Here is a 56448-nt window from a genome sequence, read left to right as displayed (position 1 = left end):
TGCCGTACTCCGCGCAGAGCGCCTTCGGCAGGTCGGCGGTGCTGTCGGTGACGATGCGGATCCCCACGAAGTCCTCCCCCTTTGCCTGTCTGCCCTTTCAGTCCCCCACGTCCGGATTACCGGCCCCAGCGCAGCGCCAGGGCCCCCCACACGAGTCCCGCACCGAATGAAACGCACACCACGCGGTCGCCATCACGCAGTCGCCCCTCCTCCAGCGCCTCCGCCAGGGCGACCGGGATCGAGGCCGACGAGGTGTTGCCGTAGCGGTCGAGGTTGACCACCACCTTCTCCGGCGCCAGCCCCAGGCGCTTCACCGCCCCGTCGATGATGCGGGTGTTGGCCTGGTGCGGCACCAGGAGGTCGATGTCGGCCACGCTGAACCCGGCCTTCTCCGCCACCTGAACCGTGGCCTCGTTCATCACCCGCACGGCGAACTTGAACACCTCGGGCCCGTTCATGTGCACGTAGTGGAGCCCCTGCGCCACGGTCTCGGCCGAGGGGGGCCGGCGGGAACCCCCGGCGGGGATGTGCAGATGGCACGCCCCCGATCCCTCGGAGCCGAGCACCGAGGCGAGAATGCCCCTGCCCGCCGAGACAGGCTGCAGCACCGTCGCGCCGGCGGCGTCGCCGAAGAGCACGCAGGTGCTCCGGTCCTTCCAGTTCACCACCTTCGAGAGCAGCTCCACGCCGATCACCAGGGCGCAGTTGTAGAGCCCCGTGGCGATCGACTGCTGCGCCATCACCACCCCGTACACCCATCCCGGGCAGGCCGCCGAGAGGTCGAAGGCCGCCGCGTTGCGGGCGCCGATGGCGTCCTGCACGAGGACCGCCGTGGCCGGGAAGGGCATGTCGGGCGTCACGGTGGCGCAGATGATCAGGTCCACCTGATCGGGCGTCACCCCGGCCTGCTCCATGGCCCGCCGGGCCGCCCGGATCGCGTAGTCGGAACTGGCCTCGTCGGGTGCGGCGATCCGGCGCTCCCGGATGCCGGTGCGTGTCCGAATCCACTCGTCAGAGGTCTCCACCATCCGCTCCAGGTCATGGTTGGTGAGGACCCGCTCGGGCACCGCGGCGCCGACGCCGGTGATACCCACGGGGCGCAAACTCATCCTGGGGAATCCCCCTTGTCCTTCGGTTTCAGTTCGGGCAGCTTGGCCACAGCGTCGGCCAGCCGGGCGACGGTTCCCCCCTCGAGGGCGAGCTTCATCACCCGGATGCCGTTTCGGATGGCGCGGGCGTTCGACGAGCCGTGGCACTTCACCACCGGGGCGGAGAGGCCCAGCAGCAGGGCGCCGCCGTACTCGGCGTAGTCGAACTGCTTCATCATCTGCTTCAGAGCCGGCTTCACCAGCGCCGCGCCGACGGTGGTGATGGGCGAAGAGGTGAGCGCCCGCTTGATGGCCGAGAGCAGGGCGCTGGCGACGCCCTCGTAGGTCTTGAGCAGCACGTTGCCGACGAAGCCGTCGGCCACCACCACGTCGGCACCGCCCAGCGGCACGTCGCGCGCCTCGATGTTGCCGATGAAGTGGATGCCGTCAAGCGCCTGGAGCAGCGGGTGGGTCGCCTTCGTGGCGGCGTTGCCCTTCTCCGCCTCCGTGCCGTTGCTGAGCAGCGCCACCCGGGGCCGCTCGAGGCCGAGGATCTGCCGGGCGTAGATGTCGCCCATCAGGGCGAACTGCACCAGCCACTCGGGCCGGGCGTCGGGCGTGGCGCCCACGTCCAGCACGAAAACGGGCCGCTCCAGCGTGGGCATGATGGTGCCGATCGCCGGCCGGTGAACGCCCTTCAGCCGTCCGATGCCGAGGGTGCCCACCACCACCAGGGCGCCGGTGGAGCCGGCGCTGACCAGGGCGTCGGCCTGCCCTTCCTTCACCAGGCGCCCGGCCACGACGAGGGAGGCGTCCTTCTTCGCCCGCACAGCCTTGGTGGGCTCCTCGTCGGGGGTGATCACCTGGGAGGCGTGGAGGACTTCCACGTTCTGCGGCAGGCCACCCTGCTTCTGCGCCTCCGCGCGGATGCGCTCCTGGTCGCCCACCAGCGTGAACCGGAGCTCGGGCCACTCCCGGGCCGCCTCGATGGTGCCGGCCACCTCCGGAGCGGGTGCTGCATCACTGCCCATGGCGTCAACTGCGATGCGGTAGCTCATTCCTTCGTGCCTCCCGGAATCCGGGCCGGGTCCACCGCGAAGACGGAGAACTTGCCCCGGAAGACGTTTTCGTTCCCCACGCGCGTCTCCACCAGCACCACGTGCTGGTTCCGCCGCTTGCGGATGACCTCCCCCTTGGCCACCAGCTTCTCCCCCACGGTGACTGGGCGCTTGAACTTGATGTTCGCCAGACCGGTCAGCACCACGTCGGCATCGATGAGGGCAATCGCCAGGGATTCGGCCTGGGCGTAGATGTACTGCCCCCGCACCACCCGGCTGCGCTCGAAGACCATGTCTTCGGTGGTCTCCAGCAGCGAGATCCCCCGCTCCCCCAGGGTGATGTCGATCAGTTCGCCGACGATTTCCTTGGAGCCCATCGACTTGACGATGCCATAGGTGCGCTCGGCCACCGACTTGGTGCGCTCCCGGAGTTCGGGAATGCCCAGGGCCAGCCGGTCGAGCCGGATCGTCTGGATGCTGACGCCGAAGATGTGGGCCAGCTCCTCGTCGCTGAGGAAGGGGTTGTCGCGGATCTTCTCCCGCAAAGCTGCTTGCCGATCCCGTTTCTTCAGGCCGGAGCCCACAGAAGACCACCTCGCCTCTTGCACGCCGCCGCTCCTGCTGAGGATGGATGGCGAACCGCGCCATCCGGTCATAACACTTGCTGTGACAAGCCACTTCTAAAACGAGGTTTTAGGATCTGGTGATAATTATAGTCGTCGTTGGTGCGGCTGGCAATAGTCAACTCTTCGGGGGGCGCGGCGCGGCCGATAGGGGGTAAAGCCGGCGGAAACAGGCCGGCACCCGGAGGCACGAAAAAGGCGCCGACCCGAAGACCGGCGCTCCCACCCCATCACTGCACCTGCAGGTAGCCGACGAGGTCGCGCCCTTCCCCCCTCTTGCGAATCCGGTACCAGCCCGGCTCCAACTGCGCGGGCAGCACGTGCGCCTCGGGCCCCGGGCCCAGGAGGCCCAGGCCTACGATAAGGCGGGGGCCATACAGCACGCTCACGGGTCCGTGGCCGCCGCAATCGGTGAAGAGGGTGAAGCGTGGCGACCAGGCCTCTCCGTCCCAGCACTCCGGGTAGGCGTCCACGCCCCAGATGATCTCCCCGTCCTCCATCCCGGCGACGGTCAGTGCGATCTCCTGGCCAGGTGCGGCGGGTCGCCCAGCCCGCACCTTTGCAGGGGGGCGCGCTCCGAGAGGAGTCCCAACTCGGGTCCGAGGTCCACTCACTCCGGCGGGATGCCCTCCCGGGCCATCACCGCCTGCACCCGGTCCCGCGCGCTGCACCGCAACTCCTGCGCAGCGGGAGCACGGCAGCCCGGGCCATGCTGCGTGGAGCGGCCGGCGTGACGGCAGCTTCAACGAAATAAGCCACCGACACCCGAGAGGTTCCGCCTCCCCGGTCTCGGTGGCTTACTGGCCACGATCATGCACTACTTCTCTGCGGCCTCGCTCTCCTTCGCGATCACCGGCCGGCCCTGGTAATACCCGCAGTTCGGGCAGACCCGGTGCGGCATCGTCGGGGCCTTGCAGTTCGGACAAGTGCTCAGCGTGGGCGCTACCAGGCGGTAGTTGTGGGCGCGCCGCGCGTCCCGACGGGCCTTGGACATCTTTTTCTTCGGAACCGCCATGCTACCTTTACACCCCTTTCGCTTCTCCGTCAGTTCACATGACGGACCCGAGACGCAGCCCCGGGGGGAATTCTAGGAATGGGAATCCGGCTTGCGGAGCAGGTCCTGCAGCACCGCCAGCCGGGGATCGATCTTGTCATCCGGGCGGTCACAGTTGCACGGCCCCTCGTTCAGGTCCTTGCCGCAGCGGGGGCAGAGCCCCTTGCAGTCCTCGCGGCACAGCGGCTTCATCGGCAGGGCGAGCAAGATGTTGTCGCGCAGCGGCCCGGTGAGGTCGATCTCGTCGTCGGTGTAGAAAGAAACCGTGAGGCCGGACTCCGCGTCCTCCTCCGCATCTGACTCGCCCTTGCCCGGTGCGGCCTCGACGAACTCCTCGTCAAAGCTCACGCTGACGGGCTCGGTGTACCGCTTCAGGCAGCGGCTGCAGACCAGTTCGGCCGCACCGCTCACTTCCGCACGCACGAGCAACCGGTCGCCCAGGTTCCAGATCTCCGCCGTTCCCGTGAAGGGTTCGGGAAAGCGAACCTCCTGGCCGCTGAACTCGACGGGTTCCAGGTTGACGGAGAGGTCGGTCCGCTTCTGCAGGCCAGCTTTCTCCTTGATGTCAGACACGTCTATGCGCACGGACATCCACCTCGATCCTGGCCCCGCACCCGGGCGTGCTGTGCGGGCACAGGCAGTATTATATCGATCGGTGTGTTTCCTTGTCAATAAATCACGCTCACTCACCAAGGCGGTTGCCAAAGGGTGGGAGCGCCGCCGGGCGACCGGCCACAACATGCAGGGGGTGGGCGCACTCCCTGGCCCGTGCAACCTGGCAGACCCGCCCCGGACGCCGGCACGAACCAACACGCCCCGGGCCGACTTACACCGCATACTCTTCGCAAGACGGCCCGCGTCTATCCGGGGTCGGGCGCCGCCGCCTCCCCGCGCAGCCAGTCCAGCGCATCGCGCACGTGGTCCACCGGCACCACCTCCACGCGGGTGGCCACCGCCACGGCGTCGGCGTAGTTTCCCCTGGGCACGAACATCAGCTCCGCCCCGGCAGCCTCCGCCGTGTAAACCTTCTGCTGCACCCCGCCGATGACGCCCACCCGGCCGTCCGGCTCGATGGTGCCCGTTCCGGCCACCACGCGGTCCGTGAGCCCGCCCGGCGTGAGCTGGTCGATGATCTGCAGGGTAAACATCAGGCCGGCGGAGGGCCCGAAAATCCGGCCGGAGCGAATCTCCACCGGCACCGCATCATCGTCGAAATCGAGCTCGTCCTGAATGGTGATGCCCAGGACGGCCGTCCCCTCACGGCCGGGCTCGGTCGACGCCCGGGTGGGGAGCACCAGCGCCAGCTCGGCGCCCTCCCGGAGCACCGTGGCGTGCACCTGCGTGCCGGCCGGGACCTCGGCCAGGCGGCTGCGCAGCGACACCACGTCGGTCACCCGCTCCCCATTCAGGGCCGTGATTACGTCGCCGGCGTGGAGTGCCCCGCGCACGGGGCTGTCGGCCAGAATCCCCACGACGCGCACCCCGACGGAGCGCACGCCCTCGCCGAACCCCAGCAGTTCGAAGGCCACCGCGCGGGCGGTGCGCTGGCTGTCGTCCATCTCGCGCCTGCTCCACTCGACGTACTCGCGGTAAGTCTCAAAGCTGCCGAGGTACTCTTCCTTGGTCTGGAGCACAGCCCGGCGGTCGAGCTTGGCGTAGAGGTACCAGAACAGGTTCGCAGGCTGCGTGTTGACCACCAGCATGTAGAGGCGCCCGCGGTGCGGGTCGCCGTTCTCTACCATCACCAGCCGGCTGGTGTCGATGGCGGCGCCGGGGGCGGTCACGTAGTAGTCGGTCGGCGTGTAGACGAGCACAGCGCCCACAACAGCAATGAGGCTCGACAGCGCCAAGAGCCGTCGAACCCACGCGTCCAGCTGCCGATACCACAGGATGACCACGCGCAAAGGGCTCACCCCTGCCCGCTACAGCTGATTCTGCAACTCCTCCCTGGCCTTGCGCACGGCCTGAACCGCCCGCTGGGTGTCCGCCGCCAGGCGCTCCAGTTCGGGCTGGGTGCGGGCGAAGAGCTCGTCGGCCCACTCCAGGGCGTTCTGGCGAATCTCGCGCGCCACCCGCTTGGCCTGGTCGATCAGCTCGTTGGCCTGGTTCTGCGCCTCCTTGGTGACCGCGGCCTCGCTCGTCAGCTGCGCCGCGAGCGCCTTGGCTTCCCGCAGGATCTGGTCCGCCTGTTCCCGGGTCTCCTGCAGGATCGCCTCCCGGTCCCGTGCGACGCGGTTGGCCTCCCGGACTTCCTGGGGGATAACCTCGCGCATCTGGTCGACCAGTGAGAGCAGCTCGTCGGGGTCCATCAGGATCTTGCCCGTGAGCGGCACGCGCGTCGCCTGGTTCACCAGCTCCTCCAGGCGGTCAATCAATGCCATGATCTCCACGGCAACCCCCCCAGTCTCAAGCTTGAGGCTTGGCAAACTTCTCCCTTAGCCGTTGTGCGGTAGACGGGGGCACCATCCCGGTCGTGGGGCACCCGAAGAAGGCCAGTTCCCGCACGATGCTGGAGGAGAGGTGGGCGTACTCGATTCGGCTCATCAGGAAACAGGTCTCGATCTCGTCGTCCAGCTGCTTGTTCACGGCACCCATCTGCCACTCGTACTCGAAATCCTGAATCGGCCGCAGCCCCTTCACGATGACCTTGCAGCCGTGCTTGCGGGCAAAGTCCACGAGCAGGCCGTCGGCCGCCGTCACGGTAACGTTGGGGATGTGTTGCGTGGCCTCCCGCAGCATCTCCACGCGCTCTTCCACGGTGAAGAGCGGCGCCTTGCGCGGGTTGGTCATCACGGCGACCACGACCTCGTCAAAGGTGCGGGCCGCCCGCTCGATGATATCGAGGTGACCCATCGTCACGGGATCGAAGCTCCCGGGACAAACTGCTTTCGTCACGAATGCTGCCCCCCGGCAAATCTAGGCTTCATTCCGGTAAATTGATAGCACCGTTTCTCCGAAGACTACTTCCCTGAACTTGCGCAGACCTCCTGCTGCATCGGGGACGGGATCCTTGCCGTGATGTTCGCAGATGACCCAGCCGCCGTCGGCCAGGAGACCGTAAGCGTCGATGCCGTTCAACACCGCCGGAACGAGGTCCTGCCCGTAGGGCGGGTCTGCGAAGATCAGATCAAACTTGCGGCCGCGCCGGCCCAGGTCGACCAGCGCGGCGCGGGCGTCGCGGCGGATCAGCTCGGCCCGGTCCCGCAGGCCGGTCGACTCCAGGTTGGCCTCCACGATCCGCAGGTGCGCCGTCTGCAGCTCCACGAACACGCAGCGGCGGGCGCCGCGGCTCAGTGCCTCGATTCCCACGGCCCCCGACCCGGCAAACAGATCCAGGAACTCGGCGTCTACCGTCCGGGGGCCGAGGATGTTGAACAGCGATTCCCTCACCCGGTCGCTGGTCGGGCGGATGTCCCGGCCCTTCACCGTCTTCAGCGGGCGGCCCTTCGCCGTCCCTGCGATCACGCGCACAGCGCTTCACCTTTCGCTCTTCTTCCCCAAAAACGGCGTGCGCATCCGGTATAGCCCGCGCCTTCTTGGGTATCCTAAGGACCAGTGAGAGCCGATGCCGAGTGAGCGGTAACCACCCCTCAGGTCGGGCTCTTTCTCCGTTCCGTTTCCTCTCCCACTTCTCCTCTCGGGCAGTCCGATCGGGCTGCCCTCCTTTCTTGCCTCCGCTCAGGGCAGAATCCAGACCCTGCGGGGCTGCAGCCCGAACCGCCAGGCCTCCTCGGCCGGCGCCCACGAGAACAGGTCGATCCGGTTGCCCTTGATGGCGCCGCCCTTGTCCACGGCGATGGCGTAGCCGTAGCCCTCCACGTAGAGCAGGGTACCGAGCCGGATGACCTCCGGGTCCACCGCCACCGCCCCGTACCGCACGGAGACGCCGGTGTAGGTCCTCGTGCCGATTCCCTCCTCGTGCGGCGTGTACATGGAGGCGGTCATGTCCATCACGTCCCGGTAGATCACCTCATGGCCGTCCAGCTCCACCCGGGGCAGGTCCGCCGGATCCAGCAGCACCCGCTGGATGAGGGCGGCCGCCTCGGCGCGAGTGGTGTAAGCCTTGGGACGCAGGGTTCCGTCGGGGAAGCCGTTCACGAGGCCGTGCTTCAGCGCGTACGCATAGGCCGGACGCCTGTCCCAGTCAATGTCCCGCCAGTCCGAGTACGCCCCCAGGATGGCGTTCACGTTCTCCCGCGCGTCCGAGCGGGCAGTCCAGAACTGGCCGATGGCGCGCACGATCGCGTCGATCAGCTGCTCCCGGGTGATCGCGCCGTCGGGGTCGAAGTAGGTGTCGTCCAGCGGGTCGAGAATCGCCAGCCGGTAGCCGACCTCCACGTACGGTGCGTACCAGGTCCAGCACTCGGCGTCCGCAAAGAATCCCGCACACTTGCCCGCCGTGTCGATGCCGCGCGCGGCGAGCAGCATCTTCAGGAACTCAGCGCGCGAGATCAGCTCGTTCGGGCGGAAGCGCCCGTCCGGCGAGCCGTGGATAACCCCCGCCTCGACCAGGCGCACGACCTCGGGATAGACCCAGTGCTCGGGCGGCAGGTCGGCGAAGAGCTGCGGCTGGGGCTCGGGTTCAGGTCCGGGCTCCGGCATGGGCTCGGGAGCCGGTTCAGGGGCGGGTTCAGGGGTAGGTGTGGGTTCAGGCGCCGGTTCCGGCGTCGGTGCAGGTGCAGGTTCCGGCAGGGGTTCAGGCGCAGGCTCTGCCGGTTCAGGTATCGGCCCGGAATCTGCTTCCGGTGCCGGATAAGTCTCCGACCCGGACCCGTCTTCCGAGGCCGGTGCGGGTTCAGCCAGATCAAGCACCGCAGCGGGCCGGGATGCCAACGCCAAGACCAAGCTCAACGCGGCTCCCAGCTTGGGCTCCGAACTCAGGGGGGCAGCGGCGACAGGACCCGTGCCGCAGACCACCAGGGTGGCTACCGTGGCCGCGGTGGCCATCCATTTTCTGTGCATGACGTCCTCCTTCATCCGGAACGGGATGAGGGAGGATTTCAACGTGCAACTCCATGATCCTTCTAAAGTTGTATTATCTCACCACCCGGCAGTAGAAGAGCCGCTCGACGATCGGGCGGCGGCCGGCGCGCCCGGCGCCGTTACCGAAGATGGCGTACTCCGTCGTGAACAGCTCCACCGGCCCCCGCTGCTCCAGCGCCGCCCAGATCACCTCGTCGGGTATGATCCCTTCATTATTATAAGAGAGCAGGATATGCCGGGCCCGGGCCCGCTGGATCAGGCGGGTCAGGTGCCGGCCGGCCGTGGCGCGGCGGGAGTAGGCAGACTTGAGGCCGTCGCGGCGGAACTTGCGGGTCTTGCCGTAGAGCCGGGGTTTCTGCCAGCGGGCGATGTTCTCGAGCACGTGGTAGTTGTCGACGTACTGCCGCCCGTTGTAGGGCGGGTCCAGGTAGAGCACATCTGCCTCGACCGCGTCGACCAGCACGTCGGCATCGGCGCAGTAGACCCGGTTCTGCTCCGACTCCACCACCTGGGGCAGGCAGAGCTCCAGCGGCTTGTAGACCGTGGCGTCGACCAGGTGGGTGCCGTCGTCCGCGTAGGGATCCTTGCCCAGGTGCTTGAGGTAGGCGTCGTACTGGCCGCAGGTGTTGGCCACCTTGTCGGCGGCGTAGAGCAGGCTGGTGAGCAGCACCGCCTCCTCCTGCTCGCCGATGGTTCCGTCGGCCCGCCAGGCGGCGATCTGCTCACGGATGGCGTCGATGCGGCCGGCGTTCTCCCGGGTGAAGTAGGTGCCGCCGTACTCGGTGAAGCAGTAGCCCTCGATCGGAGGCAGGCGGTCCAGGTAGGCGAGCATCCCGGCCAGGCGGTCCCAGTCCACCTCCCCCGGCCGGCCGCCCAGGAAGCAGCGGGCCGCCACGTAATTGTGGTAGAGGTGATCCGAGGCCGTCACGGCGAAGCCGCGGGCGGCGAAGTGGTAGGCCACGACCGCACTGCCGGCAAACAGGTCGGCCAGCGAGCGCGCCTCCGGGGCGCGCTCCGCCACCACGCCTGCGATGAAGTCCAGCAGGTTCTGCTTGCTGCCGATGAACTTGCGGTTCTGAACCCACAGGGGCTTCAGGCGCACTTCGGACGCACCCGGGAACACCGCGCACCTCCTTCCCCCTCAGGGCTTGCGCAGCACCAGGATGTTCTGGTGCACCATGGAGGGGATGAACTCGTAGCGGTAGCCGTACACGTGCAGGGACTTGGAGACGTCGTACCAGATCAGGTTGGCTTTCAGGACCAGCCCCAGGCCCTCCAGCAGCTCCGCGAGCTGGGCCGAGAGCATGTGGTACCGGCCCGAGTGGTACATGTCGCCGATGAAGACCACCAGGTACCGCCGGCGCCGCAGGACCCGCATCGCCTGGGCGAAGACGGCCCGCATGGTCTCCAGCCACTCCTCCTTCTCCGCCAGGCCGGTGACGCCGGTCTCCGTCTCTCCCGGGGCGAAGGGCGAGAGCTTCGACCGCCGGCGCTCCACGGCAGGGCCGCCGGCTCGCTTGAACTTGCCGGTGGACCGGCGGCGGCGGTCCATGTTCCAGTAGGGCACGTCGGTCAGGACCAGGTCGAACGCCTCGTCCGGGAAGGTGGGCAGCACGGCCCGGCTGTCGCCGCAGATGGCCTCCTGCTCCGTGAGGCCCTCCAGCCGGCAGACCTCCCGGTAGATCTCGACCCACCGGGGGTTCACCTCCACCCCCACGGCGGACCGGTCGGAGATAGTCGCACCGATGAGCGTCCCGCCGACGCCCATGAAGGGGTCCAGGACCCGCTCCCCGGCCTTGGTGAAGGTGCGGATCAGGTCCGCGCACAGCTCGGGCGGCTTCTGCCCCCCGTGCTGGCTGCGCAGCTGAAACTGGAAGGAGGGCGGGTAGCTCTTGTTGATCACGGACCGGGTGGCGTAGACCCACTCCTTGCCCGTCAGGTCGTTCAGCCGGTTGTCGGTGTGGTAGATGCCCCTCTCGCCCATGTCGACGTGGCGGGGCTTCAGCCCGTCCTGTTTCTCTTCCACTGCAGCCCTCACCCCCGTGCTGCCTACTACTATAGACGAACCAAACAATGGCGTAAAGAAAGCGTTGCGCGGTGGCGACTGGGCGGTAAGAACGGGGGTAGGCGGCTGGCACGGGCCTTGAGCGATGAGATGGGCTGCTGGCTGTGAGGGCAGCTGAATCCGCCCACCACCAAATCCCCTGGTATGCCAGAGAATGCCGGGGGAGAGAATAGCCCCAGGTGGAACCCACCAATCCGGGAGGGAAACAGATGCAATCGCTGGACCACCTGAACCCGTTCACGGACCTGGCTCTGGAGGCGACGGCGGCGGCCCGGGGCGACGCCAAGACTGAGGTCCCGGGTGTGATCATGGAAGAGAAGAAGTACGAGCACGCCACCGTCTCCTGGGTCAGGGTGGTCGACCCGGTGGGCGAGCAGCTCATCGGCAAGCCGATGGGCAACTACATCACCATCGAGGCACCCCAGTTGCGCCGGCGCAACCGCGAGCTGCAGGAGCAGGTGGGCAAGGTTCTGGTCGAGCAACTGGACCAGCTGCTCGACCTGAAGGAGAACGACACCGTGCTGGTGGTGGGGCTGGGCAACTGGAACGCCACGCCGGACGCCCTCGGGCCGCGGGTCACGGGAAAGCTGCTGGTCACCCGGCACCTGCGGGACTACGTGCCGGCGGACGTGGCGGGCGGGCTGCGGGCCGTGGCCGCCATCGCCCCGGGCGTTCTCGGCACCACCGGCATCGAGACGGCCGAGGTGATCCACGGCATCGTGGAGCGCATCAAGCCGGCCGCGGTGATCTGCATCGACGCCCTGGCCGCCCGGTCCGTGGAGCGAATCGGCACCACGATCCAGATCGCCGACACAGGCATTCAGCCCGGCGGGGGCATCGGCAACCGGCGGCAGGCGCTGAACAAGGAGACGCTGGGCGTTCCAGTGATTGCCATCGGCGTGCCGACGGTGGTCCACGCGACCACCATCGTGCAGGACGCCTTCGAGGCCATGGCGAGCAGCTTCGCCGAAACCAAGCCCTTCTTCCAGCTGTTCCGCTCTCCCGAGTCGCGGCGTAAGCTCCTGAGCGACGTGCTCTCTCCCACCGTGGGCGAACTCGTGGTCACGCCCAAGGAGATCGACGAGCTGACTGAAGACCTGGCCAAACTGATCGCGGGCAGCCTCAACGCGGTGCTTCACACCAGTGTGACCGCCCAGGACCTGCTTCGCTACATCAACTGAGGAGGCAGGGGCGGCAACCCGCTCCTGCCTCCACGCACGGTGGGGGTCAGCTCTGAACCGTCGTGCTTCCGGACAGTTGCGACTCGGCCAGAGCGATCATCTTCTTCACCATGTACCCGCCCACGGAGCCGTTCACCCGGCTGGGCAGGTCGCCCTTGTACTGCTGGGCGTAGTTCTGGATGCCCAGTTCGGCCGCGGTCTGCTGCTTCAGTTGCTCCAGGGCAGCCCGGGCCTGGGAGACCAGGACCTGGTTGTTGCTGCTGCCGCCCCCGCCGGACTGGAAGCCGGTCGTCGGGGTCGTGGTGCCTGCCCCAAAGCCGGTGCCGAAGACGTTTGCCATGCTGACTGCTCCTTCCCTTACTGCTTACCGGCCACGGTCAGCGGATGGTGGTGGTGCCGGTGCCGCCCGCCAGCTGCTGCTCGGCCAGGGCGATCATCTTCTTCACCATGTATCCGCCCACGGAACCGTTGACCCGGCTGGGCAGGTCGCCCTTGTACTGCTGGGCATAGTTCTGGATGCCCAGTTCGGCCGCGGTCTCGTTCTTCATCTGCTCGAGGGCAGCACGGGCCTGTGCGATCAGGATCGAGTTGTTGTTGTTGTTGTTGTTGGTTGCCATGGTTGAGCGCCTCCTTGTTATGTTGTTGCCTGTAATCTGCAACGAACTGGTCAACCTCATGCAAGGAATCTGTTGCCAGGGGTGCGCCGCGGGCGTTCTGCCGGGTTGATTGCACCGACCGAGTGCGCCGGTCGCCCAGGTAGGAGGAGACCCCTTGAAAGTGCGAGAACGCCGCCGCAGCGGGCTTTTCCCGCCGCGGCGGCGCTTGCTTCCAGCATGAGCGATCGGCCCGGCACCGCGTGTTTCTGGTAGGTTCCTGACAACATCTCCCGGTCAGCGGCCGGCGACCGTTGGCCTGGTCGGACCGTGTTCCGCCTGTCCGGGTGACCGTTCTCAGGACGGTGCTGCGGGTGAATGCCAGGGCAGCTGCTGCCTACTTGTTGCGGCCCTTGCCGAGCCCCGGGTTGCTCTTCTTGTTTCCCTTGTTGCCGTTGCCCGGGTTCCCGCGACGACCGTCGTCGCCGCGGTCGTCATCATCGTCGTCGCGATCGTCGTCGTCATCCCGGTCGCCGTGCGTCCAGCGGTTGCCGGACTTCCCGCAGCCGTCATTCCCACGGTTCTCCCGGTCGCTGCCGTCGCCAGGCCACTGCTCCCACCGACCGCCCGCGCCGTCCCAGGCGCCGAACAGCCCCAGAAGCTCCTTCGCGGCATCCGGATGGATGAACTTGCCCTGGAACTTCACGACCTGCTTGACGAACGAGGACCAGTTGCCGTTCATCACCTTGGCCTTCAGGGCGTTGTACTGGCCGTGATGGATCTTGGACTCCCACCTGGCCAGCACCGCGAGCACCGTCTGCCGCAAACCCTCATCGGCGGCGGGGTCGTCGCCCTCGTCGCCACCGGTCGGCGGGGCCACCACGGTGAAGGCGACGGAGGCGGTCGCCTGGTTACCGGCCCTGTCGGTGGCCGTCACCCGGAGGACGTGCTCCCCCTCGGCCAGCCTGGCCAGGTCGAGCTTCGGCTGGGTGAAAGCCGCACCGTCCAGCTCCACCTTCACGCCGTCCCGGGCGACGCCGGACAGCCCGTCCCGCACCGAGTACGAGAGGGTGAGCTCGCCCTCCGCAACGTACTCGGCGCCATCCTCCGGCGCGCTGATGCGAACCGTCGGCTTGGTCTGGTCAACCGTGAAGACAACCGTGCCCGACGGCACGCTCTCGTCGCTGCCGTAAAGGGCCGTCACCCGGTAGGACCAGATGCCCTCGCCCGGGACCACGTCCGCAAACTGCCGCTCGGTGGCCACGGCGGTGGCGAGCAGCCCGAACTCGCCGTCGCCCTCGGCCCGGTAGATGTTGTAGCCGGTCACGTCACGCTGCGGCGCCTCCCAGGAGAACCTGACCGTCCGGCTGTTGGTGGCCGCCGACTTCGTGCGCATGACCGGCGCCTGGTCCAGGTGGCTGCTTCGGATCTCGAACGAGACGTCGGCCGTGCCCACGTTCCCCGCCCGGTCGGTCACCTGCACCCCGAACCGGTGTGTGCCATCGGCCAGGTCCGCCAGCGGGATGACCGGCTGGTCGAGGGCGGCTCCGTCGAGGAAGTAGGCGACGTCCTCCTCATCGTACCCGGCCCCCGCATCCGTCATCCGGACCCGTACCGCCAGCGAGCCTTCCGGACGGTAGACCTTGCCGGCCTCGGGGGTGCGGATCGTGACTGCGGGCGCCACCGTATCCATCGTCACCGTCGCCGGTGCGGCGCGGCCGCTGAGGTTGCCCGCCAGGTCCTGCGCCACGACGGTGTAGGTATAGACGCCGTCCCCGGTCAGCCGGTCGTCGAAGAAGGCGAGCCCCGCCTCCACGTAGCCGAGGAACTGCGCCCGCTCGTCGCCCGCAGAGCGGTAGACCAGGTACCGGGCCACGTCTTCGTCCTCCGGCGGGGTCCAGCTGAGGGTCACGGCGCCGTCGCGGGTGTAGGCGGGCTCAGCCACCAGGTCGGCAGGGGCCGCCGGGGCCGTCGTGTCGGTGGCGATCTCGTCCCCGTTGGCCGGGTCGTCGTAGAGCACCGACTTCCAGGCCGACGGTGCGCTCCGGTTCCCATCCTCGTCCACCGCGACCACCGCGTAGTGGTAGCGGCCCTCGGCGGCGAGCTCATCGGTGGCCGTGAGGTCGGCGGTCATGCCCACGTAGGTGGTCTCGTCCGCCCGGGGGGAGACTCCCTCGCCGTAGAGTCGGTGGACCTCGTAACCGACGACGTCAGCGGAGCGGGCGGAATCCCAGCTGAGGGCCACGTGACCGTCTTCGGTGACCCGCGGCGGCGTGAGCGCCAGGTTCCGGGGCGGGGCCAGACGGACGGAGCCCGAGGCCAGCACCGCAGGGGCCCCCAGTGCGGCGGAGATGGCCAGGACGGTGCCGATGGCCATCGCCTTGTGTAACCGTGAGGAAAGCAACTTCGTGTGCATGCGCCGATCCCTCCTGTGATCCTTGCTCACCAGAGTCGTTCGGCGCATGCACAGCCGGTCTGGGGGTGCCCCCTCAAAATGCCATTTTTCTATGCACAAGTAGCCGGCACGGGTACCTGTCCCGCCTGACGACCCGTGCCGGTTGCGGCGCTAACGCCCCGGGGTGCAGGTGACCAGGAAGGGAGATCAGTCCTGGGCCTCGGATGACTGGCGCACCGTGCTGCTCTGCCAGAGCGCCCGCATCTCCTCCGACCGCTCCAGCAGCTCGTCCAGCCGCCCGCGGTCGACCACCCGGCCGTCCCGGAGCAGGATGATCTGATCCGCCCGGCGCAGCGCCGCCTCCCGGTGGCTCACCACCAGGCAGGTCACGTCGCCGCGCCGGAAAAGCCGCTCCCACAAGGCCTGTTCGGTCTCCACGTCGAGGGCGCTGGAGAGGTCGTCCATGATCAGGAGTTCCGGCCGGCGCAGGAACATCCGGGCCGCGGCGGTGCGCTGCATCTGACCGCCCGACAGGCGCACCCCGCGCACCCCCACCCGGGTCTGCAGCCCTTCCTCCATCGCGGCGAGGTCCCGCTCCAGCACCGCGTCGTAGACCGCCGCCGCCACCTCGGCCGCCGAGGCGTCCCAGCCCAGGCGGATGTTCTCCTCCACGGTGCCGCTGAAGAGCAGCGGCACCTGGGGCGTCGCCGCACAGCGGGGCGGCGCCATGAAGGCGGCCGGGTCCGCGACCGGCTCCCCGTTCCAGTAGATGGTGCCCGCCTGCGCCGGCAGCATGCCCAGGATCGCCCGGAGCAGGGTCGTCTTGCCCGACCCGACCCGGCCGGCGACTACGGCGAAGCTGCCCCGGGTGAGCGTGAAACTTACGTCCTCGATGCCCCGGCCGCTGTCGGGGTAGCGACAGGTGAGCCCCTCCACGCGCAGCTCCTGCAGCGGGCCGGCGGCCGGAATCGGCGGCTCCGGCGGCACCGGCACCGGGCCGCGAAGGCGAATCTCGCTGCGCCGCGTCAGCCGGTCGGGCGGTGCGCCCTGCATGAGCGCCAGCAGCCGGTCCTTCGAAACGCCGGTCTGGCGGTACAGAGCGAGCCAGCGGCCCGTGAAGTGCGTGAAGTCGGCCACGTAGCCCAGGTAGTAGACGAAGAGGGCGAAATCGCCCACGGAGAACTGCCCGCCGGCCATCGAGCGGGCGCCCAGGAGCAGGATCAGCCCCATGCCCAGCGAAGAGGCGTTGAGCCCCACCGACTCCAGCACCTGGACGAGCAGCCGGTCGGAGACCATCGCCGCCCGCCGCTCCTCACTCAGGCGCCGGAAATGGGCGATCACCCGCGATTCGGCGCCGGCCACCTGCACCGCCTGCACCGCGCCGAAGAGCTCGGCCAGCAGGCCGGTCACCCGGGCCGTGGTCTCCCGGCTGCGCCGGCGGTTCTGCAGGATGCGGTTCCCCACCGCCCGCGTCACCACCAGCACGGCGGCCAGCGGCAGGAAGACCAGGAGCGTCATGCGGGCGTCGATGGCCAGCAGCATGCGCAGCGCCACGAGGGCAAAGGTGGTCTGGCCGACCACGTCCAGCAGAAAGTCGGCCGTCTCCTCCGCCTGCACCACGTCGTCCCGGAGCCGGTTGAGCGCCTCGCCGGGCGCCTCAGGCAGCGCCGCTGCACCGGGAAGCTCAAGGATCCGCTCCAGCACGTTGCGCCGGAGCAGGGCCGCCACGTACTCCCGCCCCGTCGCCGCGGTGAGAAAACCGGCGGTCAGCACGGCGAACCGGCCCACGGCCACGGCCACCAGCAGGGCGATGATCGTGGCCGGGTCGAGCCCCGCCGGCGCCGCGCCGGTGAGCCGGTCGAAGAAGGCCTGGGTGAGCAGGCCGGGCAGCACCGGCAGCAGGTACATGGTGGTGAAAAGGACCAGGCTGATCAGGTAGAGCCAGGGCTTGTACGTGACCAGGTGCCAGACGAACCGCCAGGTAGACATCACACCAGCACCTCTTCCGCAGCCGTGCGCAGCAAGTGGGCGAACCGGGAGCCGGGATCGGCGGCAAGGCGGGCCCGCTCGCCCCACTCTGCCACCCTTCCGTCCTCGAGGATCAGGATCTGGTCGGCCCGGTGGACCGTGGCCAGCCGGTGGGCGATGATGATGCCGGTGCGGCCGGCCAGCAGCCGGTCGATGGCCCGCTCCACGAGGGCCTCCGTGGCCGGGTCGAGCCGGGAGGAGGCCTCGTCGAGGATCACGAGTCCGGGGTCTGCCAGAAAGACCCGGGCCAGCGCCAGAAGCTGCGCCTCGCCGGCGGAGAGTCCGCCCGCCTCCAGGGGGGTGTCCAGCCCCTGCGGCAGCGACTCCACCCAGGCGCCCAGCCCGAGCTCATCCAGCACCGCCAGGAGCCGCCGGTCGCTGATGGACCGGTCGAAGAAGGTCAGGTTGTCGCGCACGGTCCCGGCGAAGAGCTGCACGTCCTGCGTGACGAATCCGACCCGGCTCCGCACCTCCGCCACCTTCGCCTCCCGCAGGTCGACGCCGCCCAGACGCACTGCACCCGCGTCGGGGTCGTAGAAGCGCAGGAGCAGGCGGGCGATGGTCGACTTGCCGCTGCCGGTGCGCCCCAGCAGCCCGAGCACTTCACCCGGGCGCAGGTACAGCCTGACGTCGCGCAGGACCGGCGCCCCCGGCTCGTAGCCGAAGGAAACGCCGTCCAGTTCCACCGAAAGCGGCCCCGGCGGCAGCGGTCGCCCCGGACCGTCGGGCACGCGCGTCTGCACGGCGAACAGTTCCTCCACCCGCTCCACCGCCGCCCCCGCCTTCTGCAGTTCCTGCAGGTGCGTCCGGATCTGCTCGATGGGCCGCCGGAGCTGTTCGGTGTAGTGGAAAAGCAGGTAGACCGTGCCGGCCGTGATCGCCCCGCGGGCGTGGAGCCAGGCGCCCACCCCGAGGGAGAGTGCGGCGCCCACCGCAAACGTGACGATGGAGGAACCCCACATCAGGGCAACCGTCATGCTGGCCTTCAGGTTATGCCCGTAATATTCCTGGACCATGCGCAGATAGCGGCTCAGCATGTGGCGCCGGGCGCCGCTGGCCTGGATCACCTCCGTCCCGGCCAGCACCTCGCTCAGGAAGCCGTAGTACTCGGCCGAGGCCTGACGCTGGCGGGTCCAGTAGGGCACGGAGAGGTTCCGGACCCAGCCCAGCACCCAGAGGGTGAAGAGCGCGAAGGCCGTCAGCGCCACGCCGGCCCGCCAGTCCTCGCGGAAGAGCAACACGAGGATGCCCGCCATCAGCACCAGGTTGGCCAGCACGCCGATGAACAGCTGGGAGAAGAACTGCGACAGAGCGGTTACGTCGCCATCGATGCGCTCCACCATCTCGCCCGGCGTGCGGCTCTTGTGGAAGCCCAGGTCAAGCCGGAGACAATGGTCGGTCAGGTCGGCCCGCAGCGCGTTGGTGGCGCGCCAGGAGACCGACTCGCTCACGTACCGGGCAGCCACGTTCACCACCTGGGCGGCGAACGCCAACCCGATGAAGAGGATGGCCAGCGCCTGCAGGGACAGCCCCCCCGACGCCTCGCCAGCGGCGACGTCGAGGAAGCGCCGCAACACCTGCGGGTTGATGAGCTGGAGTGCGATGCTGAGCGCAAGCAGGAGCGCGAGGAACGTGACCTGCGCCCACTCCGGCTTGAGGTACCGCGTGAGCAGCCGCACGTAACGGCGCAGCGGCAGGCCCATGAGGTCTCTCCCTCCGACAGTCAGATGGAGAAAGAGATACGACGCAACTTGTCCAGTTCCCTGTTTATTGCGGCTATTTTCAGTTTGCGACATCGGCCCGAATTTGCGGGCCTGTCGCGTCTTGCGGGGGCGTCGCCTCGTTCGAGTAGACGACTCGAAGCCTCGTGGGGTAGAATGAAGCCTAACCAAATCGCGAGGAGGCGATTGCCCAGATGAGCAAGCTGCGTGTGGCGGTGGTGGGCTACGGCAACGTGGGGCGCTATGCACTGGAGGCTGTGCAGGCCGCTCCCGACATGGAGCTGGCCGGGGTGGTCCGCCGCCGTGTGCTGGCCGCCTCCCCGCCGGAGCTCGCCGGCGTGAAGGTCGTCACGGACATCGGCGAGCTGGAGGGCGTGCAGGGCGCCCTGCTCTGCGTGCCCACCCGATCTGTTCCCGAGTACGCGGAGGACATCCTGAAGCGCGGCATCCACACCGTGGACAGCTACGACATCCACGGCGAGCTGGCCGACCTCCGGAAGCGGCTGGACCCCGTGGCGAAGGAACACGGGGCGGTCGCGGTGATCTCGGCCGGCTGGGATCCGGGCACCGACTCGATGATTCGGGGCATGCTGGAGTTCATGGCGCCGCGGGGCATTACCTACACCAACTTCGGCCCCGGCATGTCGATGGGCCACTCGGTGGCGGTGAGGGCGGTTCCGGGAGTGAAGGATGCGCTGTCGCTCACCATCCCCGCCGGCATGGGCACCCACAAGCGGGCTGTGTACGTGGAGCTGGAGCCGGGGGCCGACTTCGCCGCCGTGGAGCGGGCGATCAAGACCGATCCCTACTTCGCGAAGGACGAGACCCGGGTGACCCAGGTCGAGGACGTGAGCCAGCTCATCGACATGGGGCACGGCGTGGTGATGGAGCGCAAGGGCGTCTCCGGCGCCACCCACAACCAGCTGTTCCGGTTCGAGATGCGCATCAACAATCCGGCGCTCACGGCGCAGGTGATGGTGGCGTCCCTGCGGGCCGCCGCCCGCCAGCGGCCCGGGTGCTACACGATGTTGGAGATTCCGGTAATCGACTTCCTTCCCGGTGACCGGGACGAGTGGATCCGGAAGCTGGTGTAGCGCGGACGGACAGCTGGCACAAACCGGGGAGGCCGGGTGACCGTGTCACTCGGCCCCCCTTTTCTGCACCCCGGGCCACAGGCGCCGGGGACCCCCACACCGGCCCCCGCCAGCCCCGGTTCCTCCGCATCGCCAACTACCTGTGAGCCAGCCACCAGACCGTGCGCGCCACGATGCCAACCGGGAGCGCACCGATTGCCGCCAGCATCCACCAGGATGCCGGGAACGACCCCTCACCGGCGGAAGCCCCGCCAGGACCGCCAGATGCGTCTGGATCCGCCTCGAGCGTCTTGAGGGCGAACTTCTGAATGGCGGGCTGAACTTCCTTAAACGTATACAGTTTCAGCAGTTCAACGCCAGACAGGGGAATCGGACCGATGGGGACCACGTATTCCGTACCCTGGTGATTCAGGTAGAGAAACTCCATGGCCCCCAGGCGCACCAGTTTCACGCCGGCCTGCGACGGGAGGGCAGACAGGCCGCGCTGCAGGTACTCCCCTTGGCCGCCGAATTCATAGCGCCGGTACTCTCCGGTCTCCAGTTGCCTGAGCGTGAGGCGCGTGATGGGGCGGCCGTTGCTGGAAACAACGAACTCCAGCATCTTGACGTCTCTGATCGCATCCCCAAGGGTCTCCAGGTCCTTCGCAGCCGTTGAGAAGTCGAGCCTGTAGATCGGAATTCCCTCGCCCACCCGGGCCTGGCGGAGTTCCTGTTCGCTCGCAAAGCCAAACTGGTCCCACGGAACAAACCCCTTGTAGGTATCGAGCGCACGCTCGGCGGCCTCCACGGCCGCGTTCGCCTCAGAGGCCAAGGCGGTCGAACCCCCGCTGCCGCTCAGCAAGATCATGCCGGCGATCAGGGTACTCAAGACGGCTTTCAGCCAGGTACAGCGGTTCACGGGTCCCCCTCCTCTCACACCCAGAAGTTCCAGAGGCCCTGCTTCCAGTAGTGGTCGTAGTCAACGCGGACGAAGTCGCTATACGAGCGAATCTTGTACGCTCCTGGCCTTTCTGTGCACCACCATGGATGTCCTGCAGGAACGCGAGTGGGTACTCAGCGCTAAGAGATTCCTCGGCGCCTCGGTTCGAGGCTGGACTGTAACCAAAAAACTGCGCGTCAGGCGCATCAAGTAGGGCAATCCGCAGCAACTCATCGATGAGTAAGACCGCCTCGCCAGTTCCCCAGAGGTGAACGCAACGCAAGCGGCAGAGGGATGACCTCTGCCGCCTCCATTTCACTCTTCTCCCAGATACCGGCGCATGCCCTCCCGGGCCTCGGCCGTCACCACCTGGGCGCAGAACTCCCGGCGCTCGGCCTCGAGCCGCGCCGCCACGTCGCCCAGGGTGCCGCGCAGCAGCCGCCGGGTGCGGCGGACCGAGCCCGGCCATAGGGCGGCGATCTCGGCGGCCACCCGCCAGGCCTCCGCCCGCACCGCCGAAGCCGGCACCACCCGGGAGGCCAGTCCCCACTCCACCGCCTGCTGCGCGGTGATGGTGAGGTTGCGCAGCAGCACCTCCGCCGCCCGCCGCGGACCGATCACGGCCGGCAGGAGAGCGGTCCAGCCTCCGTCGGGGCTGAAGCCGACCACGTTGTACCAGGGCGCAAAGCTCGCCTCCGGCGCCACCAGCACCACGTCTGCCGCCAGCACCAGCCCGAGCGACCCACCGGTCACGATGCCGTGGACGGCGGCCACCACCGGCGCCGGAAAGTCCAGCAGGGCCAGCACCGCCCGGTTGAGCTGCCCCACCAGGCCGTCGGCGTACTCGCCGATGCCCTCTCCCTGCGCGTAGAACCGGCGCACGTCGCCGCCGGTGGAGAAGGAGCGCCCCTCGGCCTGCAGCACCAGGGCCCGCAGGTCGGGCCGGTCCCGCAGGGCGCCCAGGGCCTCCAGCAGCGCCCCGAGCAGTTCAGGCACCAGGCTGTTGTGCCGCCCGGGCCGGTTCAGGGTGAGGCCCGCCACCGGGCCCTGCCACTCAACCCGCACGAGCGGTTCCACCGGCCACCACCCCTCCCTCGCCGGTCCGGACCCGCCGCGCCTCCAGCCGGCGCCCCACGGCCCGGGCTAGGCCCGCCAGGCCGCTGGGCAGGAAGAGCACCAGCAGGGCGTAGAGCGCCCCCAGGGCCAGGCGCCACCGCTCGGTGTAGCTGGAGAGCAGGGTCCCCGCCAGGCGGATGATCCCCGCGCCCAGGGCCGGTCCGCCCAGGGTGCCCACCCCGCCGATGATCGACATGAGGAGCACCTGGATCGTCGTGTCCACGCCGACCACGCTGGGCACCACAAAGTTCTCGGTGGCGGCGTACATCACCCCGGCCAGGGAGGCCACCATCCCGGCCAGCACCAGGGAGCCGAGCTTGAAGGCGAACACGTTGTAGCCCAGCGCCGCGGCCCGCTGCTCGTTCTCCCGGATGGCCACCAGCGTGCGTCCGAAGGGCGAGGCCAGCACCCGGCGCAGGACGAGGTAGGTCACCACCGCCAGCGCGAGCGTGAGGAAGTAGAGTTCCACCCGGTGGCGGGGGCCGTAGGCCCAGTCCGGGGCCACCTGCACGGCCAGCCCGTCGCTGCCGCCGGTGATGCTGCTCGCCTTCTCCGCCACCACCCGGAAGAACTCGGCAAACGCCATGCTCACCATGGCGAAGTAGACGCCCTTCACCCGCAGCGAAAGGCTCCCCACGATGAGCGCCAGCACCGCCGCCACCACCGGCGCCACCGCCAGGGCGGTCCAGAAGCCCGCGCCCATGTACTTGGCCAGCAGGATCGCCGCATAGGTGCCCGTGCCGAAGAACAGGGCGTGGCCGAAGGAGACGATGCCGGTGTACCCGAGCAGCACGTCGAAGCTCATGGCGAACACGGCGAAGACGAAGGCGCCGATCAGAAGTGCGAGCAGGTACCGGTTCGAACCCAACCCGGGCAGGAAGGGCAGCAACGCCAGGAAGAGGATCACAGCGGCCGGCACGGCCACTCCAAGCCAGCCGCCCTCCGGTTTGCGCAGACGCAGCACCTGGCTCACCCCCCTTGCCGGCCCAGCAGCCCCTCAGGGCGGAGGACCAGCACCACGGCCATGAGGGCGATGTTCACCGCCAGCGCAAACTGCGGCGCGTAGTAGCCCACGAACGCCTGCGTCAGCCCCACCAGGATGGCCGCCAGCAGCGACCCGGTGAAGCTGCCCAGGCCGCCCACCACCACCACGATGAAGGCGGGCAGCAAGTTCTCCGAGGCCAGCGTGGGGTGCGCTCCCTCGAAGGGGCCGGCCACGGCGCCGCCCAACGCCGCCAGGGCCCCGCCCAGGGCGAAGACGCCGGTGAAGACCTTGCGGATGTCGATGCCCAGGGCCTGCACCATCTCCCGGTCCTCCACCCCCGCACGCACGATGATGCCCAGCCGGCTCCGGGTGAGGAAGAGATGCACCAGCAGCCACACCGTGAAGCCCACGGCGATGATGAAGAGCCGGTAGACGGGGAAGGGCCGGTCGAAGACCGTGAACGTGCCCTGCAGGGCCGCAGGCACCGCAAAGGGCAGCGGGTAGGGCCCCCAGATCGCCTCCACCGCCTCGTCGAAGACCAGGATCAGCCCCATCGTCATCAGCACCTGGAAGAGCTGCCGTCCGTAGAGCGGCCGGATCGCCAGCAGCTCGATGAGGGCCCCGAGCACGGCCCCCAGCAGCGTGCCGCCGACCAGGGCCAGCACGAAGTTGCCGGTGGCCATGTAGAGGGTAAGCGCCCCGTAGGTGCCCAGCATGTAGAGGGCTCCGTGGGCGAAGTTGAGCACGTTCATCAGGCCGAAGATGAGGCTGAGGCCCGAGGCGATGAGGAACCAGAGCAGCCCCACCGTCAGCCCCTGCAGGACGAGCCAGCTGATCAGCCCCATCTCACGCCACCCCCAGGTAGCGGCGCCGCAGTGCGGCGTCGCCGAGGATCTCCGCCATCGAGCCCTGGTAGACGGTGCGGCCGTCGTCCAGCACCACCGCATGGTCGCCCACCGCGGCGGCGAGCCCGAAGTTCTGCTCCACCAGCAGCACCGTGGTCTCGGCCGCGATCTGCTTCAGGGCCTCGCCCAACTGTTCCACCACCACCGGCGCCAGGCCCTTGCTGGGCTCGTCGATGAGCAGCAGGGCGTTCTCGCTGAGCAAAACCCGCCCGATGGCCAGCATCTGCTGCTGCCCGCCCGAGAGCGTGCCGGCCGGCCGCCGCCACGCCCGGGCCAGGTCGGGGAAAAGGCGCAGCACCCAGTCGAGCCGGGCCTCCAGGCTGCGCTCCCGCGGCGGCTCGCCGGCGGCGCCGCGGGCGTACCCCTCGGGCGCCCGCCCCCGGAGGGGCCAGGGCAGGTCGCCGCCGCGGGTCGCCACCCGCAGGTTCTCGGCCACCGTGAGGTGCCGGAAGATGCCCCGGTCCTCCGGCACGTAGCCGATGCCCCGCCGGGCCACCTGGTGCGGCGGCAGGCGGGTGATCTCCTCGCCCCGGAAGCGGATTCGCCCCGCCCGGGCCGGTGCAAGCCCCATCACGGTGCGCAGGGTGGTCGTCTTGCCGGCGCCGTTGCGCCCGAGGAGCACGGTGATGGCACCCTGTTGCACGGTGAGGGTGACCCCCTGCAAAATGTGGTACTCGCCGATGTAGGTCTGCACCCCGTCAAGCTCCAGCAGCGCCACTTCCGCTCACCTCCCCGGCGGCCGCGGGGCCCGCGGCCAGGGCGTAGCCGTGGCTCGCCCCCAGGTAGGCCGCCTGCACCCGCTCGTTGGCCACGATCTCCTGCGGGGAGCCCTCCGCGATCACCGTGCCCTCGGCGAGCACGGTGATCGCATCGGAAATCCCCAGCACGATGTCCATCTTGTGCTCCACCATCAGAATCGTCCGCTTCCCCTGCGCCCGGATGCGCTCGATCACGGCAATGATGCCGGGCACCTCCTCCCGGCTCATGCCGGCGGTGGGCTCGTCGAGGAGCAGGAGCTCCGGGTCCAGGGCCAGGAGCATGGCGATCTCCAGCTTGCGCTTCTCGCCGTGGGCGAGCTCACGGGCGAGCACCCGGGTCCGGTCCTGCATCCCCACCGTCTCCAGGGCGGCCTCGGCGGCCTCCCGGTACTCGGCCAGGCTCTCCGCCCGGCGCCAGAAGTGCCAGGAGTGGCGGCCCCGGGCCTGGGCGGCCAGGCGCACGTTCTCCAGCACGGTGAGCTCGGGGAAGAGGTTGGTCAGCTGAAACGACCGGCCGATGCCCCGCCGGGCGATCTGGTGCGGGGGAAGGCCCGTAATGTCCTCCCCCTTGAACAGCACCCGGCCCGACGTGGGCTTGTAGATGCCGCTGATCAGGTTGAAGAGCGTGGTCTTGCCGGCGCCGTTGGGGCCGATGACGGTGCGCAGGGTGCGGGCCGGCACCTTCATCGAGATGCCCCGGTTGGCCGCCAACCCGCCGAAGCTGATCGACACCTCTTGCGTCTCCAGGAGAATCTCCGCGCGCACGTCGTCTCCCTCCAGGCTGAGCCTCACCGGTTCAGGCCTCACGGGTGTTCCCTCACCGGTCTTCCGTCACCGGGTCACCCGAACCGGCGGCGCCGACTCCTCGGGGGAGAGCTCCTGGATCAGCCGGAGCACGGGATCGTCGTGCTGGTCGTCCTTCACGACCTCCACGAAGTACATGGGCTGCAGGGCCTGGTGGTCCTCCTTGCGGAAGGTGTAGGTTCCCTTGGGCCCCTGGAAGCTCATGCCCTCGAGGGCCTCGATCAGCTTCTCGGCGTCGGTGGAGCCGGCCTTCCGGATGCCCTCCACGATGGCGATGCCCGCCGCCATGCCGCCCGCGGTGAAGAGGTCCGGCGGCTCGCCGTAGAGCTTCGTATGCTGCTCCACCAACCAGTCGTTCACCTCGTTCTGCGGCAGGGTGTAGAAGTAGCGCACCGCGCCGCGCAGCCCCACGGCGGCGTCGCCCAGGCCCTGCAGCGAGGCCCGGTCGCCGATGCCGGTGGTGACCCGCATCTGCCCGTAGAGCCCCATCTCCCCGATCTGCTGGAAGAGCTTGAGGGCGTTGCCGCCCGACCAGGTGACCATCAGCACGTCGGGATTCAGGTCGCGCACCTGCTGCAGGTAGGTGGCGAAGTCCTTGGCGTCCAGCGGCACGTTGATGTTCTTGATCACCACGCCGCCCGCTTCCTCGAAGACGGCGTTCCAGGCCTCCTGCGACGAGGTGCCGAAGGCGTTGTCCGGGGCCAGGTGGACCACACGGTCGCCGGGCTTCTCGATGGCGGCCCGGCCGCCCGTGAGCGCATCCTGGCTGTTGATGCCCGCGGTGCGGAAGATGTACCGGTTGAAGTCCGTGGTGGTGAGCTGGTCACCGGCCGCCGGGTCGACCATGTAGATCACCTGGTACTGCTCGGCCACCGAGGCGATCTGCAGGGCCACGGGCGTCGAGGCCGAGCCCTGGAGGATGTGCACGCCGTCGCTCTCCAGCAGCTTGATGGCCTTCTGCTTGCCCACGTCCGGGCTGCCGGTGTCGTCTTCGATCAGGACCTCGATGGGCCGGCCCAGCACCTCGTTGGTGCCGCCGGTCGCGTACTCGATGCCCAGCTTCAGCCCCTTGATCTCCTGGTCCGCGTAGCCGGCCAGCGGCCCGGTCACCGACGTGACCACGCCGATCTTGATCGGCCCGGCGGCGCTCCCCCCACCGGAGTCGCCGCCCTCCCCCGACGGCCGTGCGCCGCCGGAGGAACAGGCCGCGACCAGAAGGGACAGGATCAGGGTCAGGATCAACGGAATCCCCTTGGAACGCATCGCTCACACCCCCACGTGATTCTCGGTTCGGGATCTGCGGGACGGGCCGACCGCCCCCGCCCCCCCGGCGGAGGGCGGCGGCCCCGGTGCACCCGCCCCGGGCCAAGCACAGGCTGGTACCGCTATCCCCACCGCAGGGCGGTGGCCCCCCAGGTGTACCCGGTGCCGGCGCTGAGCAGCACCACCAGGTCCCCGGGCGCCAGGAGCTCACGCCGCACCGCCTCGTGCAGGGCCACCAGCGGGTCGATGGCCGACATGTGGCCGTACTGGTCGAGGTAGACCCGCCGCTCGGACGGCACCCCCAGCGCCGCCATCACCTGGTCGAACAGCGACCGCTTGGTGTGCAGCATCGCCACGAAGCGGATCTCTTCCGGCCGGTGGCCGCTCTGCACCACCGCCTCCCGCGCCACCGCCACGAAACGCTCGAACGAAACGGGGTCCAGCCGCTGCTTCATCTCGGCCGGGTCGGTCACGTCCAGGAAGTGCAGCCGGTCCCGCACCGTGGCCTCGCTGGCCGGCAGCTTCGACCCGCCGGCGGGCACCTTCACGTAGTCGTGGAACGAGCCGTCGGTGAGGGCCGCCGTCTCCAGCACCACGTTGTGCTCGTAACCCCGCTGCAGGACCGCCGCCGCCGCCCCGTCGCCGAAGTTGAACATGAACCGTGACCGGTGGTTGCCGTAGTCGATGAGCTCCCCCTCCCGGCTGGCCCCCACCAGCAGGATGCTGCGCATGCGGGGGTTCGCCAGGAGCATGGACCGCGCCACGCTCAGCGCAATCGGGCAGCCCACGCTCACCGCCGCCACCTCGAAGGCCACCGCCAGGCGGAGGCCCAGCTCGTGCTGGATCTTGGGCGCCGCCATCCAGACGGGGTAGTCCTTGTAGGGGCTGCCGAAATAGATGACCGCGTCGATCTCGTCGGGGTCCACCTGCGAAAGCAGCGGCCGGGCCGCCTTCACCGCCAGGTCGGAGACGTGCTCGTCCGCACCGGCGCGGTGCTTGCGCTGGATGCCCAGCTTCTCCCGGACCACGGCCTCGGGCAGCCCCGACCGGGCGGCGATCTCCGCCGCGGTCTCCTCCTGTGCGGGCATGTAGATGTTGAAGGCTCTGAGTCCGACTGTCTCCACCCACTTCCCTCCCGTGCGGGACGATTCGGCCCGGTCAGGCCGAATCGTCCCGCCGTTCTTGCCGGGGCATCCGTCCCAGCGGGGCCGGATCGCCCGGTCCGTCATCGCCGTGCGGTCCTGCCCGTCCACGCCGATCCAGCCTGCCATAGCGAGGCGCATCAGCCCGCCTGCTCCCGCCGGGCCAGCTCGCCCTTCAGCACCTTGCCGGCGGCGTTGCGGGGCAGGTCCGGCAGGAAGTGAAACCGCCTGGGAACCTTGTACTTGGCCAGCTGCCGGGCGCAGTGCTCCCGCAGCTCCTCCTCCGTCACGCTGGCCCCGGGCATCAGCACCACGGCGGCATGGGGCACCTCGCCCCACTCGGGATGCGGCACGCCGTAGACCGCCGCCTCCACCACGGCAGGGTGAGACTGAATCACCTGCTCCACCTCCACCGGGTAGACGTTCTCGCCGCCGGAGATCAGCATCTCCTTGAGCCGCCCGACGATGGTGACGAACCCCTCCTCATCGGCCCGGGCCAGGTCGCCGGTGTGGAACCAGCCGTCCCGCACCGCCTGCGCCGTGGCCTCGGGGTTCCGCCAGTAGCCGGCGAACACGTTGGGCCCCTTCACCACGATCTCGCCCACCTGCCCCGGCGCCGCGGAGGCCCCGGTGGCGGGGTCCAGCAGCCGCACCCGGTTGAACGGGGCCGGACGGCCGATGGAGCCGGCCTTGCGCAGGTAGTCGGCCTCGTCCGCCATCATGAAGACCGTGGGCGCCGTCTCCGTGAGCCCGTAGCCCTGGCCGAAGGGGATCCCCCGCTCGTGGTAAGCCCGGATCAGGTCCACCGGGCACGGCGCCCCGCCGCTGTAGAACATCCGCACCGACGAAAGGTCGGGCCGCAGCCGGTCGATTGCCTCCAGAAGCCGCTGGTGCACCGTGGGCACGCCGAAGACCACCGTCACCCGCTCCTGCTCGATCAGCCGCAGCGCCTGCTCGGGGTCGAACCGGGGCGGAATCACCGCGCGCCCGCCGGCCAGCAGGGTGGGCAGCAGAAAGAGGCCCAGGCCACCGATGTGGAACATGGGCAGCAGCGTGATCGTTACGTCGTCCGACCGCAGGTCGATGGTGAGGAGGTCATTCATCGCGTTCCAGAAGAAGTTGTTGCTGGTAAGCACGGCACCCTTGGGCCTGCCCGTCGTACCCGAGGTGTAGGCGATTACCAGCGGCGTGTCCCAGGAGAGCGGCTCCTCGTCCTCGGCCACCGGGACGCCGGCGGGGCCGGGGACCCCCTCGCCGGCCGGAGCCACAGGGCCGCCGGCGGGGCCCGGTTCGGCCGCCTGGCCGAGCAAGTGCTCGAAGTCCAGGGCGCCATCTCCGCCCTCCCCGGCCGTAATGCGCACGGGGGCGGGCAGCCCCAGCCGCTCCGCGAGTGCGCCGGCCGTAGCCACGAACTCGCCGCTGCAGAAGACCCGGCTCGTCTCGCTGTCGCGCAGCTCAAACTCCAGCTCCGCGGGCGTCAGCCGCCAGTTGAGGGTCACCAGACAGGCCCCGGTGCGGGCCGAGGCCAGCAGCAAGAGCAGGTATTCCGGCCCGTTGACGCTGAGGATGGCGATGCGGTCCCCCCTCCGCACGCCCAGCGGTCCCCGCAGAACCCGGCTGGCCGCCGCCACCCGCTCCTCCAGCTCCCGGTAGGTCCAGCGGATGCCGTCTCCCACCACGGCCACTTTGTCGGGACGCACCCAGGCCTGCGCCCACACCCAGTAGCTGATCTCGTACACGCCCCGCTCACTCCTTCCCCCAAGTTGAGCCAGGCTCAGCCGCCCGTCGCACCGGGGTTTCCCTCCCCGGCCCGGGGCAGCAGCCCGTGAAGCACCACCGAAACCACGCTTTCCACCACCTCCCGCGGCGGCACGCGTCCCTCCCAGAGCGCCCAGCGCATGCCCACCATGTGGAAGGCGCCCATGAGGACGTACGCCACGGCCTCGGGATCGAGCTGGCGGAACTGACCGCGCGCCATCGCCTGCCTGAGGCCGCGGATGTAGCCCTCGGCAAGGCGGGAGTAGTACCAGCGGTGCAGTTCCGGATCGACGAACTCGCACTCCCGCACGATGATGTACAGGTTCCGCCGCCGGGTGACGAAGTGGAGGAACGTCTCAAGCCCCACCCGCTCGATCTCGGCCCGGTCCGTGAGCGAGGCGACGGCCGTGGCCAGCTCCCGGCGCAGGTCGTGGCTCATGGTGCGGACCAGGGCCCGGAAGATGTCTTCCTTGGCCTTGAAGTAGATGTAAAAGGTGCCCTGGGCCACGTTGGCCCTGCGGGTGATCTCCGCCACCGAGGCCCGGAAGAAGCCCTGCTCGGCAAAGACCTCCTCCGCCGCCTCCAGCAGCTTGCGCCTGGTGGCTTCGGCCCGTTCGCTCATCTTCTCGACACCGTCGCTGAACTCGGGTGCGTCCAGTCGGGGAGAGGTGGTCCTGCGCATGCCATCACTCCTTGGCGGTTGGTGATGAGTGACTCACGAGTCATAAACCGGCGTGGGGGCTTGCCTCCGCCTTCGTTGAGTGGTGACTCACTTGTCATCTTTTCTCTAATCAGATACGTCTGGATTGACTGAATCTCCTTCCGCGACTACATCTTTTGGTCCAAGTGATTTCGGGCACAACCTGGCGAAGCGGCGGAGACCGGACCTGGCATCGCCGGGCAGACGCGAGCACCCCCGCCTCGCGCGGAGGCGGGGGTGCGGAAGACCCGGTTACGCCTGTGACCGATCCGGCAGCCGGAACCGGCCGATCTCGGCGTAGGTGGCCTCGGCAATGCCGGCCAGTTCCGAAGCCGAGGCGGCCAGTTCTTCCGTGGCCGCGGCGTTGGACTGGGCGATGCTGGTCAGATGGTCGGCATGGCTGCCGATCTGGGAAAGCGTCGCTCCCTGCTCTTCGATGGCGGCGGCGATGCGGGCGAGCAGGTCGTTGCTCTCCCGTGCCGCCTGCTCGATGCGGTCCATCTCGGCGCTGACGGCCGCCACGCTCTCGGCCGCCCGCCGGGCCTCCTCCACCGCCCGCTGGACCAGCGCGTTGATCTCCTTCGCCGACTTGCTGGAGTTGGCGGCCAGGCGGCCCACCTCGGCGGCCACCACGGCGAAGCCCTTGCCGTGCTCGCCGGCCCGGGCCGCCTCGATGGCAGCATTGAGCGAAAGCAGGTTGGTCTGCGTCGCAATTTCCTCGATCACGCTGGTGAACTTGCTGATCTGCTCGCTACTGGCGGCGATGGCCTGCACCAGGGCCACCATCTGGTCCATGGCGGCGCGGCTGGCATTCACCACGGCCACCGTCTCACCGGACTTGCCGCTGGCCGTCTCGGCGTCGGCCACCAGCGTGGCGATGGTCGCCCCCGACTCCCGCACGGCGCGGGTCACCTGCTCCACGATCTGCATCTGGTCCTCGGCACCCGAGGCGATCTGTTCGGTGGCCTTGCTGTTCTCCGCCGACGCGCTGGCCACCAGGCTCGCCTGCCGGCGCAGGTTGAGCAGGGTATCGGTGAGCGACGCGAGGGCGGCGTTGTACTGATTGGCCAGCACGGCCAGTTCGCCCGTGGCGTCCGTCTGCAGGGTCCGGGTGAGGTCCCCGGCGGCCAGGGCGTTCATGGACGCGACCACCTCCCGCAGCACGGCGGACAGCCGGGTGGCGGCAACGGCGGCGTTCTCCTGGGCCTCCCGGAACCGGCCGTCGGCCGCCACGGCCTGCTGCTGGAGGTCCAGATCGCCGTCGGCCAGCGCGGCCAGCTGGGCGTTCAGCGCGTCCACGGTCGCCTCGATCTGCTCGGCGGTCCGGTTGGCGGCGTCCTTGATGCGGGCCAGCTCTCCGGGCAGGTTGGTGTAGATGCGGCGGCCGAACTCGCCCCGCTTGAGCCCGTCCAGCATCTGGCTGATGTCCGCCACTGCGATCTCCACGCCGTCGAGGGCAAGGTTGATCGACCGGGCGATCTCGGCCATGCGGGACCGGCCGGGCAGGTCGACGCGGGCGCTCAGGTCGCCCCGCTCGAAGGCGGTGATCGCCCGGGCCAGGGCGTCCAGCGGCTCGGTCTGCCAGCGGTTGACCAGCGTGGCCAGGTGCGTGCCCACCAGGCCGCCGACGCCGGCGATTGCCCACAGGCCGGCGGGCGGGAGGCCCCACGTGCCGCCTGCGGCCAGGGAGACGGCCACCAGGGCGGGCCAGCCCATCAGGATGGCCAGATGTCCCCGGATGCCGATCCGCTCGCCCAGGCTCTCGCGTCGGCGGAGGCTGCCCAGGGTGTCCAGCAGGCCCTTCTCCCCGGCGTTCATGCGCCGGTAGAGCTCCTCGGCGGCGGCGATCTCCTCCCGGGTGGGCTTGCGGCGCACCGAGCGGTAGCCGACGATCTTGCCGTCGACCTTGATCGGCGACACGACGGCCCGCACCCAGTAATGGTCGCCGTTCTTGCAGCGGTTTTTCACCAGTCCCACCCAGCGCTCCCCGGCCTGGATGGTCCGCCACATGTCCCGGAACGCCTCCGGCGGCATGTCCGGATGGCGCACGATGTTGTGCGGCTGGCCCACCAGTTCTTCGCGGGAGTAGCCGCAGACGGCGCAGAAGGAGGCGTTGGCGGCGGTGATCACACCGCGCAGGTCGGTCTCGGAGATGAGGCGCTCTTCGTCCGGATAATCGCGTTCGATCTGGGTGACGGGCAGGTTCTTCCGCATCGGCGTCGCCTCCTGGTCACTAAAGACCTTTCGTTGGATAGTTTAGGTAGTGCTAGCTATCATACTTATAGCACGTCGAATCGTGTCGACGATAGTAGTCACTTTGTCTGATAGTCATTTTTGCTATTGCGGGGCAACTACGGTTACAGCGGCATGAAAATGGCCGGAGACCCGCTTCAGGTCTCCGGCCGTTTGTCGCTCATCGTCGGCGCAGACCACTATGAGAGAGATGCCTGGCATGAACAGAGCCGGAGACCTGCCAAGTCTCCGGCTGCTTCTCATCCCATCACCTGCGCAAGTCCCGTCAAGGCGATGAGCGCCCCGCCCAGCGACGCCAGCAGCCCGGTGGCCATCCGGGTCGCGGCCGGCATCTCCTCGCTCTCGCCCCGCACGTAGGCGCCCACCGATACCTGCTCGCCCAGCAGCGCATGGCCTGCGCCCGCACACACCAGCGAGCCGCCCATGGCCAGCAGCTGCCACCCGGGCCAAAGCGCCGGAGCCAGGCTGCGCAGCGCCAGGGTAATCGCCAGCCCCACGAAACCCGCCGTCATCGCGAGCCGGAGCCACCGATCGTGCGCCTGCCCCCACCGATACAGCCGCAACCGCCACCAGAGCCGCCGGTCCATGCCGACATCCCCTTTGGTTAGAACGATCGGTTATGTTTAGCATAACAGACTCTTCTGGCAGGCGGCAAGGGAGAACATACAGATTCTTTTTAGAGAACGTTTGACCAAGCGCATGGCGAGACTGCGGCTCTACCACCGGGGAGAACGGGGGCGCTGCGTACCCGTCATGAACCCTCCGGGCGCTTGCGCACAACCACCACCTTGAGCCGTGGGTACACGGGCCACAGCCTCACGGACACGGTGCCCATCACCCCAGACGCGTCAGTTCCGCCTGCAGCTCTGCGATCGTGCGCACCCGCGCCTCCGAACGGCGCCGGGCCTCGGCCAGGGCCCCAGGGTCCTTCGTAAAGGCCGCCATCTCGTCCGGCACCTCCCGGAAGTACCGGGCCAGCCGGTCCAGCTCGACGCCCAGGTGGCGGAGGTCGGGGGGAAGGGCCGCCTTCCCGCCCCGCAGCGCCGGGACCAGGCCGCACAGCTGGCTCACCGCCCGGGTCCAGTCCTGCAGGCTGCGGCCGGACTTGCTCTTGAACCCGCTCATGGCCAGCGGGCGGAACACCATGGGCAGCCGGCGAAACTCGGCGTCGGTCTCGGCCAGAGCCGCGGCCAGGTCGCCGGCCAGGGCGGCGATGCGCTCGGGGTCGACCTGGGAGTTACCGGCTCGCTCTGCGGCCGCCGCCCCCGCGGGGACCGTGTCCGCGGGCGCCGCCTCCTGTGCGACGCTCCCCACGGATGTCGCGGCCACCTCCGCCGGTCCGGGTGCGCCCGCCGCAGAGTTCTCCCCGAAGAAGCCGGCCTGCTCCAGCACCTGGTAGGCGTCCACCGTCTGCCCGTGCACGTCCCGGGCCAGCACGGCGACGAGGTACGCCGTGGCGGCCCCCGAGTCCTCCGCCGGCATGCTGCCCACGTACGCCCGGTGGAATGAGAGGCCGACGAACCGCTCCGGCCGGGTGCCGATGCGGGGGGCCAGTTCCCGTGCAATCGCGTTCAGCCCGGGGGTGTCGACGAACCCCGGAGCGAAGGCGACCACGCTCACCCCGTGCCGGCCCACCTCCGCGGCCAGGGAGTGGGTCATGGCTTCCAGCCCCTTCTTGGAGGCGATGTAGGCGGAGAGGTGCGGGAACGCCTCGGTGGAGATCATGTTCACGATCGTGCCCCGGCGCCGCTGCTGCATCGAGGGCAGGAAGCGGCGGCAGGTCAGGAACGCCCCGATCAGGTTCACCCGCAGCACCTGCTCGAACTCCGCGGCGGACATCTCAAGCAAGGACCGCACGGGGGCGACGATCGCGTTGTTGACCAGGATGTCCACGGGCCCCAGTTCGGCCTCCACGGTCCGGCCCAGCCGCTCGATGTCCGCCTCCGCCCCCACGTCTGTCCGGACGAAGAGCGCCTCTCCCCCGGCCCGGCGGATGAGCGCCTCGGTCTCCTGCCCGTTCTCCGACCGGGCGGCGATCGCCACTTTTGCCCCCAGGAGGGCAAGCGCCCGGGCCACCTCGCGGCCGATGCCGCGGCCCGCCCCGGTCACCACCGCCACCTGCCCCGCCAGCGCGCCCTTCTGCAGCCCCAGGCGCGCCAGGGCCTCCTCCAGTCTGCTCATGCCGTCCTCCTCCCTCGCCTCAGGCGTGCTGCTCCGCCAGCCGCGCCAGGTGCGGCAGGCGCTCGAGCACCAGTTCCCGCTCCACGCCGAAGTCCACGAGACAGGCCAGCTCGGTGACGCCGATCTTCGCCAGGGCGGCCACTCGCTCGCTGCAGCTCTCCACCGTGCCCAGCAGCGTCGAGGTGCGGAAGTGACGCTCGAAGGCGTTTTCCAGCATGTAGTCGATCCAGCGCGGCGAGATGGCGCTGGGGTCGAGGTCCTTGCGGGCGCCGCGCACATAGGCGTCCATCAGGTTCATGAACGAGCGCAGGTAGCGGATGAACGGCTCCCGCACCCGCTGCCGCACCTCCTCCAGGTCTTCGCCCAGGAAGGCGTGGATGGTCACGGTCACCTGCCCTCCGTCCGGGTCGTGGCCGCTTTCCGCCCGCGCCTTCCGGTACTCGGCGATCTTCTCGGCCAGCTCGGCGGGGGTGTGGCCCACCAGGTACGTCAGGACGTTCATCCCCATCGCCCCGGCCCGGCGGAAGATCTCCACGTCGCGCGCCGCCGTGAGCCAGAGGGGCACGTCCCGCTGCACCGGCCGGGGGTAGGTCAGCACGGAGACTTCCTCGCCTGCGCCGTTGCGACAGGCGACCGGCTTTCCCCGCCAGAGGCGGGTGAAGGTCGGAATCCGCTCGTACATCAGTTCCCGCCGCTTCTCAAAGTTGTCGGGCGAGATGACGAAGTCGTTGGGGTGCCACCCGGCCGCGAAGGCGATGCCGACCCGCCCGCCGGAGAGACAGTCGACCGCCGCCCACTCCTCGGCCACCCGGAGCGGGTTCTGGTTCGGCAGCACCACGCTGCCCGCCCGGATGCCGACGCGCCGCGTCACCATGGCGAGGGCGGCGCCGATGACCGACGGGTTGGGAAACAGGCCGCCGAAGGGCTGGAAGTGGCGTTCCGGAACCCAGACCGCCGTGAAGCCGTTCTCATCTGCGAACCGGGCCGCCTCGAGCACGAGACCGTACCGGTCGGCGGATTCCGCATCGTCGAGGCTCGAGAAGAAACTGAGACTGAACCGCATACCTCATCCCTCCACAATCTCGGGATGCTCCCGCAGGGCCCGCTCGAGGCGCTCCCTGAGCGGCGGCGGCGTGTTGAGGAGCAGTCGGCCCTCGCGGTTGAGGAAGACGTTCACCGTCCTCCCCGTGGCCAGCAGCCGGCCGTCGGCCTCACGGTAGAGCCGGTACGAGAGGTGAAGGGCGGCCTCGGGGCGCGGCCGCACGTAGATGGCCACCCGCACCGAGTCGCCGAAGCGGGCCGGGTGCAGGTACTCGCACTCGCAACGCCGCACCGGCACCTGAACCCCCCAGGCGTCGAGGTCGGCCTGCGTGACGCCCAGAGCCCGCGCCGCGAAGGCGAAGCGGGCCACCTCCATGTAAACCAGGTAGTAGCTGTGGTGCACCACCCGCATCTGGTCGACCTCGTGGAAGCGCACAGGGATGACGGTCTCGTTGATGCGGGGGGCCGGTGCGACCCGCTCAGTCGGCCTGGCCAGCGCCATGACTCGGCTCCCTCCCCTCCCGCTGGCGCCAGAACTCCTGATCCGCCCGGAAGAGCTTGGCGCCCACCACGGGCATGTGGATGAGCTGGCGGAAGCGCTCGAACCGCTCCCGCTCGAAATCGGGCACGGGCAGGACGGGCCGCTCCAGGATCGCCCGCACCAGGTCGCGTCCTGCCCGCGCCGTCTCCTCCAGCACCTGTTCCCGGTTCAGCCACATCCCCTTGATGATGGCCTGCCCCTCCACCGAGCCCACGACCTGGGCGCCGAAGGAGGTCCAGACCTGCGCCAGGTACCCGTTCACCAGGTCGCCACCCAGCCCCAGCGAAGAGGCGATGGTCACGACGTACTTCCCCTGCAGCGGCGGGCGGTGGGCCCAGCCCAGGCAGCGGTCGAGGAACGCCTTGGCCTGGGCGCTCACGTGCAGCATGTAGACGGGACTGCCGAAGATGATCCCGTCTGCCGCCAGGATTCGCTCCTGTAGGCGGGGCACGTCGTCCTGCTGGGGGCAGTACCCCTTGCGCAGGCAGGTGATGCACCCGGTGGAGGGCCGGACGTCGTGGTCGGAGAGGAAGACGAACTCTTCCTCGATAGCCGGGTGGGCGGCCCGGGCGCCCTGCAGCACGGCCTGCGCCAGCCGGTAGGTGTTGCTGAACTTGCCGGTGTGGCTCGCGACCATGGCGAGGATCCGGATCACTCGCTGATCGCCCATCTGCTCGCCTGCTCCCCCTCTACGTTCCACTGCCACCAGGACGCCTGCCAGTCGCCGTCCTCCGCCGCCACGGCGGCGATGTACCCCGGTGCCGGCCGGAACTGCAGGAAGCGCCAGCGCCGGACCTCCGCACTTCCCCAGTCAGAGGCCACGAGCCCCGGCGCCCCCGCCAGGCGCACGGAGAAGGTGCGTGTCCGCCCCCACAGGCCCTCCCCCGTCGCCTTCAGGTACGCCTCCTTCTGGGTCCAGCCCGCGTAGAACGCCGCCGTGCGCCGCTCCGCGGGCAGCGACAGCCACTCCGCCTGCTCCAGCGGCGAGAAGTATTGCTCCACCAGCGCCGCCAGGGCCCGGCCGGGCCGCACCGCCTCGACGTCGACCCCCACCTCGCGCCCACAGGTCACGGCGATGAGGGCCAGCCCGCCGGCATGGGCCAGGTTGAACCGGAGACCTCCCCCGCCTGCCAGCCCGGGCTTGCCCCGGGGCCCTGCGGCCAGGGGCACCCGGGCCGGCTCCATCTGCAGATACCGCCCCAGGACCTGCCGCAGGGCCGCGTGGGCCACGACGTACCGCCGCCGCTCGAGCGGGCGCAGAAACCGCCCGGCCCGCCGGACCTCCTGCGGGCTCAGCAGGGGCAGGAGGGCGGAGCGCACCTCATCGGCCACCTCCAGGTTCACCCGCCAGAGGTGAACCGCGTCCGGCGTGGCCTGCCAGGGCTGCACCCTCACTGCGGGCCGGAGCCCTGCGCAGCCTCCGCCTCTTCCCGCTCCCGCCGCTTCCAGAACCGGTAGTCCTCCGTGAAGACGGCCTCGCCCAGCCCGGGCAGGCTGAGCATGCCCCGGAAGAGCGCCAGGCGCTTCTGCTCGTACTCGCTGAGCGGGTACTCCCGCCGCTCCAGGATGGCTCGCACCAGCTCCTCGCCCACCTCCCGGAAACGCCGCTGCAGCAGTCCCCGGTTGAGGAACCGGCCCGGCACCAGCGACTGCGCCTCGATCGAGCCCACCACCGCCGCACCCATGGAGTTCCAGACCTGCGTCATGTAGGTCACGCATTCCGGCGCCCCCATGCCGGCGGAGGTCGCCACCACCACCACGTACTTGCCCTGCAGGGTCGGCCGGTGGGTGAGGTCCACCAACCGGTCGATGAAGACCTTGGCCAGGCCCGTGATGTGCATCACGTAGACGGGGCTGCCGAAGATGATGCCATGGGCCTCGTGGATCTCCCGCACGATGTCCGCCACGTCGTCGTGCAGGTGGCAGTTCTCGCGCCGGAAGCAGACGCCGCAGCCCGTGCAGAGCTCGATGCGCTTCTCCGCCAGGTGCACCGTGCGCTCCTCGATGTGGGGGTAGAACTCCCGGATGGCCGCCAGGAGCCCCTGGTGGACCAGGTGGGTGTTGCTCCTCCTCCCGTGCGGGCTGGCGGTGATGGACAGCAACCGGATCACGGACGGATCGCCCATCGTCGCTCCCTCCCGTCACCATTTCAGGGTCAGGCCGGCGAGGCGCTCCACCGCCGCCTCCTCCCGGTCGGCCAGCCGGTTCACCCACGTGCGCAGCTCCGCCACCACGGCCGCGTCGCCCCAGGTCTCCGCCAGGCGGCTCTGGTTCGCGTTCAGGTAGTGGAAGAAGGCGCGCCACTCCCGGGCCAGTGCGGCGTAGTCGCGGGCGGCATCCTCCAGCAGGGGGAGCCCGGTCACGCCGGCGGCCTCCCTGAGGAAGCGGGCGTACATGCCCCGCAGCATGTCGGGGCCGCTGGAGCGCGCCACCACCTGGGTGCAGAAGAAGAGCGACTTGCGGCGGTAGGCCTCGTCGTGGTGCAGGCCGATGGTCGGGAAGTGCTCGCGGAAGCGGCGCACCGCGGCCGCCGTGTTGTACAGCCCGCCCACGCCCAGCCGCTGGCGGGTGTGCCAGTCCGCCAGCGCCCGGGGGTGCTCGGGATAGCGGTACCAGTAGTCCACCGCCCGGCGCACCGCCAGCACGGTGCGGTAGGGCAGGTCGTCGATCACCGGCGGGAACAGGAAGTACACGATGCGGTTCCGGTCGGCGTAGAAGAGCCGGTCCGGGCCGGCGGCCGTGCGCATCTGCATGAACTCGTCCCGGGGGATCTCGAGGCTGGTCTTGTTGTCCACGCAGAAGACCAGGTCGCGCTCGTCGTCGTAGCCGGTCACCACCACGTAGTGCCGGCCCAGCTGCAGGCCCAGCGTCTCCTCGGCTTCGGCCTGCGCCTCCACCTGGGTCCGGCCGCTGATAGCCATCCCGTAGGTGGCGCTGTAGCGGGCGATCAGGTCGAAGGAGGTCTCTACCATCACGGGCTGGCCGGCGTCGATCAGGCCCTTCAGCTCGGGCCAGTCGTCCCCGGTCGACTCGCAGATCACCAACTTGGCGCTCAGGTTGGCGGCCGCGTTCTCCAGCAGGTTGTCCGTGGCCGACCCGAAGGCGGCGAAGTCCTCCCGCTCCATGTAGCCGAAGAAGAGGCCGCTGCCCAGGCCGTGGCAGTAGTCCTCCGAGAGGGCCAGGCCGGTGCCGTGCTCCAGCAGGTCACGAAAGCCGGTCACCACGCACTGGAGGCCCTGCCTGTGGTTCAGCGGAATCCGCCGCTCCACCCGCCTCACCCCCTGGCCGCGCCCGTCAGGCTGCGGGGCGACTGCTGCACGAACCGCGTCCACCGCTCGCGCAGGACTTCCAGGAACGGCTCGGCCGCCTCCCAGTAATAGGCCGCCACGGGCCGCTCCCCGCCCGAGGCGCGGTGGGCCAGGATGGCCTCTGCGGCCAGCCGCGCGCTGTACATGGCGTTGTGGATGCCCTCGCCGTACAGGTCGATCACCTCGGCCGCATCGCCTACCAGCAGGATGGGACACTCGGCGCGACCCAGGAAGAACTCGAGCCGCCCCTCCCGCAACTTCACCAGGGTGCGCTCCACCAGGTCGATGCAGCCCTCCTTCTTCACCACCTTGTCGATCCGCAGGCCGAAGTAGCGGGAGAAGTGGTCGACCACCCGCTGGCGCGCCTCGTCCACGCTGGTGCCCCCGTAGTGGCCGAGGCCGATGCAGATGAGCCCGTCCTTCTGCGTGAACCAGGCCGTGCCGGGCGCCACCCGCCGGTCGATGAAGTAGTAGTAAAAGTGCGGATCCAGGTCGATGGCGCCCTCGACGTACTCCTGATAGCTCACGGTCTGCACCACCTGCCGATCGGGGTAGACGAGGCTGCGCACGAGGCTGCCGCCCCCGTCGGCGCCCACCAGGTAGTCGCAGGCGACCTCGATCGCCTCGTAGGTGCGCCCGTCGTCGGCCCGCCGCTTCAGCTGAACGACGAGCCTTCCGTCGTCATCCCGCCGTACCGCCCGCAGCGAGCAGTCGTCCCAGACGACCGCGCCGTACTGGCAGGAGAGCGTGAGCAGCCAGTAGTCGAAGTCGCGCCGCCACACGCTGATCGCCGCGTCGGTGCCCAGGTTGACCTCGAAGGAACGTCGGGAGGTCCCCGACGGGATGACGCGCACGCCGTGGAAGTGCTGCGGCTTGCACGCCAGCACGTGGGGCACCGCCACCCCGAACTCGGCCCGGATCAGCTCCTGCGTCTCCTTTGAGATAAAGCCGCCGCAGGTTTTGTCCCGGGGCAGGGGCATGCGCTCCACCAGCAGCGTCCTGAGGCCCGCCTCTGCCAGCTTCTTGGCGGCCATCGCCCCGCCGGGTCCGCCCCCGACCACCACCACGTCCCAGGAATCCACTCGGGTCAATCACCGCACCTCCCTCGATTCTGGGGCGCCCTCCGCCTCTGCCTCCGGAGGGCCGCCGTCCCAACGCCCCGGCCGCCGCGGGGGCCTGTCCGCGCTCCATGGCCGGGCGCCCTCCCGCGCCTCCCACCGGCGGCCGGAGCGGGCTCACGCGCCGCTCACCTCCCGGAACCGGTAGGTGATCTCGGCCGTGGCCGCCCGCTGCCCGTCGACCTTCGCCTCCCCGGCGGCCCTGGCGAGGTCACCCAGGCGCTGCAGCAGGCGCATCTCGATGATGAGCTGGTCGCCCGGGACGACCGGCCGCACGAACCGGGCCTTGTCGATGGCGGCGATGTAGCCGCGCCGCCCCTCCACCTCGAACAGGAACCCCCCGCACTGGGCCATCGCCTCCAGGAGCAGCACGCCGGGCACCACCGGCTCGTCGGGGAAGTGGCCCGCGAAGTAGGGCTCGTTGATGGTCACGTTCTTCAGCCCCACCACCCGCACGCCGGGCTCCACCGTCAGCAGCCGGTCGAGGAGCAGGAACGGGTAGCGGTGCGGCAGGGCCGCCATGATCTGCGCGATGGACATGCCGTCACCCTGCCCTCCTCAGCAGCCACGAGTTCACGCTTCCGCCCACGAACAGGCTGTTGACCACGGCGTGCGAGCCCCGAAGGGGAGTCACCTTCCCGCCCCCGACGGGCACCGCCTCCCGCTGCAGGCTGAGCAGGGCGCCGATGAGGCTGAACACCTCCGCCGCACCCAGCGTCTCGCCGAACGTGCGCTTCACCGCCAGTGCGGCCGCCCCCGGGTAGAAGCGCTCCACCAGTTCCCGCTCGGCCTCCTCCACCGCCGGGGCGCCGTTGCCCAGGCGGCTCACCAGCCCGACCCCGGCCGCGGGGACCTGTCCCTCTGCCGTCCACCGGCCCATCGTGAGGGCCAGGGCCGACTCGCCGCCCGCCTCCAGCACGCCGACGTGCCGGTTCATGAGGCGGTCGGCGTAGGTCGCGTAGTCCACGATCTCGCCGTAGACCCGCGCCCCCCGCCGCGCCGCGTGCTCCGCCCGCTCCAGCACCAGCACCCCGCAGCCCTCCCCCAGGGCCATGTGCGTGAGCAGCCCGGCGTGCCGGTAGGCGTGGAGCACCTGCTCGCACAGCTCCTCGACGCCGATGGCCAGCACCACGTCGGCCCGGTTGAACCGCAGCAGGTCCACCGCGTAGGCCACCGACGAGCTGCCGACGAGGGTGGAGCTGACCCCCTGCAGCTGGAACTTGATGGAGAGCTGGCCGCTGGCCACGTTCATCACGGTCTGCTGGAAGTAGATCGGGCTCACCTGGTCCGGGCCCAGCCGGATCAGCTCGTCCAGGTACTTCACCGTCACGTTGATGGGCCCGTAGACTGTGGTCACCACCGACCCGATCCGGTCCCGGGGCACCACTTCCCGGCCCCCGTCCGCCAGGTCGGCGTCGGCCAGGGCCAGGCTCCCGGCGGCCAGGACCAGCTTCGAAAAGCGCTCCATCCGGCGCATGCCCACGCCCGCCGTGAACGGGTCCAGCGACAGGTCGGGCAGCCGGACGGACTCACCCCCGGGCGGCGTGCCCTGCACGCAGGCCTCCCAGAACGCCTCGGTCCCGAGCCCCGCGGCGGAGACGACGCCGATCCCGGTCACGACAATCCCCTGCATCTCCCACGGCACCCCCTATGCGAGAGAACGTTGCACCGCTTCGGCCGCCTTGCTGCCCGAGAGCACCAGCTGCCGCAGTCCCGACCCGAACGAGCCCCACTGGCCGGCCACGAAGAGGTTCCGGAAGGGCGTGTTCTGAGGGAAAGGCCGGAGCACGAGGTTGGGCACGGTGTGGGCCCAGCCGGTGCCGGAGCCCCGGGTGTGGCCGATCAGGGCCCGGAAGCCCCGGGGCGTGATCACCCGGCGCCAGCGCGTGTGGGCGCGGAGGCCGGGGATGAGGCGCGCCTCCACCCGGTCGAGCAGCTGCTCCGGCAGCTCCTCGGCGTAGACCTGCTCGGGTGTGGACTCGGACGGGTCGAGGAGCAGGTCGGTCTCGATGCGCACGATGTGGTGGCCGGGCGGAGCGAGCGAGGGGTCGCTCAGCGTGGGGATGTGCACCTTGATCACCGTCTCGGCGGGAATCCGGCCCGCCTCGATCTCCCGGTAGATCCCGAAGATGTCGTGGCTGTTGCAGAGGTAGATGCGGCCGCCCCGGAACCGGTCCAGATCGAGCCCCTCCGTCAGCAGGTAGAGCGAGAGCGAGGAGTGGCCGATGGGCCTCCCTTCCAGCGAGCGGCGGAAGGACTCGGGCGCCGCCCCGGCCAGCAGCTCGTCGCAGAGGCGGAACACGTCGCCGTTGGCGACGAAGGCGTCGGCCGTGATCCGCTCGCCATCCCGCAGCACCAGGGCCCGCACCCGGTCGCCCTCCGTCTCCAGGCGCACGACCTCCGCGCCGGTGCGCACCGCGCCACCGCTCCGGGTCAGCACCCCGGCCAGGGCCAGGGGCAGGCGGTGCGTCCCGCCGGGCAGGTAGTACATGCCCTTGAAGTAGCACTCCACCACGAAGCCGGCCATGATCATCAGGGAGGCGGGGTCGGCCTGGATGCGCAGGGCCAGCACGGCCCGCAGCCGGGGGTCAGAGATCCGCTCCGCCAGGAATTCCTCGTAGGTCCGGCGGTAGCCCTGCAGGAAGAGCCGCATGGCCTCGCCGTCCCGCCGCTCGGCCTCCGCGCCCCGCATGAAGAGCTCCAGCCAGTCGGCCAGCTGCTCGATCTCGCGGCGCTGGTGCGGAAACGCCTCGGTGAGCGCCCCGACGAAGCCGGCGCGGCCGGGGCGGATCTTCAGCTCCACGCCCGGCAGGTAGATCTGGTCGATGACCTCCAGGGGCTGGAAGCGCAGCTCCCCGGCGAGGCCCACCCGCTCCAGGAGGCGCTGGACCACGTCGCCCTCGCCGCAGGAGAGCATGTACGAGATGGCCAGGTCGAAGTGGGCGCCCTCCGCCTGGAAGGCGGAATAGTACCCGCCCACCACGTCCCGCTGCTCCGCCACCAGCACCCTGCGGCCCTCGGCCGCCAGCAGGGCCGCCGCCGTCAGCCCCGCCATGCCCGCCCCGATGACGGCCACGTCGAAGTGGGCCTCCGGCACGGCCTAGCCCCCCTCTCCGGCGAGGCGCGCCTGGTCGCCCTCGATGGTCCCGTCGCGCAGCATGAGCAGGCGGGAGGCGCGCCGCATCACGCGCTCGTCGTGGGTCGAGAAGAGGAAGGTGATCCCCTTCTCCCGGTTCAGCTTGGTCATGAGCTCGATGATCTGCAGGGCGGTGTGGGAGTCGAGGCTGGCGGTGGGCTCGTCGGCCAGCACCAGCGTCGGCTCCAGCACCAGCGCCCGGGCGATGGCCACCCGCTGCCGCTGCCCGCCGGAGAGCTCGTCGGGGCGGTGCCGGACGAACTCCTTCAGCCCCACCGCCTCGATGAGCTCGTCCACGCGGCGGCGCATCTCCCGCGTGGCCCGGCCGGCCACCAGCAGCGGGAACTCGACATTCTCGTACACGTTGAGGACGGGCAGCAGGTTGAAGTGCTGGAAGATGAAGCCGATGTGCTGCCGGCGGAACAGCGCCCTCCGGGTCGACCCCAGTTCGTCCACGCGCACGCCGTTCACCGTAATCGTGCCGGACGTGGGCCGGTCCAGGAGGCCGATCAGGTTGAGCAAAGTGGACTTTCCGGACCCGGACGGACCGGCGACGCACACGAACTCCCCGGCGGAGATGTCGAGCGTCACCCCTCTGAGGGCGTGTACGGTCACCTTGCCCAGCGCGTACTGCTTCGTCACCTTGCGAAGCTCGATCACGGGAATCCCTCACCCTCGTACAGCCTTAGAGATGTCGGAGCGCATCGATCTCCCGCACGGTGGCAGAGCGGCTGATCGGTGCGAGGCCGGACACCACGGCCAGCGTCACGGTGAACACAAAGCCGGCCGCCAGCACGCCGGCGGAGAGCGTGGGGTAGAGCCAGCGCCCGCCGAACGAGAGGGCCATGGCCTCGGTGGTGGCCTCCACGCCGCCGCGGGTGAGCGCCAGGATGACCAGGGCGAGCCCCACCGCCACGGCGCCCGCCAACACGCCTACCAGGAGCAGCTCCGCCACGAGCACCCCGAAGGCCTGCAGCGGCGTCATGCCGATGGCCCGCATGGTTCCCACCTCGCGCATGCGCTCCAGGGTGGTGGCGGAGACGACGCCGAAGGTGCCCATCACGATCAGGAGGGCCAGCATGCCGACGAAGAAGTAGAGCACGCCCTTCCACACGTACACGCTGGTCATCCAGTCCGCCTCATCGGTCTCCCGCCACGACCGCACGCTGAGCTCGCGGTCGCCCACGGCCGCCTCCAGGGCCGCCCGCACGGTCGCCTCGGCCTCGGGGTCGGGCAGGAAGACCCGCACGGCGTTGGCCACCGAGCCCGACGCGCCGATGAGGCGCCGGGCGTCGTCCAGCGGCATGAGGACCCACAGGTCCAGGGCGGCGTTCTTCACGTTGCCCTCGAAGATGTAGGCCACCCGCACCTCCTCGGCGAAGCCCGCGCCGTCGACCGTCATCCCCGTCAGCGTCAGTTCCGCGCCGACCTCCACCTCCAGGTCGGCGGCCATCTGCGGGCTGATGGCCACGGGCACCTTCTCGCCCGGCCGGGCGACGAGCCCCAGCTTGTCGCCGGTCGCGTTCTGGAGGGTCCGGAGCAGGCGCCACTCCGTCTCCACGTCGATGCCCCGCACGGAGGCCGGGGCGCTGCGCTCGTCCTTCACCAGCATCCCGTTGAACTCGATGCGCTCGGCGACCTCCACGCCCTCGGTCTCCCGGGCGGCCCGGACCAGATCGCGCGTGGAGAAGAGGACCAACTTGTCGTCGCCGGGGGAGGTCACGCCCAGGTCGCCCACCATCGTGCCGGTGATGAGGTTGAGCCAGTTCCGCTCCATGCCGTTCACAAAGGCGAGCCCGACGAGAATGAGCAGTGCGCCGACCGTCAGCGTGAACCCGATCACGCCCATCCGGCGGCGCTGCCGCCACAGGTTTCGCAACGCAAGCCTGAGCACCATGGGAGCCGCCCTCCTCTCCGCGTCACATCGCACGCAGGGTCTCCGCCGGCGGGGTCCGCGCCGCCGCCGCCGAAGGGAACACGGCGCCGATCATGCCCATGAGGGTGAGGCTGGCGGCGAAGAGAAGCACCACGGCGGGGGAGACGGTGGGCACCAGCACGGTGCTGCCGAAAATGGAGGCCGGCGCCGTGCCCCAGTGGATGCCTGCCCGTCCGATCAGCAGCACGGCCAGGTAGGTGAGGGCGCCGGTGCCGAGGGTCGTGATTAGCCCCAGGAGGGCGGTCTCGGTGAGGAGCAGCCGCAGAATCTGCCCCCAGGTCATGCCCAGGGCGCTCATCGTGCCGATCTCCCGAATGCGCTCCCGCACCTGCAGCTGCACGATGTTGAAGACCAGCGCCGCGATGACCACGGCGAAGAGACCGAACATGCCCAGAACTGACATGCGGAGCTGCATCCGGTTTTTCAGGAACTCCTCGCCGGCGACGTGCCAGGGCTGGACGGCCACTTCCCCGTCCCGGAGCGCCGCCGTGAGGGCGGCGGCAGCCTCATCCGCATCGGGGACCGCCACCAGGTACTCGGTGGGCGCCCCGTCCAGGCCGAAGAGCTCCTGCGCGTCGTCCCACTCCACGTGGACCTCCGTGCCCCGGAAGAGGCCGAACTCGGTGGTGTCGACGAGCCCGCGCACGGTCAGCTCCAGCGTCTGCGGCAGTCCCGACCGGTCGGTGGCCAGCAGGGTGACGCGGTCGCCCGGCGCCACGCCCAGCCGGTCGGCCACGCCGGGGCTGAGCAGCGCGCCGCCCCGCTCGCCGCCCAGGAACTCGCCCGCCGCGAGCCGGTAGGGGACGACCTCGCGCCCCGCCGTCTGGTGGGCGTAGACCGTGACGAACGTCCGGCTCTCATCGTGAGCGAGCATGGCGGAGAAGCTGACCCGCTTCATGATGCCCTCCACGCCCTCCACGTCGGCCAGCGCCTCCTCCACGGCCGGCCAGTCCTCGATGGGGGCGATCTTGCCGGCGTGGAGCTTGCCCAGCTGCGCCCGGTTCTCCGCACTCTTGATGAGCACCTGGCCGGTCAGGTGGGTCTGCACGGAGTCGTCGATCATCTGCGCGATGCCGCCGGCGACGCTGGCGTTGAGGACGAGGCTGGCCATCGCCACGGCGTAGATGGCGCTCACCAGCAGCGTCCGCCGGACCTGCCGGGCCAGGTTTCGCAGCGCAACCTTGTACAAGGCCGTTTGCCATCTCCTTTCACGACTTCAACTGGGAGTAGGCCAGGGGCTTGAACAGCGTCTCCCCGGGGCCCGGCGGCGCATCGTCCAGCGGCTCGCCGGCATAGGCCCGCTCCAGTTGCTCCAGACTCACGAAGCCGGCCAGGAACCGGCGGTAGAGCCGGATCTCGGGGTACGGGTGGCGCTGCAGAAAGCGCTTCAGGTTCCGCACCATGTCCTGGACCATCGCATCCCCGTCGGCGGCATGGTCCAGGTGGAAGCTGGTCACATGGGGGAGGTACGTGAACCGGGCGCCCGCACGGAACAGGCGCCACCCCAGTTCGATGTCCTCCAGGCCCCACCCGGAGAACGACTCGTCGAAGCCGCCCACCGCCTCGATCAGGTCGCGCCGGACCGAAGTGTTGCTGAACAGGCAGCTGATCCAGGGCATCAGCCGCCGCCTGCGCTCGTGCAGGTAGACGGCCTCCAGCAGCCGTAGGTAGTCCTCCTCCCGGGTGAGGGGCTCCAGAGCGGAAGCGGGCGCCCCGGCCTCCAGCAGATCCCGCACCGCCGGGAAGTTCTCGGCGGCGATGTGCCGCAACCGCCCGATCGCCAGGTCCGCCTCGCCCCGCCGGTGCACCTCCAGGTGCGCCGCCACAAAGTCGGGGGGCAGCCACAGATCGGCGTCCACGAAGAGCAGCAGGTCCGCGCGAGCCAGCTCCACCCCGGCGTTGCGGGTGGCCGCCCGCCCCGCATGGGGCCGGCAGTGGTACCGCACGGGCAGCCGGGCCGCCCGGGCCACGGCGGCGATGTCTTCGGTGGAGCCGTCGTCCACGACGATCACCTCCACCTGCGCCCAGTCGCACCGCTGGGCGGCCAGGCTCGCCAGGGTCAGCCGCAGGCGCTCCGCGTGCTCGTAAACCGGTATGATCACGGAGGCGACAGGCACGCCTCCCACCTCCCTTCACGGCGCCAGGGCGTGCAGCCAGACCCCGGTCAGCACCGGCCGGCCGTCCAGCTGCACGCTCCCGCTGCTGCGAAAGAGCCGCTCCAGCGCCGCCTCCAGCCGCACGGCCACCACCAGCGGCACGCCCGGCGGGGGCGGTTCGGCGCAGACGATCTGCTCCACGCCCCCCAGGAGCAGCCGGGCGCCGGCGGGAATGCGGTCGGCGCAGGCGCGGCGCAGGCAGATCTCGGCGGTCTGACCCACCAGTTCCAGCAGCACGAAGAGGGGAACCTCCCCCTCGCGGTACCAGACCGAGTCGGGGCCGGCCTGCCAGGTCAGCGTCGCCCGATCGCCCTCCACCGCCACCCGCCCGGGCTCGACGAACCGAAAGGGATGACGCTGGGGCAGACTCATCGCCTCACCTCCCCACCACCGCCTGCAGGCGGCTCAGGCCTTCCCGCTCCAGCCCGGCGATCTCGGCCAGCAGGGCCCTCAGCTCCTGTTCGTGGAACAGTTCCTCCCGGAACGGCTGCAGCCTCAGGGCGAACCGCTTCCAGAGGTCGGCCAGCTGCACGTAGATGGGGTAGACCTGTGCTTCCAGCGCCTCGCACTGCAGAATGGCCGCCGCCGCCCGCAGGAAGCGGGCGTACAGGCGCCGGAAGTTGCCGCCGCCGGTGCCCACCTTCTCGAAGGTCATGTGGGCGATGAAGCACTCCCGCTCCAGCCGCTTGCGGTCCATCACCTGGGGCCAGAGGAAGAACTCCCGCGCAAACCGCTCCAGCGCCCGCAGCCCCAGGCCGTAGGCCACCGGGTACCGCATCATCTGCACGTTGAAGGCGATGGCCTCCCGCACCGCCACCGGCAGGGCCACGAGGCGCGTCGGGACATGGAACTCAAACCACGTGTTGCGGGGCGGGTCGGGCTTGATCTGGGAGCCCCGGGCGAGCCTGAGCTGCTCCCGGGTTACAACCTGGCACTCGGGCCAGAGATAGTCATAGATGAAGACCTGCTCTTCCCGGTCGTCGAAGCCCACCACCATCACCTTGTGGCCGCCGAAGCGGAAGTCTTCGGTGAGACGGAACCGCTCGGCCAGGTAGGGAAGGTGGGACATGTCGACGTCGCAGAGCACAGGCTCCCCGCGAACCACCAGTGCGCGCACCCGCGCCTCGGCCACGTCGTCCTCCAGCCCCTGGTACTGCTCGTAGCGGATGCCCAGGTGCTGGCAGAGCTGCCGCTCCAAACCCCCGGCCCGGCCCCCGAAGATGCAGAGGGTCGGGTGGCGCACGTAGACGAACCCCAGGCCGGCCCCGAGCCCGAAGCACAGGTCCTCGCTGAGGTCGTGGCCGTAGAACCGCAGGAGGCCGCTCATGAGGGTGCTGGAGCAGTGCGACCCGAGCCGGTGGGCCGTCCGATAGCGGGCAATCAGATCCGTCATCCCGCCACCCCCACCGCCGCCATGCCGTCGAGGCACCGCCGGAGCGTCGCCACTGCCTGTGCCTCGGCCTGGTGCAGCGCCTGCAGCGCCATCGCCGACTCCGCCCGGAACTCCGCCGGGGCGACGGCGCCGATCAGCAGCGCATCGCAGAGCCGGAGCCAGCCGCTCCACCGGCGGGCCAGGTCCCGGTAGAGTTCCGCCGCCTGCCCGAACGCCGGCTCCTCCAGGGCCGCGCCGACCCGGTCCAGGAAGGCGGCGAAGGTGCGGCGGAACAGGCCGTTCTCCTCCTGGTCGTGACGGGAGCGGGTGAGGTAGAACCGGGCCAGTTCCCGCCACTCTTCCGCTGCCCCCTCTCCTTCCGCCATCCGGCGGGCCAGGCTGGCCAGGGCGGTCAGTCCGGTTCCGCCGAAGCCCACCTCCAGCTGGTGCACCGTCTGCACCAGCGCATGGCGGACGGCGCTGCCCATCGGGCGGAACTTGCCGTCCTGGCGGAGGAAGTTCAACGGCGGGTGGAAGATGGCGTGAACGTACTCGGGAAGCGCCAGCGCCTCCAGCTCGGCCCGCGTACGCCGGTGCATCCGGCCGCTGGTGCCGCTCAGGAAGTGCAGCGCGTCGCCCCCCTCGTCCACGGCCAGCAGCAGGGCAGGCTCCGTCGGGCCCTCCAGCGGCAGCCAGACCAGGATCGGCAGGGGCTGCTGCTTCCCGGCGAAGTCCAGCCACTCGTCCAGCAGGAACTGGAGGAACGACCGGGGGGTATGCGTCCGGGCCTCCCAGAACCAGAGGCCCAGCGCGTGGCTGAGGTGGCGGTGGAAGCGCCGCTCGCCGAACCCCGCGGCCCCTTCCCCGCCGCCCCGGCCGGGCAGGGCGAAGTCCAGCTCGCAGCCCAGGCCGAAGCAGACTTCCGGCGGGAGGTCCAGCCCCAGGTGGGCCAGCACCCGGCTCAACAGGCCGGCGGCGGGGTAGACGAAGGGGGTCGCACCGGCGCCGACCGACTCGATCAGGGACGGAAGCTCACGCTGCGCAGCGTCCAAGTGCGATCACCGCCACGTTGCCCGCGAAGGCGAAGGAGTTGGAGAGCGCCACGTTGATGCGGCAGGGCCGCGACTCCCGCACGAAGTCGAACGCCTCGTACCCCTCCACGGGCTCGGAGAGGTTGATGGTCGGCGGCAGGAACTCATGGGCGATGGCCAGGGCACAGGTGAGCGCCTCGATGCTCCCGGCGCAGCCCAAGGTGTGGCCGATCAGCGACTTGGTGGAGCTGATGGGAATCCGGGAGGCCCGCTCACCGAAGACCTGCACGATCGCCCGCAGTTCCATCCCGTCGTTGAGCTTGGTCGCCGTGCCGTGAGCGTTGATGTAATCGACGTCGTCGGGCGTGAGACCCGCCTCCTGCAGGCACGCCCGGATAGCCCGCACGGCACCGCCGCCCTTCGGGTCCGGCGACGTGGCATGGTAGGCGTCGTTGCTGATGCCGTAGCCCAGCACCTCGGCGTAGATCCGCGCCCCCCGGGCCCGGGCCGAGCTCAGGCTTTCCAGCACCAGCACGGCCGCCGCCTCGCCGAGCACCAGGCCGTCGCGGTCACGGGAGAAGGGCCGGGCCAGTCCCCTCGAGAGGCTCTTCAGGGAGTTGAAGCCGCTGAAGGAGAGGCGGGTGAAGGGGTCCGTGCCGCCGCACAGCACGGCCGTGCACCGGCCGGTGCGCACAAGGTCGAAGGCGTATCCCACGGAGTTGGTGCCCGCCGCACAGGCGGTGGACACGGTAATGGTCGGGCCGCGGGCCCCGTACTTCTGGGCGATCACGCCCGTGATCGAGGGGCAGGTGTGCAGGAACAGCGACGGGTCCGCGGGCTGCCGGACCGTGATGGCGTCCGTCAGGTACTGGTCCATGCAGAGAATTCCGCCCAGCGAGGTGGCCATCACGACCCCGAGCCGCCAGGGGTCGAAGCCGGCCGCGGCGAGGCCCGCATCCTCTGCCGCCTCCTCCGCTGCCGCCAGGGCGAGCAGGGCCGCCCGGTCGCGCTCCACGCTGCCGTCCGGCAGGGCCACCGGCTCCGTCACGAAGTCGCCGGCCTCGCAGCCGTGGGCCGTGCGGTAGCCGGTCGTGTCGAAGGAGGTGATCGGCCCGGCCCCACAGACGCCGCGGCGCAGCGCGTCCACGTAGGCCGCCTGGCCGATGCCGATAGGCGAGATGACCCCAAGCCCCGTGATGACGACCCTCTCCATGCCGATCAGTCCGCTGCCGGGCTGTGCTCGGCGATGTAGGCCGCAAGGGTGTTGATGGACTGGAAGATCATCATGTCGTCATCGCCGATCTGCACGCCGAACTCGTTGTTGAGCGCCACCACCAGCTCCAGGGCGTCGATGGAGTCCAGCTCCAGCCCCTTCGGCGCACCCGGCTCCGCGGTGGCCGCCACCTCGCCGTCCTCCGGCGGCGCCCGGAAGATGGGGGCGTCGTCGTCGATGTCCTCGGGACGCACGTCGAGGTTCAGCCGATCGATGATCAGCTTCTTGATGCGGTACTGCAGGGACTCGCTCATGCACAACACTCCTTCTCGCTGGTACTTCTGACGGCGGCTCAACAGGTGAGGCCGCCGTCGATCACAAACGTCTGGCCGGTGATGTAGTCCCCGTCGGGCCCGGCCAGAAAGCAGACCAGGTTTGCGACTTCGTGCGGCTCGCCGAAGCGCCCCACCGGAATCATGGCGGTGTAGCGCTTCCGGAGCTCCTCGGGCAGTCTGGCAGTCATGTCGGTCCGGATGTAACCCGGCGCCACCACGTTCACGGTGATACCGAAGCCGGCCACCTCCCGGGCCAGCGACCGGGTGAGGCCGATCAGCCCGGCCTTCGAGGCGGCGTAGTTCGCCTGTCCGCGCGTGCCGTAGAGCCCCGCCGTGGAGCCGACGTTGATGATGCGGCCCCAGCGGGCGCCGATCATGTCGCGCAGCGCCATCTTGCTGCAGAGAAAAGCGGCGCCCAGGTTGGCGTCGAGCACGGCATGGAAGTCGTCGGGCTTCATCAGCATCATCAGCTGGTCCCGGGTGATGCCGGCGTTGTTCACCAGCACGTTCACCGGGCCAAGGTCCCGGCGCACGCAGGCGAACATCTCCTCCACCTCGTCCTGGCGCGTCACGTCGGCCTTCACCAGGGCGACGCGCGCCTCCGGGTTCGCCTTCAGGATTTCGTCCCGGACCTCCCGGGCCGCGTCCGCGCTGCTGTTGTAGTTGACGGCCACGTTGGCGCCCCGGGCCCCGAAGGCCAGGGCCACCGCCCGCCCGATTCCCCGGGAGGCGCCCGTCACGAGCACGGTCTTCCCCCTGAAATCCAAGGTCACCCTCCTCCTGACCGCACTGCGGGAGACAGGCGGTACGCCTCGGCGTAGGCCACGCCCAGCAGCGCACCCCGCTCGGCCTGCAGCGCCTTCATGAGCCGCACGTAGTCCAGGTACTGGAGCTGCGACCGGTGCTCGGCCAGCGCCCGCTCCTTCACCCCCATCACGGCGGAGACGTCCACCGCGAAGTTGGGGCGCAGGGGGCGCCAGAACTCGTAGTAGAGGACGGCCGGGCGAACATCCAGCCCGGCGAGTGCGGCCTGCAAGATCTGGTAGGTCGCCTGATGATCGGGGTGCGCGTCCTCCGCATGAGGCGCGTAGACCAGGTCACTCTGCGCCACCTCTGCGCGCACCGCCGCCACCACCTCGTCCGTGACCGCCAGCCCGCCGTCGGGCTGGTCGAGGTACCGCTGCTCGGCGATGCCCAGCAGGGCCGCTGAGCGGCCGGCCTCCTCCCGGCGCAGGGCCGAGAGCGCGGCGCCCGACACCTCTCCCTCGGACGCGCTGCCGTCGGTCAGGTAAACCACCCGCACGTGCTGTCCCCGCCGGCTGTGGGCAAGCACCGCGCCGCCACAGGCGATCACCTCGTCGTCGAAATGGGGCGCCAGCACCAGCACCCGCTGCACGCCGGTGAAGGGATCGGCCGCTTCCAGGGCGTCCGCGGGGGTCTCCCGCAGCCACCGGCGCAGCCGGCGCTCCACCATTTCGGTCCTGAGCGAAACCGGCGACATCACGGGAAGTCGCTTCCCCCCGGTTGGTTCTCGTATCTATGTTCTGATTCGCGAGTTTTTTACGGTGTTTTCAGGCTTGTAGTCGGAATATTATAATGGGGCACTAGAAGTGTCAAGGACTTTTTCTGGGGGGGTCACCGTGGGTACTGCGTTCCTCTTCCCGGGCCAGGGCTCCCAGGCGCCCCGGATGGGGCTCGACCTGCTGAGTACCGTGCCCCACGTGCAGGCGCGCTTCCAACAGGCATCAGCCATCGCCGGCCTCGACCTCGTGGAACTGGTGCGCACCGCTGACGCGGCGGCGCTCACCCGGACCGAAATCACGCAGATCACGGTCTTCGCGCTCAGCACCGCCATCGCCGAGTTCCTGATGGCACGGGGCCTCGAGCCCCAGGCCGTGGCCGGCCACAGCCTCGGTGAGTTCAGCGCTCTGGCGTGTGCAGGGGTGCTGGAGTGGGAGGAAGCCGCCCGGCTGGTGTGGCAGCGGGGGCTGGCCATGAAGGCGGCGTCCGCCAGCGGCGCCCAGGCCATGGCGGCCATCGGCGGCCTCTCGGCGGAGGCCGTGGCCGCCCTCTGCGCCGAGGCCGCCCCGGCCGGGCTCGTGGTGGTCGCCAACCTGAACTCCCCGCTGCAGCTGGTGATCTCGGGCGAGGAGGCTGCGGTGGAAGAGGTGATGCGCCGGGTCCGGGAGCGCCCGCTCACTCGGGTCGACCGGCTGAACGTGGGCGGCGCCTTCCACTCCCCGCTCATGCAGCCCGCGCGCGACGCGTTGCGGCAGGCCATCGAGTCGGCCGTGCTCCGGCCCCCGGCCGTGCCCGTCGTCTCGTCGATCGACGGCGAGCTGGTCACGGACCTGGAGGTGTACCGGAAGAAACTGATCGACCAGGTCACGGCGCCCGTGCGCTGGCGCGACGCCGTCCACCGTCTCCGGCACATGGGGGTCGACCACTTCCTGGAGGTCGGGCCGGGTCGGGTGCTCACCGGGCTGGTCCGCCAGACCGACCGCACGGCCCGCACGGCGACCGCCGGCAGCCTGGCAGAATGCGAACTCCTCCTGGGGCAGAGGAGGGAAGCCGGTGACTGACGCGCTCCTCGTCGCCGAAGGACTCGTCAAGCGCTACGGCTCCCATACGGTGGTGAACGGCGTCAGTCTCCGGGTGCGGGCCGGGGAGATCTTCGGCCTGCTCGGGCCCAACGGAGCGGGCAAGACGACGACACTCGAGATGCTGGAGGGGCTGCGCCGCCCAGACAGCGGCCGGTGTCTGGTCTGCGGCCACGACACCATCCGCGAGGCAAATGCCGTGCGCCGTCTCATCGGCATCAGCCTCCAGGCCGCGGCGATTCCAGGCGACCTCCAGGTGGTCGAGGTCCTCGAGATGTACGCCAGCTTCTACCCCGACCCGGTGCCCGTGCGCACCCTGCTCGAGCAGTTCGACCTGGCGGAGAAGGCCCGGGTGCGCTGCGCCTACCTCTCCGGCGGGCAGCGGCAGCGCCTGCAGCTCGCCCTCGCCCTGGTGGGACGGCCCAAGGTGATCTTCCTCGACGAGCCGACCACCGGGCTGGACCCCCACGCGCGCCGCCAGCTCTGGTCCGTGATCCGCGCCATGCGCTCCGAGGGCCGGGCCGTGATCCTCACGACCCACTACATGGAGGAGGCGGAGTACCTCTGCGACACCGTGGCGGTGCTCGACGGCGGCCGCATCCTGGCCTCGGGACCGCCGTCGGCGCTCATCGCCGAGCACGGGCCGGACAGTGTGCTCACCGTCACGCTGAAGCAACCGTGCGCCGACGAGCCTGCCCTGGCCGAGCTCACCGGCGTGAGCCGGGCGGCCGTGGAGCAGGGGGAGATCCGCCTCCACACCAGCCGTCCCGCCGAAACGCTCAGCGCCTTCGCCCGGCTGGCGCAACTGCGGGGCTGGGAGCTGGCCGAGATGAACCTGCGCACCGCCACGCTGGAGGACGTCTTCTTCGCCCTCACCGGAAGGAGGCTGGCGAACTGATGCAAGCCTGGACCAGCCTGCGCACCCTGACCAGGATCGAGGTCAAGCGCATGTTCCGGAACATCATGCCCCTCGTGTTCAACCTGTTCGCCCCGGCCTCGCTTCTGCTGCTCTTCGGGCTGCTCTTCGAGTCGACCCGGGCGTATCTCATGCCGGGCATGCTGACCTTCATGCTGCTGAACGCCAACCTCACCGGCGTCGCCCACGCCCTGGTGACGCAGAAGGAGGCGGGGCTGCTCCGCCACCTGTTCAGCACCCCCCTCACCCCGGGGGTGTGGCTGAGCTCCCGCCTCGTGGCCCAGTTGCTGCTCGCCGCGGCCCAACTGGCCCTGATCCTCGTCACGGGCATCGTCTTCCTCGACGTTCCGCCCCCGAGGAACCTCATCGGCACGCTGGTCGCACTGGTCTTCTGCACCGTGGCCCCGCTCGGGCTGGGGCTGGCCCTGGGCAGCCTCTTCCACCGGGTGGAGACGGCGCAGCCCGTGGTCATGCTCGCCAGCCTCGCCGCTGCCTTCCTGGGGGGCGCCTTCCTGCCTTTGGACGCGGCGCCGCCGTTCCTGCAGTACGTCGCCAAGGCGGTCCCGTCCACCTACATGGTCCGCTCGCTCAGCCGGGTCATGCTGGAGGGCGCCGGCCTCGCCTCCGTCGCCGTCGACCTGGCCGTGCTCCTCGCCTGGACCGTCGCCTCGCTCGGCTTCGGGGCCCGTCACCTGCAGCGGCACGCCGCCGCCCGGTAGGGCACCCCCGGGGGATGGGAAAGAGGGGCGCTGGCCGTGTGGCCAACGCCCCTCTCCTCCCCGGCGCCTCACCTGGGATCGAGCCCCACGGCGCCGGGCTTGCACGTCGTTTCGCTTTTCGCTTCGCCACCGCTGGTACGGTGGTCTGGCACCCGGTTTCGCTGTGAGGTCAAACGCTCCGACGGTTCCCCTGCACTCGGTTCCGGTGTCAGGTCGAACGCTCCGACGGTTCCCCTGCACTCGGTCCCGTTGTCAAGTCAAACGCTCCGGCGGTTCTTCTGCACTCGGTTCCGGTGTCAGGTCGAACGCTCCGGCGGTTCCCCTGCACTCGGTTCCGGTGTCAGGTCGAACGCTCCGAC

At 69.8% G+C, this 56448-nt stretch carries 58 protein-coding genes (1 of these 58 only partly in view); 5 read left to right on the top strand and 53 right to left on the bottom strand.

The genetic code is table 11. The features are described 5' to 3' along the window. The 14 genes from AB2385_RS05165 to AB2385_RS05100 all read right to left on the bottom strand — a co-directional run. Nucleotides 1-67, bottom strand: partial view of a DegV family protein gene (locus AB2385_RS05165; RefSeq protein ID WP_367653874.1) — the 5' portion only. 782 nt of this gene lie to the left of the window's left edge; only the first 67 of its 849 coding nucleotides appear in the window; it begins with the start codon at nt 65-67; its stop codon lies beyond the left edge, outside the window. Between the two features lie 49 nt (nt 68-116). Beyond that, nucleotides 117-1109: a beta-ketoacyl-ACP synthase III gene (locus AB2385_RS05160; protein WP_367653873.1), complete on the bottom strand. Its 993-nt coding sequence runs from the start codon at nt 1107-1109 to the stop codon at nt 117-119. Then, complete coding sequence (gene plsX, locus AB2385_RS05155; protein WP_367653872.1) at nt 1106-2146, bottom strand: phosphate acyltransferase PlsX; 1041 nt, start codon at nt 2144-2146, stop codon at nt 1106-1108. The genes AB2385_RS05160 and plsX overlap by 4 nt, the downstream gene beginning before the upstream one ends. Continuing rightward, nucleotides 2143-2754, bottom strand: a complete 612-nt coding sequence (fapR, locus tag AB2385_RS05150) for a transcription factor FapR (RefSeq protein ID WP_367653871.1) — start codon at nt 2752-2754, stop codon at nt 2143-2145. The genes plsX and fapR overlap by 4 nt, the downstream gene beginning before the upstream one ends. A gap of 245 nt (nt 2755-2999) precedes the next feature. After that, a complete protein-coding gene (locus tag AB2385_RS05145; RefSeq protein ID WP_367653870.1) occupies nt 3000-3326 on the bottom strand; it encodes a hypothetical protein in 327 nt (108 codons plus the stop codon). Nucleotides 3327-3586: 260 nt separating this feature from the next. Continuing rightward, nucleotides 3587-3784 carry a 50S ribosomal protein L32 gene (gene rpmF, locus AB2385_RS05140; protein WP_367653869.1) on the bottom strand — a complete coding sequence of 66 codons (198 nt, stop codon included), beginning with the start codon at nt 3782-3784 and terminating at the stop codon, nt 3587-3589. Between the two features lie 72 nt (nt 3785-3856). Next, nucleotides 3857-4414: a DUF177 domain-containing protein gene (locus AB2385_RS05135; protein ID WP_367653868.1), complete on the bottom strand. Its 558-nt coding sequence runs from the start codon at nt 4412-4414 to the stop codon at nt 3857-3859. Between the two features lie 269 nt (nt 4415-4683). Continuing rightward, nucleotides 4684-5721 carry a PDZ domain-containing protein gene (locus AB2385_RS05130; RefSeq protein WP_367653902.1) on the bottom strand — a complete coding sequence of 346 codons (1038 nt, stop codon included), beginning with the start codon at nt 5719-5721 and terminating at the stop codon, nt 4684-4686. A 24-nt stretch (nt 5722-5745) separates the two neighbouring features. Continuing rightward, on the bottom strand, nt 5746-6213 hold the full coding sequence (locus tag AB2385_RS05125; RefSeq protein ID WP_367653866.1) for a hypothetical protein: 468 nt from the start codon (nt 6211-6213) through the stop codon (nt 5746-5748). A gap of 16 nt (nt 6214-6229) precedes the next feature. Then, nucleotides 6230-6718 carry a pantetheine-phosphate adenylyltransferase gene (gene coaD / locus AB2385_RS05120; protein WP_367653865.1) on the bottom strand — a complete coding sequence of 163 codons (489 nt, stop codon included), beginning with the start codon at nt 6716-6718 and terminating at the stop codon, nt 6230-6232. Between the two features lie 21 nt (nt 6719-6739). Then, the gene (gene rsmD, locus AB2385_RS05115; RefSeq protein WP_367653864.1) at nt 6740-7294 is read right to left on the bottom strand and encodes a 16S rRNA (guanine(966)-N(2))-methyltransferase RsmD; all 555 of its coding nucleotides are present in this window, start codon (nt 7292-7294) and stop codon (nt 6740-6742) included. Between the two features lie 207 nt (nt 7295-7501). After that, complete coding sequence (locus AB2385_RS05110; protein ID WP_367653863.1) at nt 7502-8425, bottom strand: S-layer homology domain-containing protein; 924 nt, start codon at nt 8423-8425, stop codon at nt 7502-7504. Nucleotides 8426-8858: 433 nt separating this feature from the next. Then, nucleotides 8859-9929 (bottom strand): DNA adenine methylase, encoded by a 1071-nt coding sequence (locus AB2385_RS05105; RefSeq protein WP_367653862.1) that lies wholly within the window; start codon nt 9927-9929, stop codon nt 8859-8861. An 18-nt stretch (nt 9930-9947) separates the two neighbouring features. Further along, nucleotides 9948-10832 carry a DNA methyltransferase gene (locus AB2385_RS05100; RefSeq protein ID WP_367653861.1) on the bottom strand — a complete coding sequence of 295 codons (885 nt, stop codon included), beginning with the start codon at nt 10830-10832 and terminating at the stop codon, nt 9948-9950. A gap of 248 nt (nt 10833-11080) precedes the next feature. Between AB2385_RS05100 and gpr the strand changes: the two genes are divergently transcribed. Continuing rightward, nucleotides 11081-12052, top strand: a complete 972-nt coding sequence (gene gpr / locus AB2385_RS05095) for a GPR endopeptidase (RefSeq protein WP_367653860.1) — start codon at nt 11081-11083, stop codon at nt 12050-12052. A gap of 46 nt (nt 12053-12098) precedes the next feature. Here the strand turns inward: gpr and AB2385_RS05090 are convergent, their stop codons facing one another. The 5 genes from AB2385_RS05090 to AB2385_RS05070 form a co-directional block, all read right to left on the bottom strand. Then, nucleotides 12099-12296, bottom strand: a complete 198-nt coding sequence (locus AB2385_RS05090) for a small, acid-soluble spore protein, alpha/beta type (protein ID WP_367653901.1) — start codon at nt 12294-12296, stop codon at nt 12099-12101. Between the two features lie 133 nt (nt 12297-12429). Further along, on the bottom strand, nt 12430-12669 hold the full coding sequence (locus tag AB2385_RS05085) for a small, acid-soluble spore protein, alpha/beta type (protein WP_367653859.1): 240 nt from the start codon (nt 12667-12669) through the stop codon (nt 12430-12432). 373 nt (nt 12670-13042) lie between these two features. Then, nucleotides 13043-15061, bottom strand: a complete 2019-nt coding sequence (locus AB2385_RS05080; RefSeq protein WP_367653858.1) for a hypothetical protein — start codon at nt 15059-15061, stop codon at nt 13043-13045. Between the two features lie 186 nt (nt 15062-15247). Further along, the gene (locus tag AB2385_RS05075) at nt 15248-17029 is read right to left on the bottom strand and encodes an ABC transporter ATP-binding protein (RefSeq protein WP_367653900.1); all 1782 of its coding nucleotides are present in this window, start codon (nt 17027-17029) and stop codon (nt 15248-15250) included. Further along, nucleotides 17029-18771: an ABC transporter ATP-binding protein gene (locus tag AB2385_RS05070; RefSeq protein WP_367653857.1), complete on the bottom strand. Its 1743-nt coding sequence runs from the start codon at nt 18769-18771 to the stop codon at nt 17029-17031. Before AB2385_RS05070 ends, AB2385_RS05075 begins: the two co-directional genes overlap by 1 nt. A gap of 212 nt (nt 18772-18983) precedes the next feature. Here AB2385_RS05070 and AB2385_RS05065 point away from each other — a divergent pair, with 212 nt between their 5' ends. After that, nucleotides 18984-19883 (top strand): diaminopimelate dehydrogenase, encoded by a 900-nt coding sequence (locus AB2385_RS05065; RefSeq protein ID WP_367653856.1) that lies wholly within the window; start codon nt 18984-18986, stop codon nt 19881-19883. A 136-nt stretch (nt 19884-20019) separates the two neighbouring features. Here the strand turns inward: AB2385_RS05065 and AB2385_RS05060 are convergent, their stop codons facing one another. From AB2385_RS05060 to AB2385_RS04895, 34 genes are all read right to left on the bottom strand, one after another. After that, nucleotides 20020-20781, bottom strand: a complete 762-nt coding sequence (locus tag AB2385_RS05060; protein WP_367653855.1) for a hypothetical protein — start codon at nt 20779-20781, stop codon at nt 20020-20022. A 336-nt stretch (nt 20782-21117) separates the two neighbouring features. Beyond that, complete coding sequence (locus AB2385_RS05055) at nt 21118-21879, bottom strand: enoyl-CoA hydratase/isomerase family protein (RefSeq protein WP_367653854.1); 762 nt, start codon at nt 21877-21879, stop codon at nt 21118-21120. Continuing rightward, the gene (locus AB2385_RS05050; RefSeq protein ID WP_367653853.1) at nt 21857-22882 is read right to left on the bottom strand and encodes a branched-chain amino acid ABC transporter permease; all 1026 of its coding nucleotides are present in this window, start codon (nt 22880-22882) and stop codon (nt 21857-21859) included. Before AB2385_RS05050 ends, AB2385_RS05055 begins: the two co-directional genes overlap by 23 nt. Nucleotides 22883-22887: 5 nt before the next feature. Continuing rightward, complete coding sequence (locus tag AB2385_RS05045) at nt 22888-23748, bottom strand: branched-chain amino acid ABC transporter permease (RefSeq protein WP_367653852.1); 861 nt, start codon at nt 23746-23748, stop codon at nt 22888-22890. A 1-nt stretch (nt 23749) separates the two neighbouring features. Then, nucleotides 23750-24526, bottom strand: coding sequence for an ABC transporter ATP-binding protein (locus AB2385_RS05040; RefSeq protein WP_367653851.1), 777 nt, complete (start codon nt 24524-24526; stop codon nt 23750-23752). Beyond that, nucleotides 24507-25331: an ABC transporter ATP-binding protein gene (locus AB2385_RS05035; RefSeq protein ID WP_367653850.1), complete on the bottom strand. Its 825-nt coding sequence runs from the start codon at nt 25329-25331 to the stop codon at nt 24507-24509. The genes AB2385_RS05040 and AB2385_RS05035 overlap by 20 nt, the downstream gene beginning before the upstream one ends. A 66-nt stretch (nt 25332-25397) precedes the next feature. Then, nucleotides 25398-26633 (bottom strand): substrate-binding domain-containing protein, encoded by a 1236-nt coding sequence (locus tag AB2385_RS05030; RefSeq protein WP_367653849.1) that lies wholly within the window; start codon nt 26631-26633, stop codon nt 25398-25400. 122 nt (nt 26634-26755) lie between these two features. Next, complete coding sequence (locus AB2385_RS05025) at nt 26756-27916, bottom strand: 3-oxoacyl-ACP synthase (protein WP_367653848.1); 1161 nt, start codon at nt 27914-27916, stop codon at nt 26756-26758. Then, nucleotides 27916-29514, bottom strand: coding sequence for a long-chain-fatty-acid--CoA ligase (locus tag AB2385_RS05020; RefSeq protein WP_367653847.1), 1599 nt, complete (start codon nt 29512-29514; stop codon nt 27916-27918). The genes AB2385_RS05025 and AB2385_RS05020 overlap by 1 nt, the downstream gene beginning before the upstream one ends. Nucleotides 29515-29549: 35 nt before the next feature. Continuing rightward, the gene (locus tag AB2385_RS05015) at nt 29550-30215 is read right to left on the bottom strand and encodes a TetR/AcrR family transcriptional regulator (protein ID WP_367653846.1); all 666 of its coding nucleotides are present in this window, start codon (nt 30213-30215) and stop codon (nt 29550-29552) included. Between the two features lie 270 nt (nt 30216-30485). Then, nucleotides 30486-32447 carry a methyl-accepting chemotaxis protein gene (locus tag AB2385_RS05010; RefSeq protein WP_367653845.1) on the bottom strand — a complete coding sequence of 654 codons (1962 nt, stop codon included), beginning with the start codon at nt 32445-32447 and terminating at the stop codon, nt 30486-30488. Nucleotides 32448-32725: 278 nt separating this feature from the next. Beyond that, nucleotides 32726-33073: a hypothetical protein gene (locus tag AB2385_RS05005; protein ID WP_367653844.1), complete on the bottom strand. Its 348-nt coding sequence runs from the start codon at nt 33071-33073 to the stop codon at nt 32726-32728. A gap of 247 nt (nt 33074-33320) precedes the next feature. Beyond that, the gene (locus tag AB2385_RS05000; protein WP_367653843.1) at nt 33321-34667 is read right to left on the bottom strand and encodes an SDR family NAD(P)-dependent oxidoreductase; all 1347 of its coding nucleotides are present in this window, start codon (nt 34665-34667) and stop codon (nt 33321-33323) included. Nucleotides 34668-34686: 19 nt separating this feature from the next. Beyond that, on the bottom strand, nt 34687-35730 hold the full coding sequence (locus AB2385_RS04995; protein WP_367653842.1) for an LLM class flavin-dependent oxidoreductase: 1044 nt from the start codon (nt 35728-35730) through the stop codon (nt 34687-34689). Nucleotides 35731-35733: 3 nt separating this feature from the next. Then, nucleotides 35734-36210 carry an acyl-CoA thioesterase gene (locus tag AB2385_RS04990; RefSeq protein ID WP_367653841.1) on the bottom strand — a complete coding sequence of 159 codons (477 nt, stop codon included), beginning with the start codon at nt 36208-36210 and terminating at the stop codon, nt 35734-35736. Then, a complete protein-coding gene (locus tag AB2385_RS04985; RefSeq protein WP_367653840.1) occupies nt 36188-36919 on the bottom strand; it encodes a flavodoxin family protein in 732 nt (243 codons plus the stop codon). The genes AB2385_RS04990 and AB2385_RS04985 overlap by 23 nt, the downstream gene beginning before the upstream one ends. After that, entirely contained in the window at nt 36901-37638 is a 738-nt protein-coding gene (locus tag AB2385_RS04980) for a 4'-phosphopantetheinyl transferase superfamily protein (protein ID WP_367653838.1), read from the bottom strand. The genes AB2385_RS04985 and AB2385_RS04980 overlap by 19 nt, the downstream gene beginning before the upstream one ends. 2 nt (nt 37639-37640) lie before the next feature. Beyond that, the gene (locus tag AB2385_RS04975; RefSeq protein WP_367653837.1) at nt 37641-38375 is read right to left on the bottom strand and encodes a flavodoxin family protein; all 735 of its coding nucleotides are present in this window, start codon (nt 38373-38375) and stop codon (nt 37641-37643) included. A gap of 15 nt (nt 38376-38390) precedes the next feature. Continuing rightward, nucleotides 38391-39518, bottom strand: coding sequence for a BtrH N-terminal domain-containing protein (locus AB2385_RS04970; protein ID WP_367653836.1), 1128 nt, complete (start codon nt 39516-39518; stop codon nt 38391-38393). 5 nt (nt 39519-39523) lie between these two features. After that, a complete protein-coding gene (locus AB2385_RS04965; protein WP_367653899.1) occupies nt 39524-40639 on the bottom strand; it encodes an NAD(P)/FAD-dependent oxidoreductase in 1116 nt (371 codons plus the stop codon). Nucleotides 40640-40792: 153 nt separating this feature from the next. Further along, entirely contained in the window at nt 40793-41215 is a 423-nt protein-coding gene (fabZ, locus tag AB2385_RS04960; RefSeq protein WP_367653835.1) for a 3-hydroxyacyl-ACP dehydratase FabZ, read from the bottom strand. 4 nt (nt 41216-41219) lie between these two features. Continuing rightward, on the bottom strand, nt 41220-42308 hold the full coding sequence (locus AB2385_RS04955; RefSeq protein ID WP_367653834.1) for a beta-ketoacyl synthase N-terminal-like domain-containing protein: 1089 nt from the start codon (nt 42306-42308) through the stop codon (nt 41220-41222). A 15-nt stretch (nt 42309-42323) separates the two neighbouring features. After that, nucleotides 42324-43772 carry a phytoene desaturase family protein gene (locus tag AB2385_RS04950; RefSeq protein ID WP_367653833.1) on the bottom strand — a complete coding sequence of 483 codons (1449 nt, stop codon included), beginning with the start codon at nt 43770-43772 and terminating at the stop codon, nt 42324-42326. A 3-nt stretch (nt 43773-43775) separates the two neighbouring features. Continuing rightward, a complete protein-coding gene (locus AB2385_RS04945; RefSeq protein ID WP_367653832.1) occupies nt 43776-44471 on the bottom strand; it encodes an ABC transporter ATP-binding protein in 696 nt (231 codons plus the stop codon). A gap of 25 nt (nt 44472-44496) precedes the next feature. Beyond that, the gene (locus AB2385_RS04940; protein WP_367653831.1) at nt 44497-45708 is read right to left on the bottom strand and encodes an ABC transporter permease; all 1212 of its coding nucleotides are present in this window, start codon (nt 45706-45708) and stop codon (nt 44497-44499) included. 22 nt (nt 45709-45730) lie between these two features. Beyond that, nucleotides 45731-46936 (bottom strand): ABC transporter permease, encoded by a 1206-nt coding sequence (locus tag AB2385_RS04935; protein WP_367653830.1) that lies wholly within the window; start codon nt 46934-46936, stop codon nt 45731-45733. A gap of 19 nt (nt 46937-46955) precedes the next feature. Further along, nucleotides 46956-47864, bottom strand: coding sequence for a glycosyltransferase family 2 protein (locus AB2385_RS04930; RefSeq protein WP_367653829.1), 909 nt, complete (start codon nt 47862-47864; stop codon nt 46956-46958). A gap of 15 nt (nt 47865-47879) precedes the next feature. Then, nucleotides 47880-48275 (bottom strand): hypothetical protein, encoded by a 396-nt coding sequence (locus tag AB2385_RS04925; protein ID WP_367653828.1) that lies wholly within the window; start codon nt 48273-48275, stop codon nt 47880-47882. A gap of 4 nt (nt 48276-48279) precedes the next feature. Beyond that, a complete protein-coding gene (locus AB2385_RS04920) occupies nt 48280-49296 on the bottom strand; it encodes a BtrH N-terminal domain-containing protein (RefSeq protein ID WP_367653827.1) in 1017 nt (338 codons plus the stop codon). Beyond that, entirely contained in the window at nt 49293-50327 is a 1035-nt protein-coding gene (locus AB2385_RS04915) for a DUF4872 domain-containing protein (protein ID WP_367653826.1), read from the bottom strand. Before AB2385_RS04915 ends, AB2385_RS04920 begins: the two co-directional genes overlap by 4 nt. After that, nucleotides 50308-51519: a beta-ketoacyl-[acyl-carrier-protein] synthase family protein gene (locus tag AB2385_RS04910; protein ID WP_367653825.1), complete on the bottom strand. Its 1212-nt coding sequence runs from the start codon at nt 51517-51519 to the stop codon at nt 50308-50310. The genes AB2385_RS04915 and AB2385_RS04910 overlap by 20 nt, the downstream gene beginning before the upstream one ends. A 5-nt stretch (nt 51520-51524) precedes the next feature. After that, nucleotides 51525-51833: a phosphopantetheine-binding protein gene (locus AB2385_RS04905; protein WP_367653824.1), complete on the bottom strand. Its 309-nt coding sequence runs from the start codon at nt 51831-51833 to the stop codon at nt 51525-51527. A gap of 38 nt (nt 51834-51871) precedes the next feature. Continuing rightward, entirely contained in the window at nt 51872-52627 is a 756-nt protein-coding gene (gene fabG / locus AB2385_RS04900) for a 3-oxoacyl-[acyl-carrier-protein] reductase (protein WP_367653823.1), read from the bottom strand. Next, on the bottom strand, nt 52624-53355 hold the full coding sequence (locus tag AB2385_RS04895) for a PIG-L deacetylase family protein (RefSeq protein ID WP_367653898.1): 732 nt from the start codon (nt 53353-53355) through the stop codon (nt 52624-52626). Before AB2385_RS04895 ends, fabG begins: the two co-directional genes overlap by 4 nt. Nucleotides 53356-53494: 139 nt before the next feature. Here AB2385_RS04895 and fabD point away from each other — a divergent pair, with 139 nt between their 5' ends. Genes fabD through AB2385_RS04880 form a run of 3 tightly spaced genes read left to right on the top strand, consistent with a single transcriptional unit; the run spans nt 53495 to nt 56089 of the window. After that, nucleotides 53495-54436: an ACP S-malonyltransferase gene (gene fabD, locus AB2385_RS04890; protein ID WP_367653822.1), complete on the top strand. Its 942-nt coding sequence runs from the start codon at nt 53495-53497 to the stop codon at nt 54434-54436. Beyond that, on the top strand, nt 54429-55352 hold the full coding sequence (locus tag AB2385_RS04885; RefSeq protein ID WP_367653821.1) for an ABC transporter ATP-binding protein: 924 nt from the start codon (nt 54429-54431) through the stop codon (nt 55350-55352). Before fabD ends, AB2385_RS04885 begins: the two co-directional genes overlap by 8 nt. Continuing rightward, nucleotides 55352-56089, top strand: coding sequence for an ABC transporter permease (locus tag AB2385_RS04880; protein ID WP_367653820.1), 738 nt, complete (start codon nt 55352-55354; stop codon nt 56087-56089). The genes AB2385_RS04885 and AB2385_RS04880 overlap by 1 nt, the downstream gene beginning before the upstream one ends. Nucleotides 56090-56448 lie beyond the last annotated feature (359 nt).

It is taken from the genome of Symbiobacterium sp. (genome assembly GCF_040797425.1).
GTDB lineage: Bacteria > Bacillota > Sulfobacillia > Symbiobacteriales > Symbiobacteriaceae > Symbiobacterium.
Note: the sequence above shows the minus strand (reverse complement) of the source record. Positions and strands in the feature narration are given on the sequence as shown.

What these genes read in the sequence shown, in the direction of transcription:
- AB2385_RS05160 (WP_367653873.1), bottom strand. Translation starts at nt 1,109, where the DNA reads ATGAGTTTGCGCCCCGTGGGTATCACCGGCGTCGGCGCCGCGGTGCCC.
- plsX (WP_367653872.1), bottom strand. Translation starts at nt 2,146, where the DNA reads ATGAGCTACCGCATCGCAGTTGACGCCATGGGCAGTGATGCAGCACCC.
- rpmF (WP_367653869.1), bottom strand. Translation starts at nt 3,784, where the DNA reads ATGGCGGTTCCGAAGAAAAAGATGTCCAAGGCCCGTCGGGACGCGCGG.
- AB2385_RS05135 (WP_367653868.1), bottom strand. Translation starts at nt 4,414, where the DNA reads ATGTCCGTGCGCATAGACGTGTCTGACATCAAGGAGAAAGCTGGCCTG.
- AB2385_RS05110 (WP_367653863.1), bottom strand. Translation starts at nt 8,425, where the DNA reads ATGCCGGAGCCCGGACCTGAACCCGAGCCCCAGCCGCAGCTCTTCGCC.
- gpr (WP_367653860.1), top strand. Translation starts at nt 11,081, where the DNA reads ATGCAATCGCTGGACCACCTGAACCCGTTCACGGACCTGGCTCTGGAG.
- AB2385_RS05085 (WP_367653859.1), bottom strand. Translation starts at nt 12,669, where the DNA reads ATGGCAACCAACAACAACAACAACAACAACTCGATCCTGATCGCACAG.
- AB2385_RS05080 (WP_367653858.1), bottom strand. Translation starts at nt 15,061, where the DNA reads ATGCACACGAAGTTGCTTTCCTCACGGTTACACAAGGCGATGGCCATC.
- AB2385_RS05075 (WP_367653900.1), bottom strand. Translation starts at nt 17,029, where the DNA reads ATGTCTACCTGGCGGTTCGTCTGGCACCTGGTCACGTACAAGCCCTGG.
- AB2385_RS05070 (WP_367653857.1), bottom strand. Translation starts at nt 18,771, where the DNA reads ATGGGCCTGCCGCTGCGCCGTTACGTGCGGCTGCTCACGCGGTACCTC.
- AB2385_RS05065 (WP_367653856.1), top strand. Translation starts at nt 18,984, where the DNA reads ATGAGCAAGCTGCGTGTGGCGGTGGTGGGCTACGGCAACGTGGGGCGC.
- AB2385_RS05045 (WP_367653852.1), bottom strand. Translation starts at nt 23,748, where the DNA reads ATGGGGCTGATCAGCTGGCTCGTCCTGCAGGGGCTGACGGTGGGGCTG.
- AB2385_RS05030 (WP_367653849.1), bottom strand. Translation starts at nt 26,633, where the DNA reads ATGCGTTCCAAGGGGATTCCGTTGATCCTGACCCTGATCCTGTCCCTT.
- AB2385_RS05025 (WP_367653848.1), bottom strand. Translation starts at nt 27,916, where the DNA reads ATGCGCCTCGCTATGGCAGGCTGGATCGGCGTGGACGGGCAGGACCGC.
- AB2385_RS05015 (WP_367653846.1), bottom strand. Translation starts at nt 30,215, where the DNA reads ATGCGCAGGACCACCTCTCCCCGACTGGACGCACCCGAGTTCAGCGAC.
- AB2385_RS05010 (WP_367653845.1), bottom strand. Translation starts at nt 32,447, where the DNA reads ATGCGGAAGAACCTGCCCGTCACCCAGATCGAACGCGATTATCCGGAC.
- AB2385_RS05005 (WP_367653844.1), bottom strand. Translation starts at nt 33,073, where the DNA reads ATGGACCGGCGGCTCTGGTGGCGGTTGCGGCTGTATCGGTGGGGGCAG.
- AB2385_RS05000 (WP_367653843.1), bottom strand. Translation starts at nt 34,667, where the DNA reads ATGAGCAGACTGGAGGAGGCCCTGGCGCGCCTGGGGCTGCAGAAGGGC.
- AB2385_RS04995 (WP_367653842.1), bottom strand. Translation starts at nt 35,730, where the DNA reads ATGCGGTTCAGTCTCAGTTTCTTCTCGAGCCTCGACGATGCGGAATCC.
- AB2385_RS04990 (WP_367653841.1), bottom strand. Translation starts at nt 36,210, where the DNA reads ATGGCGCTGGCCAGGCCGACTGAGCGGGTCGCACCGGCCCCCCGCATC.
- AB2385_RS04985 (WP_367653840.1), bottom strand. Translation starts at nt 36,919, where the DNA reads ATGGGCGATCAGCGAGTGATCCGGATCCTCGCCATGGTCGCGAGCCAC.
- AB2385_RS04975 (WP_367653837.1), bottom strand. Translation starts at nt 38,375, where the DNA reads ATGGGCGATCCGTCCGTGATCCGGTTGCTGTCCATCACCGCCAGCCCG.
- fabZ (WP_367653835.1), bottom strand. Translation starts at nt 41,215, where the DNA reads ATGTCCATCGCGCAGATCATGGCGGCCCTGCCGCACCGCTACCCGTTC.
- AB2385_RS04955 (WP_367653834.1), bottom strand. Translation starts at nt 42,308, where the DNA reads ATGCAGGGGATTGTCGTGACCGGGATCGGCGTCGTCTCCGCCGCGGGG.
- AB2385_RS04940 (WP_367653831.1), bottom strand. Translation starts at nt 45,708, where the DNA reads ATGGTGCTCAGGCTTGCGTTGCGAAACCTGTGGCGGCAGCGCCGCCGG.
- AB2385_RS04925 (WP_367653828.1), bottom strand. Translation starts at nt 48,275, where the DNA reads ATGAGTCTGCCCCAGCGTCATCCCTTTCGGTTCGTCGAGCCCGGGCGG.
- AB2385_RS04920 (WP_367653827.1), bottom strand. Translation starts at nt 49,296, where the DNA reads ATGACGGATCTGATTGCCCGCTATCGGACGGCCCACCGGCTCGGGTCG.
- AB2385_RS04910 (WP_367653825.1), bottom strand. Translation starts at nt 51,519, where the DNA reads ATGGAGAGGGTCGTCATCACGGGGCTTGGGGTCATCTCGCCTATCGGC.
- AB2385_RS04905 (WP_367653824.1), bottom strand. Translation starts at nt 51,833, where the DNA reads ATGAGCGAGTCCCTGCAGTACCGCATCAAGAAGCTGATCATCGATCGG.
- AB2385_RS04895 (WP_367653898.1), bottom strand. Translation starts at nt 53,355, where the DNA reads ATGTCGCCGGTTTCGCTCAGGACCGAAATGGTGGAGCGCCGGCTGCGC.
- AB2385_RS04880 (WP_367653820.1), top strand. Translation starts at nt 55,352, where the DNA reads ATGCAAGCCTGGACCAGCCTGCGCACCCTGACCAGGATCGAGGTCAAG.